We start from the raw sequence: 40,540 nt of genomic DNA on the forward strand, positions 1-40,540 counted from the left end.
CCGCCGATAATCGCGCCGGTGACGGCGCCGCCTGCGGCTCCGTTGACGGTGCCTTGCTGGGCGGAAGCAGCAGGTGCGAGGGCGCCAAGGGCCACGGCGGAAAGAACGATGATCTGGGTCTTCATGATAGTCTCCTTCTACATGTTGTGAGCGGGCGGGTGATTTGCGCCGCGCCCTTCGAACGGGATCGAGGCCGTCTATCGCGTGACTGGTGCAGGCGGCTCGATCTTCGGCAGGGTGACGCCGATATCGACGTCATGGTTTCCGAGATAACCAGCTTCGAAGAGGAAGAACCCACCTGCGATGACGGCCACCAGCAGGATGACGGCAACGGCCCAGCCGCCGCTGCCGCTCGTACGGATCACTATCGGTTCTCGGTCACTCATGGTTTTCTCCTGTGTTCAGCGCTCAGCCGACCAGGATGTAAACAACCTCGTGGGTCGAGGGATCGACGATGATGATCCGCCCATCCGCCAGGACGAAGTATTCGTAACCGCGATAGGCGGGCACGATCTCGACGATGCGCGGCGGCAACGGATGCAGTCTCACGGTCGTCGGAACGGCGACGCCGACATTGACGTCGAAATTGACATCGGCGGGCTCGACCTTGTTCTGGACGAGAATGTTGCGCACCTCGGTCTTCTGTTCGGCCGAGATATTGATGCTGCCCGTGGTCTCGTTGGAAGGTTTATTGGTGGTGGCCTGGTTCGAACCCGGCTGCTGCACACCATTGTTCTGTCGGGCAGTGTCATCGGTTGCCGGTTTGCGCGCATCAGTTCCCGAGCCTGAACCGGAATTGGCGGTCGTCGAACTGTCGTTCTGGCCGGCAGGCTTCTGCTGCGCCGTATTGTCCTTGGCGCCTGGCTGTGCATCGCCCGTTTGTGCCTTCAGGGAATCGGTCGATTTTCCCTGAGCAGCGTTGTCACCGTTCTTGGGCTTCAGGGGCTTCAGGCGCTGCTGGTCGCCGCTTTGGGCCTGGGCGCTCGTTTTGTCATTGCCGCCGGCCGAGCCCTGTGGCTGTTGTGTCGCCGCGCCCATATTCTGCTGCGGCTGAGCCTGTTTGGCGCCGGACGAATTGTCCGAGCCTGGCTTGACCTTGCGGGGCAAGACTTGATTGCTGCCGTCCTGTCCGGTCTGATTATCCTGGGTTTGAGCGATTGCCGGCGCTACCGAAAGGGTCGATCCGGCGAGAACCGCAATCGCGAGCGTCTGTTTCATCGAGAGTTTCATGATGTTTCCTCCATTTTCTGGTTCACCGGCGAGCCCGCTGATGGGCCGCACTCACACCTCGAACTGCGGCTGCCACGGCTCGTTCCGGGTTTTGGGCTTCAGTCTGACGCGGCCGGACTTCAGGCCGACCCTTTTTGGGCCTTTGGTCTGATGGGGCAGGCTAAAGGTCCAAGGGGGGATGAAATCGAGGAATTGCGCTGTTAAGGTGCCGTTGATCCTGGAGGTTTTTCAGGAGGTTCCGTCATCGACAGCAGCGTTTCCCAGGCCAGATGGCTATTGATCCCCGTCGCAGGGCTTTTTATCTTCACCGCCACTTTGGAAGCGCGCTTGCCGTCTGACGGATGCAGACCCCGGTTCCTGCGCGATCATCGGTCCTTTTCAGCGCAGAACCTTGCCCGCCGACCGCCGTGTTTACGGGTCGGCGGGCTCTTTGACCGGCGACAGGGCGCGGAACCATCAGGGGGGCGTCCGGTTTAGACCTTGCAAAACAGTTCGAAAATGCCTCACGCAGGAGATGGCTAGCCCAGGAGCGAGAGATGCCGACGCGTAGAATGCTTGTCCTGAGCGGAGCGCTCACCGCAGTCATTGCAGCGGTGCTGCCGTGGAAGGTTGTCGCCGGCGCGGACGGCCTGCCGCGTATCGCTCTGTCGACCGTTGCCGCTAAGGACGGCAATGGTGATGGTGGCAGCGGAAACGGCGGCGGCAGCTCCAGCGGGAATGGCAGCGATAATGGCGGCAGTTCCGGCAATGGTTCCAGCAACGGCAATAGCGGCGGTAACGGCAACGGTAACGCCGGTGGAACCGATACCGGCAGCGGCAGTACCGGCTCGGGAGCCGGTCCTGGTCCCGGAGCGGGATCGGCTCCGGCAGGCGAAGTTGCAAATCCCGGCAAGGCCGCCGCGTCCCCAGCCCAGCCCGCAGCCCCGGCACCTTCGGTCCCGGCGGCTCCCTCGAAAGCCGGCGTCGAGGTCGATGTTCGCGGAACGTCGATAACAGTCAGACATCACAACGGCGCGACGGAACGAATCTCTCAAGGGCGTTACGAGATGCGGGATTCGCAATCCCGCACCATCGTCAATCGGACCGCAACCCCCTCGGATGCGTCAAGACTGCGATCGTTCGGCCGTTGACCGCTGGTCGGTCGCATCACGAAGGGCGAGTGCCGCCTCCGTCCGGTTGGTCACCTTCAGCTTCGAGAGGATGCGGGTCATGTGATGCTTGACGGTCTTCTCGTGAAGATCGAGCTGCCGCGCCACCCGCTTGTTGCTGAGCCCGGATGCAACGAGGCTCAGCACCTCCTGTTCGCGGTCCGTCAGTTCCGACAAGAGGTCGGGCTTTGCCTGGACCTCGGTGGGAGCGGATAGGCCGGCAATCAACCGCGCCGAGAGGCTGGGCGAAACATAGCTCTCGCCGGACGCCACCGTTCTGACCACGTCTGCCAGGCCTCTCGAACCGACGCCCTTGAGAACATAGCCTTTGGCGCCCAGTTTCAGGGCGGCGGCGATGTCTTCGCTCGCCTCCGAAACGGTCAGCATGACGATCTTGAGGTCAGGGCAAAAATCGAGCGCTTCGGTTATGGCCTCGAGGCCGTTGCCGGGCATCGAAATATCCATCAGCATCACGTCCGGGCACAATTCCCGCACGATGCGCAATGCGTCCTCCCGGGAACCGCCTTCGCCGACCATTTCGAAATCCTCGATCTCCCCCAAGCTGCGCGTCACTCCCTCCCGGAACAACGGATGATCGTCGACAACCGCTATCTTTATTCCTGCCATCAAGCCTGCTCCATTTCATGCGTGTTCAGCGACATCCTGACCGTGGTGCCGTCTTTCGATGAGGTGATTGCAAATGTGCCGCCGAGGCTTTCGATGCGCTCTCTCAAACCTGCCAGCCCGAGACCTTCCGGGCGTATGCGCTGGGGATCGAAACCCGGCCCACGATCGCCGACTTCAACGACGACATTGCCGTTGTCAAAGCTCTGGCGAACGCTCTGATCCAGGCCGCCGCCATGCCGGAAGCCGTTGTTGAGCGCTTCCTGGACGAAACGATAGATGCAGATCTTGGCCGAAGGCGAAAGCGGCCTCGATCGGCTCGACGTCTTGAGCGCAACATCGACGCCGGTCCGCTGCCGATGGGCATTGACGGCCCGCCGCAGTACGTCGGGCAGTTCGGCGGCCTCGATCTGCGGCAGGACAAGACCGCTGCAGATGCTGCGAATCTCGTCCATCGCCTCGTCGAGCCGGGCCTTGATGGTGGTGACCTCCTCTTCGCGCGCGGTCGGCGACGTCGCAGGATCGGTCAGGAGCCGGCTGTCCACCCGAAGCGCGGCATAGGCCACGAGTTGGGCTGGCCCGTCATGCAGGTCGGCGCCGAGCCGGCGCAGATAACTCTCGTTAAGGGCAGTGGCGCGCCGCGAGGCCCGCTGCGCCCGCGCGTGAAGAGCCTCGTTCTGCGACAGCAGATCGGACAGTTCCGCCACCCGCTGCGTCAGCGCCTGTCGCTGGTGGTCGATCGTCCGGCTGCCGCGGAAAACGATCGCCGAGAGGATCAGGAAGAATGCGAGCGTGACGCCGGCGACCGCCCCCCAGCTTCGAAGCTGGGCTTGATAGAGGCTGCGCTGGAAATCGCCCGCGACCTCGTAGAACTCCGAGACCGCGACGACCTCTCCCGACCAGGGCTGCAGGATCGGATTGTAGATTTCGAGAAGCGGCATGCCGGTCGACCGCTCAAAATTGCTTTCGGGGTCTTCGGCAGGCCCGAACCGTGCCACCATCTGTCCGGAAAATGCGGTTCTGAGATTGTCGCTCGGCCCATATTTCTGCCCGATCATGCTTTTGTCGGTCGCATAAAGGACCGTGCCGTCGCGGCGCCAGAGTTTGAAGGATATGACCTGCCCCCCGAGAGCACCCTGGCCGAAGGTCTCGTCGAGCGCGCGCGTGGTGACGTCATCAAGCGTCTGGTTGGTCTTCATGTCGGGAAGCAGCGGGGCGATGATACTGTCGACATAAAGGGCCGTGGACGCGGCGGAGTTGCGGGTGACCGTCGCCTCGATCACGCTCGTCACATAGGCGCCGACCAAAAGCATCGCCGCGAAAGCGACCAGCCCACCCGCGAGCAGAAACTGCCGGGCGAGGGATTGGTCGTTCCAGCGATCAAGAATTCCGCCGAGCCGCATCAGCATGCCGTTCCGATAACCCGCACAACGCGAGCCGATGCCCCGCAACGCATAAGGGGGGCGATCCGTTGCATTCGGAGTGGGTTAAAACCTCACGAGAGCAAGGACCTTTGACACGCGGATCTTTCTCGATTGCCACCTACAGCAAGGCTTCGAAAGCCCGGTATGTGTCGCCGTCGATCCTCCGTAGCCTGGAGGCTCATGTCCTCGCACGCATCGGTCACTTTGCCCAAGCTGTCGGATACGAACTCAGAGCAATCAACGAATCGAAAACACTGCATGCTGGAGGCGAGATCAGAACAGAAAACGCCGCATCGTATCTGTCCAAGCTGCCGAGCAAGTCATCCGATTTAACAAGGGAAGCCCTCGGCGCCGGCTATATTTGTGCAAGCTGCAATTTTGCTGTGCCCGTCCTGCATTGTATCCCTCTTTTCGCTCCGGAACTTGATGCTGGCCACGGACAGGTGCACCGGCTCATGGGTGCGCGACCGGCACCCCTTCCATCCGCGCCGGCCCTCATCCGCAGCTTGCCGGGGTACGGTCCCCTGGTCCGTGCAGCTCAATCAACGTCACGTTGATGTCGAACGATTGGCTGTGAAAGGTGGATCTGTCGGCGACGTTGCAGCTAACGCCGGCATTGCGCAGCGAGTCGATTGCCGCTTGCAGTTTGGCTTTGTCCTGGTCGATGAAGACGACGGTCACAGAGGCGTTCATCAGGAAGGGCGCTGATTCCAGGGATTGATCCGGCTTCAATTCCGGTAGGAGTAGCGAACGATGCCACAACCGAAGCGATGCAAGCGTATCGTAGAGCGTCAGCACGAATTCCGAGTCGCCGAAGCGCAGGGTGCGCGCAAGCTCTCTGTTGCGCCCATCACGGGCAGCAAATTCGTCTCGCTGAAACCAGAAAAGCGGTGTCCGTCCCGTCGGCACGCCTGACTTGAGCAGGTCGCGAACGAAGGCGGCGGCTCGAAAGTACTCCAAGTTGTCAATAGTCCCGGCCGTCTTATAGAGCTGCCTGCTGTCTCTATTCATTGCCAGCGACAGGCCGCAAATAATCACGATCGCCACCAGTGCCGCGGTCCTGACGGATTGAGCCTTTTGCAACGGCGTCAACAAAACCAGACCGATGATCATGCCGCAGGCAGTGAGCACGAATAGGTCAACATTGAGTCCCGATGTCGACAAGGAAACGAAAATTGCCGGTGCGAACCAGCTCGTCACGATGAAAAACAGGGCAATGAGAACCGCAAGCAAAGGGCGCAGATTGCCCGCCTGCGGCAGAAGAATTGCGCTCATGGAAGCAGTGCCGATTACCAATGCCGGTACTGCCAATCCGGCATAAAAGATGGTCTGCATCATGACGCCCTTGAGGCCGAGATCATAGGCCGGAAACAAGGCTGCGCCGGCGAACGCGACGACGGCCGCCGCGACTTCGATGCGTCGGAACCCCGCCGAGCGCCGAGCTAGCAGAAGGAGAATCAGTGTCAGGGAGACGACAATGCCGGGCGCATGACGCGTCGTAACTGGCAACCAGTCCATTAGTCGATGACGATAGTTGGCGCCGAACCCGGTAAGAGAGGCGTTTACGATCCAACTCAGCGCAGAAAATGCGCTGATGCCGAAATGGATTTTATGGAGCGCTACCACAAAAAACAGCCAGGTCAGAAGACTGCCGGCCAACCCGCCCAGCACAAAACGAAACGGCCGACGAATAATGTCTTCCCATCGCAGGATCAGGAAGAAAAGAATGACAAGCCCCACCGCGGTAACCGCAAGCGTATGGGCGAGGATAGCGAGCATTGCGAAGATGCCGGCGACAACCAGCCAGAACGTTTGGCGACTCACACTCCAGTGCCCAAGCGCGGCGAAAAGGCAGAGCACATAGGCGAGATAAGCGCCATCGACGTAGCCGGCCGTATTGGCCAGCAGATAGACAGGACTATAGGCAAGGAAAGACGTCGTGACGACGGCAGGCATACGCCCCCAAAGAATGCGGATGCCGTCATAGAGCGCAAAAAGGCCAACCAGGTAGAAAGCGAGAACGACGATCAACCGTGCCGGTATCGGCGGCATGAGCATGTTTGCGAGCACATTCGGCAACACGAACGATACACGCAGCGAATGATAGTCCCAGCCATATGTTTTGACTATGTCAAAATAATCCATGGAGAGACCGAAATAGATCCCAGGATCGACCCATCCGGCCGGCATGAAACGCTGTATCGGCGCAAAAAGCAGAAATAGCGCCGGGAGCAGGCTGGCGAATGCGACGTCGAACAGCCAGCCTGAAGCGCTGTAGACAGTTGCTTCTGATGCGGCCCTATCGTTCTGATCTCTTTCCTCGATAAACTGTGAGTGCATGTCGCGCCGCTTCTCCGGTAAATATCTCATCTGGGGGGCAGACAGAGGTCGGATTTGAGAAAATAGACATGGATTATTGCCACCGCGCGACTTCCTTACAGCAAACGTCGTGATCAAAAAACCTTGAAATCGGTCTTATTAAATCTGTCTTTCAAGGACGGGAAACAACTGTCGCTTATTTCGTTTGAGGGATTTGCAGAGCACAGGGAAAGTTTGCTAGTGACGGAATATTAATCCGACTAGGCAGCGAATCCAGGGACGTGCCTTTTTCAGGAGTTTATACATGGCAGGCGATTCAGGCCAAAGCAGATCGAGACCCCAGATAAGTGTGGTGGTGCCGTGCTTTGGCTGCACCGGCACTCTTGTCCCCCTTCACGAACGCCTGACAAGCGTGCTCGAACGGCTGGTCGACAGCCATGAAATCGTGTTCGTTGACGACCGCGGACCTCAGGATCAATGGCCCGTGCTCTCAAAGATTGCGGCGCGCGACGGACGCGTTCGGGTAATCCGCATGTCGCGCAATTTCGGCCAGCAGATTGCTATCACCGCGGGATTGGCAGAATGCAACGGAGATTATGCGGTCATCATGGATTGCGATCTTCAGGATCCGCCCGAATTCATTCCCAATCTTCTCGATGCCGCTCGAAAGGGCTTTGATATTGTTTATGCCAGCCGGCAGATGGGCGATCCCACAGGCCGGCGCCTTGCCAACCGAATATATTTCTGGCTGATGAACAAGGTCGCCGGCTCTGGAGCCGATCCGAGCCATGGATCATTCAGCCTGATTTCGCGTCAAGTGATCGATGCCTATCTCCGCTTTAAAGAACATGAGCGTCATTATCTCTTCATCCTGCGCTGGCTCGGGTTCGATTCCGTATCGCTGATCTACGAGCGCCATTCACGACAGATTGGGAAATCTAGCTACACCCTTAAGACGTTGCTGAAACACTCTATCCGGGGGTTCTTCTTCCAGTCCACTGCGCCTCTAATGTGGATTTTGTGGCTCGGCTTGGCATGCGCCGTCTTCAGCGCTGGGCTCGGCATCGTCTTCATCGTCATGGCCTTCGTGGGAAATCCCCCGCAAGGCTTTACCGCACTGATGACCGTCAACCTGATAATGGGCAGCATCATCCTGACCTGCATCGGCGGTATGGGTCTCTACATCGCGCGGATCTTTGATACCGTCAAAGAACGTCCACTATACATGATCGACAAATCCGATCCGCCGCAGACGTGAAACCCGGCAACACTGAATCTCAGGCTTGCTTTCAGGTGAAGGCTTCGGCGCAGAACACCGAAGCCCATTTGATCAGCAGCTATTTCTTTCGGGTGGCGTAATAACCCTCGACGCTGTCGGGTACCTGAAAATTGTAGCCTAGCAAGGTGCGCGCCGCGGCGTCGTGAATGAAGTCGTCACCGAGTGCCGTCGGCAACGATATCTGCTGCTTGATGAGCGGTATCGTATAAACATGGTTCACGGCGCGGCGCGGCTTTTCAGTGCGGTTGACGCCGCCAGCGTGATAAAGCATGCAATCGAGCACGATGAACGAACCGGCCGGTGCCGTCACCTGAATTTGCAAATCACCGACGCTGAGATCGGAGGGGAATTCCTCCTGCTTGTGCGAAGCGGGCACCACAAAGGTTGCACCGTTCTCGGTCGTGAATTGGTCAACGCAGAACAGAGCGTTGATCGCCAGCGGCCGCGTCGACGTAAAATGTTGATGTGGTAGATCGCGGTGGTAGGCGCCCTGATTGTAACGTTCTCCCAGCGGCGGATTGATAACACCGTTCTGCTGGTTCAGCATCACCGTTCCGCCGATCAGGCGCCGGCATATGTCGAGGATGTTCTTGTTCATGGCCAGCTCAAGGAAGAGTGGATTCATCTGCATTAGGACGCGGATAGTGTTGTGCTCATCGATTGCGGCGAGCTCGTCGCGACCGTATTTTGCGAAGAGTTTTTCTCTGGCATTGTCGAAGGCGAGCGAAAATCGTGCCATCTGCTCTGCATCATAGCCACTGGCAACGACCGCATATCCTAGCAGTCTCAGCGACTCGCAAGCTTTGTCGATTGCAGATTCGGACCGAACCTGCTCGCGGACGCCATACCGCGGAATGGGTGACGTTTCATTCATGGGTGAGCCCTCCGATTTCTTATACAGCAACCTCTACCACCAGAGAATAAATCGCGCCAAGCCAAAACTGGTTGGCTGACGTCAAGATTACGGACGCCTGGGTGAACGCAGCAAAGCGTGACTTTGGCAATCAACTCTTCGTCCGCTTAGGCGAAGGGTAATTCTGATCTTGCTAGCGGCAGGGTGTTACGCGACGGGGAATGGAGAGTTGACGGGTCGTCGGCGGGGTAATACAGCTAGCGATAGTGGTGAGGACGAACTACCTATGAAGCCTGTTATTGTTTTTGGTGCCGGCGACATCGCTGAGGTTGTCGACTACCTCTTTCATAAGACGATCGGCCGCACGGTTGCCGCCTTCACGGTCGACGGCGATTACGTCAAGAGCGATACCGCGTTCGGCAAGCCCCTTGTCGCGTTCGAAGAGGTTACCGCCCGATTCCCGTCCGCCGATTATGATGCGTTCGTCGCCCTGTCGTACAACAAAATGAACGTGTTGCGCGCGCAGAAGGTCGAGGCCATGCGCTCTGCCGGATATAATCTGACGAGCTATGTGAGCCCGCGTGCGACCGTGATGACCGACAGGATCGGGGAGAACTGCCTGATTTTCGAAGACAATACGTTGCAACCCTTCTGCCGGATTGGAAACAATGTGACGCTCTGGAGCGGTAACCATATTGGGCACCATTCCGTTATAGAAGATAATGTCTTCATCTCGTCGCATGTAGTGATCTCCGGTGGCGTCAAAGTGGGTCGTAACAGCTTCATCGGTGTGAACACGACGGTCGTGGACCATATCGATATCGCGCCTTTTACACTGCTGGGCGCCGGTTGCCTGGTGCAGCAGAGCACGGACGCGGAGGGCGTTTATGCGCCGACGGCTACGATTGAGAAGCGGAAGGTTCCATCCACCAGGCTGCGCAATATTTGATGGTAATGGGGAACGAATCGAAACAGGTTTGGCGTCGACTTGGTCGTGTCGTCGAACCCGGGGGTGGCTCGGACTGGTGGGTGAGCCATGCAAGCTATCCAACCGTCCTGGTCGGAGCTGACGAAAGCGTCAGCATTTTCTACTCGGTCCGCGATGCAGACAACAAATCGTCCCTTGCCCGCGTCGACATCTTCATTGACGGGGACCGGTTCGAAACAGGCGAAATCCGGGGACCGCTTTTTCGGCCAGGCCCGCGCGGCGCATTTGATGCCGATGGTGTAACCGTCACATCCCTCATTCGGCGCGGTGAACGTCTGTTTGCCTACTATCTGGGCTGGACGATTGGAGTGCATGTTCCCTTCACCAACTTCATCGGCTTGGCTGAAATGCTTGAGGACGGCACGCTGGAACGATTGAACCCCGCTCCGGTCGTCGGCAGAAGTCGAGAAAATCCATTCACGCTCGGATATCCCTGGGTCATGGAAATGGCCGGCGAATACAGAATGTGGTTTGGAAGCCACCTTTTTTGGGGCGGCAGCGGCTTGGAGATGAATCATGTCATCAAGCAAGCGCGGTCGCTGGACGGTGTCGAGTGGGAGCAGATGCCTGGCGTGGTTCTGCCTCTAGCGGGCCAGTTAGATCCTTCCGAGTTCGCGGTTTCTCGCCCAAGTGTGCTGCAGGAAGCGAATGGTATCCTTTCTATGTGGTATGCACGCCGCAATCCGAACTACTGTCTCGGCCATGCAGTCTCCGTCAACGGAGGGAAGAGCTGGCAGCGTATGGACGACCGCGTAAAAATGGAAGGGCAACCAGATCCCTGGGAACGCACCGAAATAACCTATCCGTGCGTATTCGATTTGAAGGGGAACAGGTACATGCTTTATAATGGAGATGGTTACGGGAGGACGGGCTTCGGCTTAGCCCGACTTCAAACGTCGCCATAACATCAGGCGTAAATAGGTTGACGTCTGCAAAGCAAATCGCTCAAAGGCCCAAGCAAGACTAAGTTCAGGGCTTCTGTCCCCTCAGGCAATGCGTCATCCCGAGATGGCGCGGCGGTTGAACAGGCCCCTTATCCGGGAGCGTTAAGGTTGTACGCCGGAGTCGTTCCACTTCGACCTGCGCTCCTTGTCGTGGGGGCAGCGGGCAGGAACGTCAACGGAGCGGTAGTTTGAGATCTTCAGTCGCGTCACCCGCGGCCGAGTTGAAATCGCCTTTACGGGGAGATGGACCTCCAACTCCGCAACAAGGTTCCCAAGCGTTGTGAAGGCGAAGCTGGGGCCGACGGTACGAAAGCGACTCATTCCAACCATGTCTGGGCCATGGACTTCGTTGACGACCAGTTGGCCAAAGGCCGCAGTTGGCCAAAGGCCGCAAAATTCGGGCGCTGACAGTCGCCGATACCTTCTCCCGCTTCTCGCCTGCTGTTGATGCTCGCTTCAACTGCCGAGGCGATGATGTGGTTCCGACGCTCGAGCGATATGCAGGCATCGGGTATCCATCCTCAATCCTTCTCAACAACGTCTTATGTGACGAAGCAGGAGTGGGAATAGGCCAACACGTCTCCATGCGTCGACTTTTGCCGGTACAGTTATATACTTTCTCCAGATGGTTTCCGCCGTCAACAGGACCGTTCCCTGCTATAGCAAACACAGGATCTACCGGCATGTAACCGTGGCCCTCATGGTCCTTAAAAAGGAATACGTGCCCAGGTGGAGGATCCGAATATTACCACAGGGTCGCACTCGCGCCCTCACGGCACTTGCAGAGAGGGGGCCTCAGACCTGGTCCCGGGTGGTTTACGAACGGCCGGTATTCTGCCTGTGCCTTGATGACAGCGGGAGCAACGCGCGCCATCCTGGCAGTAGAGTTATCATAACCTCTCCTCACTGGAGCCACGCTTGCCCGTTAAGGCTTGCGTGGGGTGACGGAATTGCGTTATGGCGGTCTGCTGGCGAGCATTTGCGGGGAACTTCGCTTGAAGGAATATATTTTTAAGTGCCCCGCATGCGGGTCGGTAGATTGTCGGGATTTACCTGTTCCCCATGCATCTCGTTCGATGGTTAGTGATGGCAAGGTTATCTCAAATCCCCTTAGGCGGGGTTCTTGTAACGACTGCGGCCATGGCTTCCACGCCCAGAATTTTTCAGAAGAGCAAATAAAAGAGATCTATAGCGCCGATTACTCGATCGGCTTACGAGACGCGGTGGCGGAGGCTGCGCGCTCCGCCGAATATGGTCGACAGATAGAAGCTTTCTTGACGCATCATCTGGGCAAGGGAGGCAACTTTTCCAAAATCATCGAATTTGGATGCGGTAGCGGTACGTTACTCAATGATCTGACCAACCGTCTTGGCGCCCAAGTCGCCACTGGAGTGGAGCCTAGTTCCAGAGTAGCCGCGTATGCGCGCTCGATAGCGGGAGGTCGGATTTCCATCCACGAGGGCTTTGCCGAGCAGTTCGAGGAGAGCGCCCACAGTTATAATCTTTGCCTCTCCGTCAACGTCATTGAGCACACGCGTAATCCCCACGGTTTTCTCCAAGCATGCCGACGAGTCATTGATAATACGGGAAATATCATAGTCGTATGTCCCGATGGAGAGATAGCAGGATCGGAATTACTCTTTTACGATCATCTATCCAACTTTACGTCCGCTTCGTTGGCTATGATTGTAGCTGGTGTAAACCTCCGGATGATTGCGAACTCTCCTTTGACGGGCGGCCTGCAGGGCTTTCGGATTCACCTTTTGCGGTCGGGCGGCGGCGCCCTTGACAACCAGAGCCGCGCCTTCGGGTTTCTTTCTCAACAGCGCGCAGAATATGTGAATACCTGGAGCAGAATGCAAGATGCGGCTGATAGGGTGCTCAAAGGCTGGAAGTATGGTATCTTCGGCACGGGTGAGTATTCGGATCTTCTTCACGCCTATAGCCCCTCCGTCATCGAAAACGCCGAATTTTTTGTAAGGGATCAGCCGGTAGAGACCAATTTCTATAGTAAGCCTGTGATATCAACCAAAGATTTCCTGAGCTTTCCAAAAATGCCCCTCATCGCAGCTGTGCATGAGCGAAGTTGGCCCCTTGTTCGAGATCGTTTTAGATCGGAAGATGTCCCGATTTTTCATTCTTTGGAAATTGCAAGGCAGGATGCGATGCCATGACAGAAATTGCTCGCTACGGAGTTATTGCGACAACCGAAGCAAACGATATCTATGACGTCCTCGCGGAGGAGGTCAGGTCACTAGGTTACACAACGCTAAATTCCGGATTGACCGGCGCTCAGTTCGATGAACTCTCGCAATTGTTCAATAGATCAGAAGTACAGTACGAAATCGAGGTGTCAACCCAAGGTTATGAGCTAAGGGAGATTAATGAGCGCGATACAATCCGCCTTCTTCCAATAGTCTGCCCGAATTTCTGGAGAGTCGTTTTTCACCCGCCACTTTATCAGTTGCTGTCGCGGCTCCTCGCCAACTACTTCGTTCTGAACCAGGTGAACTGCCTGATAAACCGCGGTAACCTTAGCAAATATCATCAAGCGCAGTACCACAGAGATTTGCCGTATCAACATTTCACGAGCTCGCGCCCGCTCGCCATCAACGCACTCTTTGCGTTGGACGACTTTACTTTACTATCGAAAATGGTGCCACGCGCGTGATCCGGAGAACTCATCATCGCGAAGCGTTTCCCCTTGACGAAGTTGTTCGCCGGTTCGAAACCCGCGTTACCGTCAAGCGGGGAACGGTCATCGTCTTGAACTGCATGGTTTACCACGCTGGCAGCACAAATAGGACCGATGAAAATCGGCGCGCCATCAATCACGTCTTCACGATTCCGACGCTGCGTCAGCAGTTCCACGTTCCTTCTGTGTTGTGGGAACCTCCAGATTTTACAGACCGGCAGAAGAAAATACTTGGCTATGGGCTGGAGGAATTTCCTTCGGTGATCGATTGGCTCAAGTCGCGGTCACCGAAAGTTGCATGATTCCCATGACCCGCAAACTTTCTATCGTCACCACCTTATACCGGTCCATGGGCACGATCGAGGAGTTCATCCAACGCGCCTTGGCTGCGGGAGAGGCGGTGTCGGATGACATCGAAATTGTGATTGTCGATGATGGTAGTCCGGACGGCTCGGTGAGCATCGTTCGAAGATGGGTCGAGCTCGACCCTCGGATATCGCTGGTGTGCCTCAGCAGAAACTTCGGCCATCATAGAGCGATGTTGGTGGGGTTGGAACATGCTCAGGGTGATCTGATATTCCTGATTGACAGCGATCTCGAGGAACCACCAGAATTGCTTTCGGAAATGTCGTGTGTTTTGCGGGAAAAAGCAGTCGACTGCGTCTACGGACTGCAGGAAAGCCGGAAAGGCGGCCGGCTCGAGCGGATATCCGGACGTATATTCTATTGGCTTTTCTCTGTATTGAGCGAAGTCCGCATACCCGAAAACGTATCGACAATGCGATTGATGACCCGCCGTTATGTGGCCACCCTGCTTAATTTCCGCGACAAGAACCCGGTTTTCGTTCCACTGAGCATTCTTGCTGGTTATCCTCAGGCATCCTTCACTTTTGTCAAAGCCAGCACTTCGGATACGACCTACTCGTTGGGGCGACGGGTCGCTCTAACTGCTCTTGCTATAACGACGTTCTCCGCAAAGCCCTTGATGTTAATGCTGTGCTTTAGTCTGATAATGGCTTTCCTGGGTATTGTTTACGGCGCCTTTGTGGTTTTCCATGCGATGACTGGTCCAATTCAAGACGGATGGTCATCACTTATGGCAGTCGTCGTATTCTTCTTCAGTCTGAATGCTGTCTTTACCGGATTGATGGGCCTTTACGTGAAGCAGATATTGGAGGAGGTGAAGGATCGGCCTCGAACGATTGTTCAAGAAATTTATTCTCGACGTCATTCACAGGACTAAGCGATCATTTTGCATACTATACCTATAACAACTTATGGGGGCGGAGGCTCCTTCAGATGCGCCCTCCGCACACGATGCAAATGGGAGGAGACACGTTTTGGCTGAAGCGAGGGATGACATCCTGAAGGATGTGGCGAATTATTACGCCGGAAGGATCGCCGAACATGGCCAGACCGCAGCAGGCGTGGATTGGAACAGCCAAGCCGGCCAGTTCATGCGGTTCAATCAATTACTTAAGGTGGTCGACGCCTCGCAACCTTATTCCATCGCCGATATAGGATGTGGCTACGGTGCATTGCTGGACCACCTTGCGCAGCTAGGCCACGCTACCCGTTACGTGGGCGTTGATATCGCTCTGCCGATGATTGAAGCAGCGCGTTCGCGCTTCGCCGCATCACCGGATGTCACATTCAGGTTGGGCAAGTCGCCAGGCGAGGTCGTTGATTATTCCGTAGCGTCGGGGATTTTCAATGTGCGGCTCGGGCGAGCCGACGAGGAGTGGCTTGGGTATTTGATTGAAGCGCTGGACATGATGAACGCGACGAGCCGAAAGGGGTTTTCCTTCAATTGTTTGACGTCCTATTCAGACGCAGACCGGATGCGGAGCGATCTATATTATGCCAATCCGCTGGATCTATTTGATCTTTGCAAGCGCCGTTATTCCCGACAGGTGGCGTTGTTGCATGACTATGAGCTATACGAGTTTACGATCATCGTGAGGAAGCAGCTATGATGCTGAAGCTCGTCGTTTATGCGGCTCGTGAGATCGCCCAGCTCGTGCATTGCTATTTTGACAATGATAGCGAGTATGATGTGGTCGCATTCTGTGGGGGGAGACACGAGTGAAAGCGATTGTTCTTGCTGGCGGCGCGGGTTCGCGCCTGTATCCTCTGACGCAGGTTTCCAGTAAACAGCTACAGGCTGTTTTCGACAAGCCTATGATTTATTACCCCCTGACCGTTCTGATTGCGTCAGGCGTGAAGGAATTCTGCCTCATTGCGACGCCGCACGACCTGCCTCGCTATCAGAATTTGCTTGGACACGGTGATCAATGGGGAGTGGCAATCCAGTATCGAGCGCAGCCGAGACCGGAAGGGATAGCACAGGCGTTTTTGATCGCGGCAGATTTCGTCGGCTCCGATGATGTGATCCTGATGCTGGGCGACAATATTTTTTCGGGCGGCGACGATTTCCCTCGGGCGGTCTCCAGTTTCACGGATGGTGCAACCATTTTCGCCTACCACGTCAAGGACCCCGAGCGCTACGGCGTGGTGGAATTCGACCAGAACGGAAAGGCGATCTCCATTGAAGAGAAGCCTCGACATCCTAAAAGCAACTATGCCGTCCCTGGCGTGTATCTCTACGATAATAGCGTGCTGGACATCGCAAAGGCCGTAAAGCCGTCTGTTCGGGGCGAATTGGAGATTACGGACATCAATCTGGAATACCTGAGGCTTGGCAAGCTGCAGGTGCGGCGACTGAGCCGCGGTTTTGCCTGGCTTGACGCCGGCACCAGTACCGCGCTCCACGAAGCTTCTTCCTACATCGAGGCGATTGAGCGACGGCAAGGCGTGAAAATCGGTTGTCCGGAGGAGGCGGCCCTGGTGAGAGAGTTCCTCAGCATCGCCCAGTTCGAAAAATTGATTGAGCGCATGCCGGCATGCGAATACAGCGATTATCTGCGCGGCGTTGCCGACGAGTGGCACAGGCTTCAGGGGATAGGTGGTGAGTAAGAAAATTCAGTTCAACCGGCCGTTCATGACCGGTAAAGAGCTATTCTATATCGCGGAAGCCAAGTTCGGCAACATGCTCGCCGGTGACGGGCCTTTTACCAAGCGCTGCCATGAGTGGCTGAAAAATCAGAGTGGATGCGCAAAACCGCTGCTGACCCACTCGTGCACCGCCGCGTTGGAAATGGCGGCTTTGCTTCTCGACATCGAGCCCGGTGACGAGATCATCATGCCTTCGTACACGTTCGTTTCGACAGCCAACGCGTTCGTGCTGCGCGGCGGCGTTCCAGTGTTCATCGATATCCGGGAAGACACTTTGAATGTCGACGAGCGTCTCATCGAGGCGGCCATCACCTCGCGCACTCGCGCCATCGCTCCGGTTCATTATGCGGGTGTGGCTTGCGAGATGGACGCCATCATGGGCATTGCCAAACGACATGGTCTTAAGGTCGTGGAGGATGCGGCACAGGGCGTGATGGCAGCTTATAAAGGCCGGGCGCTCGGCAGCATTGGCGATCTCGGGGCTTACAGCTTTCACGAAACCAAGAATGTAATTTCAGGGGAAGGCGGAGCCCTGCTGGTGAACGACCCCGCTCTGGCGGTGCGCGCCGAAATCATCCGTGAAAAAGGCACGGACCGTGGTCGCTTTTTTCGAGGCGAGGTCGATAAATACACCTGGCAGGAGGTGGGCTCTTCGTTCCTGCCGGGCGAGTTGATTGCTGCTTTCCTGTGCGCCCAGCTTGAAGAAGCCGAGCGCATCACCAGTCACCGCTTGGGCATTTGGCAACGTTACCACACGCTTCTTGAGCCGCTGGAGGATAGAGGATTGCTTCGCCGGCCCATCGTGCCGGCTGATTGCCAGCACAATGCCCACATGTACTACGTGTTGCTGTCGCCGGAAATCGATCGTCAAAACGTGCTCAACGAGTTGAAGAGGAACGAGATTTTCTCGGTGTTCCATTATGTGCCCCTGCATTCGTCGCCAGCCGGGAAACGGTATGGCCGCACGCAGGGCGGCTTGGAGGTGACCACGATGCAGTCGGAGAGGCTGGTGCGTTTGCCGCTGTGGGTTGACCTGACCGCCGAGCAGCAGGAACAGGTCGTCAAGGTTTTGAATAATGCCATCGGCTGACCGATCAACAACGTCGACCGGAATGAAAATTCTGGTCACCGGCGGAGCCGGCTTTATCGGTTCGGCGGTTATCCGCCACATCATCCAGAATACCGGCGACCTGGTCGTCAATGTCGATAAGCTGACCTACGCCGGGAATCGCGAAAATCTGCGCGAGGTTGATAACTCCGACCGCTACGCGTTCGAGCAGGTCGATATCTGCAATCGCGTCGAATTGGAACGGGTATTCGCTCAGCACCATCCCGACGCCGTCATGCACCTTGCGGCAGAAAGCCACGTTGATCGGTCCATCGATGGCCCTGCGGCCTTTATCGAGACCAACATCATTGGCACCTATACCTTGCTCGAGGTTGCTCGAGCTTATTGGCAGGGACTGGATGCACGGCGTCGGCAGGCCTTCCGGTTCCATCACATCTCGACCGATGAAGTTTACGGCGACCTGCCTCATCCGGCCGATACCGTGGATGCCCACCGCCACCTCTTTACCGAAAACACTGGTTATGCCCCAAGCAGCCCATACTCGGCGAGCAAGGCTAGTTCCGATCATCTGGTTCGCGGCTGGATGCGAACATATGGCCTGCCGGTGCTGGTGACCAACTGCTCCAACAATTATGGCCCTTATCATTTCCCGGAGAAGCTGATTCCCCTGGTAATCCTCAACGCATTGGAGTGCAAACCTTTGCCCGTCTACGGCGCTGGCGATCAAATACGAGACTGGCTCTACGTTGAGGACCACGCGCGTGCCCTTTACAAGGTGGTCAGCGAAGGCCAGGTCGGAGCGACCTACAATATTGGTGGCCACAACGAAAAGCGAAATATCGAGGTGGTTCAAATCCTCTGCGACGTTCTGCAGGAACTCGCTCCGCTGGCTTCTGGGCGCGCCGTTAAGGAATATCGCGCCCTCATCACCCATGTGGGAGATCGGCCAGGGCACGACCGTCGCTACGCGATCGACGCCAGCAAAATTCAGCGCGAGCTCGGCTGGCGACCGGTAGAGACTTTCGAAACCGGCATCCGGAAAACCGTGCAGTGGTATCTCAACAACCTCGACTGGTGCCGTCGCGTACAAGATGGCACTTACCAGCGCGAGCGTCTGGGGCAGTTCAGAGATTGCCCAAGGCCAAGTGATTTCGGCGGCTTATGACTCTGCGAAGAATAGATGGAGATCACAATGGCTGGACTGAAACTAGCCGGCGGAATTATGTCCGTCGGACGAGCCGGTACGCAGGCGATGGTACAGGCTGCGAATGGGATTGTTGCACCGTTCATGCCTGCACCACGCCGTCTGGGCCGCTCAAAGCCTTCGAGCGCAAGCGTCCGTCACGCAGGTCCCACGAATTGCGCCTGCTGTGGATCGGCCAAACTGTCGAAGCTTGGCGAGGAGATTACCAGACCCTTAAGGTCGTCCCACGTCAGTGGAAGGTCATCCAGACGGTGCGGGGGAGAAGTTCACCTGCCGCGAGTGTGAGAAGACGCCCTGCGTTGACCACGTGGGACCAAGCATGGCTTCCAGTCGCCGTGTTTGTCTTGACGTTCACAGCCGCCGCCACAAAGTCAAGTATACCAGGAACGACTACAGCGCAGTCGCCGTCGCCCAATCTGGGCCGCAACGCCTCGCGATCGAAATGAGATATCGAAATGGTCTACGCATTCAGTGATGGTAACCCGCTTTACGAGTACTTGGTGTTTGTTCTCGTTTTTTTGGCATCTATCGCCGCGTTCAATGCCGGGCCAATTCTTCGACAAGCAGACGGCATCACCCATCGAATAGCTGAGTTCTCCAGGCGCCGGCGGGCGCTGTCGGAGCACGGCTTGACTGCCGATCTCAGACGCATCGACCTATTCCGAATCATCGTCGGGGCCTTGGCGACAGTCCGATATGGTGAGATGCTGATGATGGCGATGTCGGGCACCAACCTCACTGCGACGGCTTTGGCAGCCGGCGCGACGCTTGTGGCGGCATGTGTGACGGTTGGTTTCTTAACGCCCGCCTCCGTTTTCGTCTTGATGTCGACATCCAATATCATCTTCGACAACTACCTGGGCGCATCGACGCTTGGGACCATGGTGATGTCGATCTGCCTGATGATCGTTCTCTTAGCGCCTGGCGGGCTGACATTGTCCATCGATGCAGTTTTGGTGAATAAACGGTGGATCGGGCAGCTGATCCGAAAACTCCGCGCCTTGACCGGTCCCGCCAGTGAGGATCGCATCCTCGTCGCCAAACTGTGCGGCCTGTTCGCCTATTTCTGCGTCTGCCTGTACTCGGTTGCATGGCACACGACCGATGAAGCATGGATGTCCGGGCTGATCATCTCTTGGGTCATGCTGTCGCCGGCGGCAAACCCCGACCTTTTCAGCCATATGTGGAGCTTCTATAACGTATTCCCCTGGGGCTTTGTCGCGCTCGGAAAGTTCACCATTGCCGGAATGTTCGCTTGGTACGTGCTGACGCTTCCGGGAATTTTCATGGGCCGATGGGTCCGGATGTTCACGATCATCTGGGGCCTATTGTTCTTTCTGATCAGCGCGATCGTCCTTCCCCTCCAGTATCTCGGTTGGTATGAGCTGGCCTTCTGGTCCCTGCTATTCGCCCATTCGAACATCCCAGACCGTTATATCAGGCCAGCTTCGATCTCCCCCCATGATCTCGCCAAGGGGAAAGTGTCTTCGCCTTTCTTCGCCGGAACGATCGTGACGCTTCTTGTCCTTGCGATAGCCTTTCTTGTAAGGCTCCCGATCGGCACGACAGACCCCGATGCGCGGCCGATCGCCGGCATGTCAAAGAGCATCTTCGGATCATCGGCTATGGCGTTCGGTATCCACAAGATCAACGTTTTCAACTCCCAGGATCTGGCAGTCTTCCGGTTCGGCAGCACCATGTATTTTTACCCCGATGGCGCTGACCTGACGTCACCGTTTCCCCTCGTTGAGGAGGATGTTGATGGCGTCCCCTTCAACTATAGCGACCAGGAAAACTATTTCCTGACGAGCCACATGCGGCGAATGTCGAGGATGAACTTTGGATGCGATCGAGAGATGGCGAAAGCAACCCTCCCGACATACGCCACAATCTCCCGGACGGCGGCCGGCGAAATTCCGGAGCAAGATGTCGTGCTCGAGTTCCGAATTACTTCATGGCCATCTGCAAAGGATCTGCGATCCTATTCCGCCTTGGAGTTCCAAACCTGGCCTCTCTGCCGATATCGTTTGAACCTGCGCGATGGAACGCTCAAAGACTTCGCGTTTGTGCAGTCTGGATTGGATGAGGCCATCAGGCAGAAGGGATTTCCGCCAATCTTGAATGCGCGATACGCCGAGGCCGCGGCCGGCTTCCCATGCCGTTATGCAGCAGCGTTTACCTATATCACCGGGGGACCGCAGCCCTCGGACGAACAGGGTAAGAAATTTACCGACGCCGTGCTGCAATTGCCGGCCGATGAGTTCGGACGGTTCCCCGGCGACTGCTTCCTTGACACATGGAAGGTGATCAACGACCGTCCAGACCTGTTTACCGGAAACAACATTACGATCACCCAAGAGAATTGCGAGCTTGGAGTAGAGTTCCTGCGGCGTCTTCAGCAATCGGTGTTATCGGACGCTGCTTTGACGGCGGAGATAGATGCTGGCCTGCAACGCGCCGAGAGGGCTGCTTCGGAAAAGAACACCACGCGGTGCCTGAATGCCGCATTTGAGAGCTGGAAGACGTACTGGTCCAGTGTCGCAAATATACCGGATGGTCTAGTCGAACAGAGCCTCAACGAAACAAAGTCGCTGAACCAGCATGGGGCGCGAGTCAGTGGGCAGGCTTTCCAATAAACCCCCGCAGGACTGAATAGGTAGTCCTGATCACTCGGCAACGAGCCACGCGTTAGTTCTGCGTCGGGTTAAGGCCTGCCGACATGCCGCCGTCAAAGTAGGCCATTTGGACCTGGAATTTTCCACTTATGATCCCTGGTGGGAAGAAGAGGGAGAATTCGATGAAGGCTTCGAAGTCTTCGGAAGTGCAGATCGCGTTCATGTTGAAGCAGGTAGAGGATGGCACGCCGATCGGCGAGATCTGCCGCAAGGCAGGAATTTCGGACGCGACGTTTACAACTGGCGCAAAAATACGCCGGCCTGATGCCCTCGGAGATGAAGCGTCTTCGCCAGTTCGAAGAGGAGAATGCCAAGCTGAAGCGGATCGTGGCGGACCTGTCATTGGACAAAGCCATGCTCCAGGACGTGCTGTCAAAAAAGCTATGAGGCCTGCCCGCAAGCGCAAGCTTGTCGACACGGTCAAGGCGGACTGGAAGGTCTCGATCGGCGCGCATGTTCGGTGTTGAAGATCGATCGGTCGCCGTATATCTACAAGTCTAGGCGCGGCGAGCAGGCCGAGTTGAAGCTGAAGATCAAGGACATCTGTCAGACACTGGTGCGCCACGGCTATCGGCGTGTTCATGTCATGCTCAGACGTGGCGTACGGCCTGTCAATCCAAAGCGAATCTATCGCCTTTAGCTCATAGAACTCGCCCAAACGAGGAGCTACACCGCTGTAGCGACCATGGCCGTCTACCTTATACCATTCATGATCATTGGTGCTATCCAGCGCCAACGGCTGCAACCCACAAATCTCAAAATGCCCCATCTCTCATCAAATTTCGGACTGGTCTTCGAAAACAGGCTCAACACCCTGAGAATACCCGTCGGCTTTTGTTCGTGCACGGGCCTATACGAGCGGAAACGGACGTTGACTGAGGTACCCTCAACTGAAACCTGGGGCTCTGGCGCATTTGGTTCGGCCACCCAACCTTGGCCCGAGTTGTAGTTTGACAAACTTGAGCATGGACTACGAATAGCCGAGTTGTATGACCGATTCTACAGAATTTATGAGTTCACGGCCTAAGCCCTAACCCCGGAAAATTCCAGCGCCCGCTGGCCCAAAATCGGGGTGCACTTCACAATGGGCCCCGAGCTTACTTCAAAATGATTAGGTCAACGGGGCAAGGTCACTTGAGCCTTCCTGCTTATGCTGAGTGTCCGGTTGAAATGGGGGCAGTTCATACAGCGCCTCCAGTCATTTCCGCCATTGTGAGGAGCTTTATTTCATGTATTTCACATAATTTTGGGAGTTTTTGCCGCAATTAAAGAGAAGATCAAGAATTGTAACGCCATGAGCGAAGTCACCCCAGAGCTGGGGATATTCTCGGTAGCCCGCGTAGTCGAACCATGTAAGCGCTATTCCTCGTTCTTTGAATACTTCCTCATCTACGTAGTCTTTTGCCGCGGGACCAGACAGGTATTCTGTGCCACCCGCTTGAGCACAGAGGTCAGCCAGACGTTCTGTCTTGCCTTCCACTAAGGTATAGTCCCATGAATTGGAAATCGCAGTTTGGATTGACAGATAACTGCATATTGCCTCAATGAATCGGCGGTTGAGCTGCGAGAGATGGCTTGGTGGCTCGTTTAGGTAAAGGGGCTCCAACCACACAGCGATTTCTTCGAAGTGGGGAGTGCGGCGATAATTCTGGACGAGGCTCTTCCAATGGGCAATCGCCCAGTCGGTGCCTTCGATCTCGGTTTCCCGAATTTTCTGATGGTATTTCCCCTTAACCCGAACGGGAACCGTAAGCCATTGAACCCCTTGAGGCGTCTTGATTTGATTCCGATTCCGCCAATCGCGTCGCGTGTACTGCATGTCGTCGTAGAGTATGAACTCATCCACCGCCGCGATCATGTCGAAATAGCCCTTCCACGGGATATAGTTGGACTGAACGATAGCCACTCTTTTCATCCGGCACTCCCTGCTCGTAAGGCTCGACATGCTTTGCCACCGGCATCTGGGTTTACCGGCTTATAGAGCTCTTGGTCTCGGCGACTGTCGAAGCCTGCCGCTCCTTTCGCGGTCTGCCAACCGCCGACTTTCTGATAGCCTGCAGGAAAATTCGGCCCCAAAGCGGAAATCAATCCGGTCGAGATGCTATTTGGGCCGTTAGATTCAAGTAGTAGCCAGGCTAAAGCAACTTCATCGCAGGACACCTGGTCAAGGGATGCCTTTGCAAACTCAAAGGTCCCTGGCCATCCACCTAGTATCCAAGGTTGACCGATGCTCTTGGCTCCTAAGGCAAAAAGAATTCCCGGCGAGTGACCGGTTAGATCGATCACCGGCGTACCTGATCGAAACCCATTTTCCTGAGCGATGCCAACGGAGGCGGTTATATATGACGCGAATCCTGATGAAAGGACCAGCCGTGAACGTTGGGGACCAATTTCCGTTATCGTGTCATTGAGCCGCAGAGGCTGAGGTTGCCTTGGGGGCTGCTCCAGTCCTGTCTGCAAGAGAACCGCAGCAACCATCTGGGTGCATAGCGCAAGCGGGAGGGCGAAGGCCCAATTGCGGCGCGTGCGTGCGATGGGAGCCAGCAGCGTCACGAAAGCGAGCAAAATGAAGATACCGGCCCACGAGCCGTTTACCCAGTAATTTCTGTTCGTTCCAATCGCATACACATAGGGAATGCTAATAAACAGTGCAGCCATGCTCCACTGCGCCGATGAGATCTTTTTTAGTATTCCTCTCCCACCAAAACGAAAGCTTGCTACCGCTGCGATAAGCATGACGCCAAAAATTGAAAGACCTTGGAATTCGCCCAAGCCGATCGTTCCATGAATCGCACCAGATGCCAACGCCGCGATCAAAGAGAGGAGGCAGATGGAGATGGCTATAGCAAGAAACGCTCCTCTCGGCTTCCCGGTAATAATACCCCAAATGCCGGCCAACCCGATGGCCGTAATTGCTGCTGCTATGAGCTGATCTTTTACGCGAAAACGAAAATTATCAATCCGGAAAATCTGCATTATAGTATTATTGCCGTTCAAGTGTTGGCCGTAGTTTATGCCAAGTTGTATCCGTCTGGCGAAGGCCTCGACTGATCCATCGATAAACCAAGCGCTCATAAGAAGGAGCGCCACGGCAGTGCAGATCGATAGTAATAGCAACCGGAGTGAGATTTTTTTCGAGCCGAGGAGGTAGATGGAAAGCACGATGGCCAAGGCGAACGCGGTGGACGGTTTAGCCATGAACGCTAGCCATCCACCTAGGCCGATCAGCAGCCACCCAATACAGCTTCTGAAATGATGAGACCTTTCAGCTAAGACAACGCCGATGCCGGTGATGAATAGCGCGTGGAGCGCGAGGCCATTATAGTTTGGTGTGGGCAGCCAGGAATCGAAGAGGATGAGGGCACTTGTCGCCAGTCCGGCGGTGGCCGCATATAGCGACAGACGTCCCGTTTGGGCCTCGGGCGCGAGCCAACTCAAAAAAGAATAAACAAACCACCAAGCGAGAAACAAGGTTGTTAGAACATTGAATCGACGAAGCGATGCAATATCGCCGTCAAATAACATGTAAAGCCGATGGTATATGAAGCCAAATTGAGTCGTCGAAAAATTATAGATATATGGGTTTTTCATCGATACGAGATAAAAGCTGTCATCGGTAAAATCTAAGCCATAGGCGCTGTATTTCCAAAGCCAGGCAACGATTATAGCAGTTGATATTAGGCACAGCAACGCAATCACGTGTTGGACGACGGCCATCATTCGATCGCCGTGTATATCTTCTTGGATCAAGCCACTTTTTGCTATTTCGTTCATGTGGGGCCTAGCGCTTTAGGATCGGTTTAACAACGAGCCAGAAAAAGGCTGCAGGCAGAAAACGCCCTGCTGTCACACCGTTGGCGTTCTGTTCAGCTTGAAGAGGTAATCGTGATGACTCAGCTGATCCTCCAGCAGATAACCCGCGGCCTCTAGTGCGCTCGTGATCCTCTCAGTTTTCCAGCACTCGATGACAATGAATTTAAAATTGTGGCGGTCGAAGTCCACTCCCTTGAGAACCTCGTATTCGGCTCCCTCAACATCCAGCGACAGCAAATCCATCAACGCGGGAGCCTTGGCTTCTTCCAGGATCCTGCTGAGCGGTTTGGCCACGGCACCGAACTCGAAGGTTGCTTCTTGATTTTTTAGAAACTGACGAGATTGCTCGAGGTGATCTGTGACGCTTTCCAGATCGAGGTCGACATTGGTCGAAACGCTCATCAAATTGCCGTAACTCATATCCACGTACTTGTGGGGATAGTCAAAGCCGACGCACGCGTTGCAGAAGATCGAGTTTTTCTCGCTTCGGTTCCTCCGGCATTCCAGAAAGTTGTTCGGGGAGGGCTCGATCAGGACGCCGCTCCACCCTCGCTTCTTCTCGAAGAAATATGTGTTTGATTGCCGTATGCCATTATTGGCGCCCAACTCCACATAGAAACCATTGTCGTAGTCGAGATACTTCTCGATCTTCCGATCCAGTTCGTTGAGGGCAGTATACGGGCTAACGGGTTTCTTCTTGAAAGGAAGACGAAGTTTTACCATCAGATTTCGCTCCATGTATTCGACGGGGCATCGGAGACCGATGTGACGCTAAGCGGATTGAGCAAGCGCGCAAGCGGCTACATGTTCTTTAAGCCTATGTGCAAGGAAGTATCTTTCTCGCCAGCCGCTTAAGCCCGTTCTCCTTTTTCCTGCGGAAGCAATGCTCTCGCAGGTAGATCTCGTCCGCGGAAAAGTTGATCGCACGATCTGCAGGATGGCGTAGCGGGAAGTTCAGGCCCTCGAGGGGAAGCCCAGCGACCGTGCTAGCGTCTACCGTATGCGTTGCATCCGGGCGGAAGCCGAGGTTACTAATCAAATTGCTTCTCGGTTGTATGCTGACCTGTCGTTGAAGCCACTGTGAAAAGGTAAATTGGTAGTCCCAAGCGTCGAGTCCTCCCTCAAATACCCTGTTGAACGCCTTGGTCCAGTGTGCGAATTCATCAGGATATGCCACTGTTCTGAGCCAGTCGGTCTCACGCAATGTCCCCCAGCGCGATATGGATATGTCGTAATTTTGCCAAACCCGGCGCCAGGTGGCCCACCCCCATATCAACGGGTACCGACTGAAGAAATAGCTATTATCGATAGCCACGCGGTCATGTGTAAAGTTCGAGCCGTTGATGGAGCCTATGCGCTCGTCGTGCTCGTACTTTTCGAGAAGTTCGGTACAGTAAGGGAAGAAGCTGGGATCCGGCAGGCAATCATCTTCAATGATGATCGCTCGATCGGTATGCGCGAATACCCAGTCTAATCCCGAAGAAATCCTGTCGCGGCTGCTCATGTTGGTGTCGGAGTAATTGCGAAACACTTGGCAATCCCAATCGACTTTCTCAACCACCTGCCGTGTCTGAGCGCATCTTTCGGCTTCGTTAGCACGATCCGCACGCGGCCCGTCAGCGATGAGGAAGAGCTTGCCAGGGCGCGCTCTGGCAATTTCTTTAAAAACGATTTCGGTAAGATCTGGTCTGTTGAAAATGATGAAGACGACAGGGGCGATCGGTTTTGCTTCGTTCATCTTTCAACTCACGTACGGATCGGAACAAGATCGCTTCCGCGTGCCACTGATCCAAAGGACACCGCTTCTAGTTGCCGATCATGACATCTGCGGCTGCTTGTAGATTAGATTTATACCCTGAGCAAGCTGACGGTCCGCATCCGGATGCTTGGCCACAGGATAGGGGCGAGATGGTGGATGTCAGGTTGCGTCCGCGCGCGACTTGCGGCGCAAATGCATGCTGAAGGTGTATAATTGACGGAGCTCGCCCGCTTAGCTCAACCGGAGATGATCTCCCGGATGCGCTCCCAATCACTCTGGATGAGGCTCGGACGATCATCCGCTTTCGTTCGATCGAATTGCTCGATCAACTTACGCGCCTTGCGTATAATAAAAGGTTCGCGGCTCTTGAACGGGTTGGCCGGGAGCGTGCGCTTGGTCAGGAGGTGGAGGGAGCTGCCATCGCTATAAAAATTCAGGCCGAGCTTTGTTCCGAGAACGCGAAGAGACGCTTTGTTGAAAAGCGAGACGTGTTGACCGGTCTCGGGTATGAAATACCACCAGTCGTCGACGGTCCTGATATCATTCTTCGGCTGAAGTTTGGTCGAGAAGGCAATACTGTCCGCATAAGTTAGCATCTGTGACACCTCCGCGACGGGGTCTGGGAGGTGTTCGAAAACTTCCAGCGCTGTAACCATTTCGAAGGCCGGAGTTTTGGCGAAAATATCAAGGTCGAAGAACTCGGCAAACAGGTTCTTCGTGTACTTGTCGGTGTGATAAAAATCATAACCCGCATCGCGCATAAGGCGGGTGAAGAGGCCGTATCCACCCGCATAATCGAGAAATTGGCCGTTCTGCTTGAAGCCTGCGGCGGGGATCATCCGAGACAACTCCCCGGATAATTGTACATTGCGACTGACGAGACCTACATCGAGCTTGGTGATAGCGGATGAGTATGCCTCATCTAGCCAATAGGGCTCTTCGGTTTGGATGAAACCGGTTTCGTCACACTTGAAATAAGATACCTCGTACTTGTTCAGGACGCGCGCCTTGAACAGCAAAGTAGTCGTGCCGCCCGTTATTTTGCTTCTCATCATCCCGAGTCTCTTTGTCTTGCGCCTCACTCCTACAGAGGGGCGTGGCGACACACAAGACTGGGCTCGCGGTCATAGTCTGGCTCTCAACATGATCGCGGTGTTGAGCTACGGGGAGAGCTCGCTGGCGTTCAGTATGGCGGCGGACCAATGAAAATGAGCAATTGCTCAGGGATCATCGCGCATCCTTAGTGGCTGGAAACGATTGCCCTGAAGTGTTCGCGGCGATAAGGCTTAGCCAGTGTCGAACATCAGTTAGAAACGGCATCAAGTCTCAGGAACCTCAATGATCGAGAAGTCAGCATTCATAGTAGGCGCCGCGCGAGATTGCGAAGAAGGCCTACTTCAAACCCTACCTCGCCTCAGTCGCCTGCAGCAAAGCTTTACGAGAACAAAGTTCTTTATCGTCACCAACGATTCCGAAGATCGCACCGAGAAAGTCCTGAGGCAGTGGGCAGAAGCCACTCACGATGCGCGCATACAAAACGTTGATGGATTGGCAGCAAATGTAGCCAAAAGGACGCCGAGACTGGCTGTTGCAAGAAATTTGTACATGACTGCATTTCGAGATGACTTGCAAAAAGGTATCCACCACGACCTGCTAATAGTTTTAGATCTGGACGGCGTTAACGCCAATCTCGTAGAAGAACCTGAGCTTTCCAACGCCATCAACTCGGCGCCGGATGACTGGGCCGGCCTCTTTGCCAACCAACGCGACTGGTATTACGACATCTGGGCCTTGCGCCACCCTTCATGGTGCCCAACCGACTGTTGGAAAGAAGTCCGCGAGGCGCGGCGTGCGAGATTCAACAGGAAAAAGAAGATCAAGGCCGCTGTCGAGCAGTTCGTAACGGGACGTCAAAAGAAAATATCGCCTGATGATAAACCTATCCCGGTGCAGTCAGCATTCGGCGGTTTTGGAATTTATCGAACTGAATTCCTTCGGCACGGCCTGTATCTTGGTTTGGACGGTCAGGGCGAGGAGGTGTGTGAACACGTCGCCTTGAACGAGTCGATTGGCCGTCAGGGAGGTAAGCTCTATATCGTCCCCAGCCTCTTGAACGACACTCCCCCTGAGCACGTTCCTGGACGGTAGGCGTTCCGTGCCGCTTGGCGGCAGGTGTTGGTAATGGGGGATCCGCACAGGGGCTTCAGTTTATTGCCGCGTTGCGTTGATGGTGCGCAGGAAAGGATTGGCAGCTAGGACATGCTGCAGGTAGGCAGCTGCACGAGCGGTGCCTTCCCGGAAGGCCGTTGGATCAGAAGCAACGCGCATGATTGCTTCCGCGAAATCCTCGTCGGTTTCAGCTGCCACACCGTTTCCATGATCGAGAAATGACATCATCGACATCCCTTTGGTGTAGATTATGGGCTTGCGTGCAGCTACAGCATCCTGCAGAACGCCGGAGCCCTGAAGGTTGTATACGCTTGCGTCGTAAGGTAGAAGAATAGTATCAACCGAAGCGAATAGCCGCCTAAACTCCTGCGGAGAGAGGTGATTGTCACGCGGAGAAACGACGACGACCCCACCACTCGCTTGGTACTCCGCCAGCGCCGAGTACACACCGTGCTCTTGAAAATCAGCAGTTCCCCCTTGGACAACAACCTCAAGTTGAGTCGCTGGTCCTGCAGCTGCCTTCTGTGCCAGTGCGGTTGTTATGCCAGGAATCCTCGAGCTTCCTTTTTCAGGTCTGGGATCTCCAAACACACCGATCCGGAACCGGTCGTTCGACGCCCGCTCTTCGGGAGCTTCTCCGATGGGGAGGCTGCAAGGGAGATAAAAGCCACCAATTATGGGAATATTGAATTCTCTACGGAGATGATCTGCCAACTCCTCTGTTTCGGTAAACAGCAGAATTCCGTGCGGGAGCTTTGCTCGGGCCTCTCTCAAGCGAGCGGAGCGGATCCTATCGTTTCTGTCCCCGAGTTCGGTGTTCAAGAAGCGAAGGATGATCCGAGGAGCCGCGTCTCCGAGAATACAATGGAGATCGACAGAAGACTCGAGTGTGTCGAGATCTGCCGTCGGGACAATAATGACATCGCTCTGGTCGAGCTCAAGGTTAGTAACAATTTCAGCTAATCGTTGACCATATACCGACACCGGCATATTGAACAGCAGATCCTTTCTTAGAAGCGCGAGAAGTGCGCTCAACCGCTCCAGAGGGTTTCCATATTTTAGTCTTGACCTCAGCTTTGAGCCCTTTGGTGCACTTATGGCGAGAGTAGCGGCTGGAGTTCCGAGAAAGCCGTCATATGCTTCGCCTGTTATGAGTGCTGTCTTGTAGTCGGGCAGCATCGTTCGCAGCGCCGTTATCTGAGTATGATGGTGCCCACGATTTTGCACCAGTTTACGTTCAACAATAACAAGCGTTCGCTGCTTTCGTTTAATGGCCATCATCATTTCCGTTCACCTCGCAATTCAGCCATGGCTTTTATGGTATTCCTGCCAAAGATCTGCGATCTGGCCGGTTATTGCTTTCAGACTATTTCAGTTCAAGTGTATCGGACGATTGCAGGTTGTTCAGACGGGCATAAAGGCCGTCCTTGCTCTTGGCGAGCTCCTCGTGTGTACCTTCTTCAACCGCACGACCTTCATGCATTACAATAATCTTGTCGGCATTGACGACCGTCGACAGGCGATGGGCGATGACGACCACGGTCCGCCCCCGCATGGTGGAATCGAGCGCTCTTTGCACGGCGGCTTCTGATTCATTGTCGAGTGCAGAAGTTGCTTCGTCGAGAAGGAGGATGGGCGCGTCGCGGACCAGTGCCCGGGCGATGGAAAGCCGCTGCCGCTGGCCGCCCGAGAGGGTCATGCCATTTTCGCCGACAGGCGTGTCGTAACCCATCGGTTGCGCAAGGATAAAGTCATGTGCATAGGCCTGCCGCGCAGCCTCCTCGACTTCCGCGTCGGTGGCCTCCGGCCGCCCATAGCGGATATTGTCGCGGATCGTCCCTTCGAACAGATAAGGCTGTTGCGTCACATAGGCGAGGGCATGTCGCAGCGAGGCTTTGGTAACACCGGCTATGTCCTGTCCGTCGATCAGGATCTGACCTTCGACCGGATCGTAGAAACGTGGTATCAGCGAGATGATAGTTGACTTTCCGGCACCCGACGGACCGACCAGCGCAGTCGTCTTGCCGCCTTCCGCGACCAGACTGACGCCTCTCAGGATAGGGGCGCCGTTTCCATAGGCGAAAGCGACACCCTTCAGTTCGATCTGCGCATTGGTGATGACGAGATCTGGTGCGTTCGACTTTTCCCGCTGCAACGGCTGCATATCCAGCAAACTGTAGATCATCCTCGCGTTGACGACAGCGCGTTCGATCTGGACCTGCATTCTGGCAAGCCGGCGCGCTGGATCGTAAGCCATCAGAAGCGCGGTGATGAAGGCGAAGAAGGCGCCAGGCGGCACATTATCATAGATAGAGCGGAAGGCGGCGTAGGCGATCACGCTAGAAATCGCCACGCCGGCAAACGTCTCTGTGAGCGGCGCGGTGCGTTCGGAGAGCCGGGCAATACGGTTGCTTTGCCTTTCGGAGGTCTCGATGATGCGTCGAACCTTCTGCTCCAGCTGCTGCTCCATCGTGAATGCCTTGACTACGGTGATGCCCTGGATCGTTTCCTGCATGGCGCCGAGCACCTTGCTGCCCACCTCGACCGCTTCTCGCGTCACGCTACGCAGCCGCTGTGACACATGGCGGAGCGCAAAAATCAAAGGGGGTGCCACGGCAAATACGATCAGCGAGAGCACCCAGTCCTTTGAAACCATGACAGCGATCAGCGAGATGAGGGTCAGCAGATCGCGGGCGGTCGACGTGATTATCAGGTTGAGAACATCTCTTATGCCGCCGATGTTCTGGCTGACCTGAGCGGCAAGATGCGCGGAACGAGCCTCTGCAAAAAAGCCTACCGAAAGCTTCATGAGATGCGAAAACAGACGCTGCTGATAACGGGCAACAATATTGTTGCCTATTTTGGAAAGCGTCACAGCCTGACCATAGGTCGCGAGGCCGCGAATGACGAAGGCCGCAAAAATCGCGCCGCAGATGCCCAGAACAATATCGGCACGCTTATTGGCAAAAGCCTCGTTGACGACCGACTCCATGATCCAGGCGGTAAAGGCGGTGGACATGGCTGTCGCAACGAGGCAGAAGATCGCAAAGGCATAGCCCCGGATGTGATCCTTGCCGTTTTCGGCGATCACCCGCTTCAGGACGCTGGATATGGTACCAGAGTCCAAGTGGTGCTTTTTATTTTTCTTGGCGTTCAATAGGTTTTCCCGCTCCGGCATTTGCGCCGGATGTTAGTGCATATGCGGGCGTATTAAACGCTTGCCATCCATTTTGCCACCTCGGGCAACACGATTCGAACTGCCACTGAAGTTTCACCCGGCAGCGATTAGAGCCTCGGCGGTTTCGAGCCGCCCCCAAACGTTGGACCATCGGAAGTAGAGGTTTTCGGTTTCTTGAAGGTGCACCCCGATTTTGGGCCAGCGGGCGCTGGAATCTTCCGGGGTTAGGGCTTAGTTCGGCGGGGGTGCCGATAAGCCGTTCATGAGCGAAATCGGCACCTTGTTGCCGATCGCGCTATCTGGCCGGAACTCGTTATAGTCTCTACGCCAATCCTCCATCTTTGCCCGTGCGTCGTCGAGGCTCCTGAACCAGTGGGCGTTCAGGCACTCAGCGCGGAACTTGCCATTAAAACTCTCGATGTAGGCCGTGGACTCGTTATGGCGTAGAATGAGGCGAACGCAAGCCAGCTTTGTCATGGGGAACGTTGCGCCCAGCTTGTCGTACCGGGTCGCAATTCTTCGGTAGCGCTTCAGCTTACTGAAGAAGCGCTCGATGAGATTTCGCTTCTTGTAAAGCCACGGACTGAAGACGACCGGTCTCTTTCGGTTGGATTTAGGTGGGATGTTCGCCCAAGAACGCCTGGTTCTCAGCTTTGCGCGTAGCCAATCGGCATCATAAGCTCTGTCAGCAAGCAGCATTCCGCCAGGGGTAAGATCACTGAGCAGTTCGCTGGCTGCAGTTAGGTCGTGGGCGTTACCGGGTGTGATGGCAATCTTGATTTGGCAGCCCTTTGCCATCAGTCACGGCATGGATTTTTGTCGTAAGACCGCCGCGACTTCGCCCAAGGCATCGATCCTGGTGATCCGCCTTCAGTGTTGCCGCCAAATGATGTACGCGAACGGAAGTGCCATCGATCATTGTAACGCTATCATCCGACGGTCTCGTGAGCGCATCCATCAACCTGTCCCAGATTCCGGCCCTCATCCAGCGTCGAAAACGATTGTAGCAGGTCGTATAGGGGCAATATCGTTCCGGCATGTCACGCCAAGGCGCTCCAGACCGCAGAACCCAGAAGATACCGTTCAAGACCCTTTGGTCGTCAACAGGTGGCACACCACGCGGTTTGTTTGGCAACAATGGCTCGATCTTGCGCCATTCGAAGTCGGTCAGGTCATATCTGTTCATGCGGAGCCTGAATCAGAATTGACAGCGACAGGAAAGCCTTCTTCGTTACGGACGTTGAACCAGCTTATACTGCAGGTGCGGCAGCAGGAAACAAAGATGAGCCTGAATATCGTAGTTGAAACTATCGAAGGTTTTGAACATCCAGCATGGGACGCCGTACGCCATGGACCAGATCGTGTGATCGCGGCGATCCTCACGTCTTTGCCGAGCATCGAAATACGCGACTTTGAGGGCGATCAGCTTCTCAGGCCAGCCGACTTCACGCTGTGGAGGAACGCAGCACCGGATGAGACTGAAGCAAGGTCGAGATACTTGGAGCTGTTAAAAATCCTCGAAACGGACCCGAACTATTGGCTCCATCTGAGCTATTGAGGAGACTGAACCATCCTGCCAGCGATCTCAGCCAATAAGATTTATGAGTTCACAGCCTAGCACTACTTTGGCAGAATTGATTTTGAGGTCATAACCGACCTGCGGACATACTCGTTCCAGTGTCTGAACCACGTCTTCGCCTTTGTAATTGAAGCGTGCATCGACCGTCGGCGAGAAGCGAGAGAAGGTATCGACGACTGCCAAAACCCTGATCTAGCGGCCGGTAGCCAACTGGTCGTGAACGCGAGCTGAACTCCAAGCTCCATGCTGTTTGCGACGGCCATGGCCGACCGATGATCCTGGTTCTGAGCGAAGGGCAAATGAGCGACTGCAAAGGCGCTGTGCGGATACTCCCGCCTTCCCAAAGGCAAAGTCCTCGAAGATGGGCTCAAGCCGAATACCCCATCTGAGCCTAGCAGATCGAACTGACGCCTCCTAACGCGCAATGTGCAAATCCGATGCACGGTGACGCACCTTAAAACTGGATTTAGAGTTGTCAGACAATATGAGAAATAAAGATGATATCGATCTTTCATTGCTCCGATAGTGCATTTTGTCGAATCTTGCAGCGTTCCGGCCCGCCAAAGGTTGTGGAGCCGTAATATTCCGGAGAGGTCAAATCCTGACGACGCGGTAGACTTTCACCTCCACTGGAGGTAAGTATCGCCGCCGCAAGATTAGGATGCATTTGCGGCATCTACACGGATGATACGCACCATGGATCTTTGAAGTGATAAACGCAGGCTTCGTATCGGCGGCACCCAACGGGGAAATTTGGTCGCGCCAGTTTCCGTTTTTCGTGCCTGAGTGGGATGAGGTCCGTTTCTCCCTTGCCTGGGATGGGCAGGAGTGCGACGTGTTGTTCGTCTATGACGTGCTGCCGAAGCCCTTACCCGCGGTCAAAGCAGCATATCGCGTCTTTGTTGCTTCAGAGCCTGGCACGATAAAAACATATCTCCCAGGATTTTTGTCCCAGTTCGACCTTGTTTTGACTACGGATATCGGTACGCGACATCCAAATGTCAGGTTCTCACAAGTTGGACTGCCATGGCACGTCGGGGTTTGGGAGAAGCCGGGGCAGCTGAAATCACGAGGTATCGGCTGGTGTGAGTTCGAAACCTTTCGCCCGGTAAAGACGAAACAAGTTTCTATCGTATCGTCTAATAAAGCCTATACGCAAGGGCATCGCGAGCGACTTGCATTTGTCGAGCGCATAAAGACCTATTTCGGCGATGAAATTGATGTCTTCGGACGGGGTGTCAACGACTTTACCGATAAGATGGATGTACTTTCGGATTATCGATATCACATTGCGATCGAGAACTCGACATTTGACCATTACTGGACGGAGAAGCTTGCCGATCCATTTCTGACTCTTACCTATCCGATCTATCACGGCAGCAGAAACATACTGGAGTATTTCCCAAATGCGGCCTTGACGAGGATCGACATCCTCGATCATGAAAACGCTATTCGGGCGATCAAGCACGTGATCGAATCCGACACGGCAGAACGCGCATTGCCTTATCTGGAAGAATCACGTCGCCGCGTTCTCAACGAACACAATCTGTTTGCGATTCTGTCAAGGATTGCCAAGGAAGTCGCCGGACCACGTAGTGGACTGGCACCTGCCAAGATATCGTCGCTGAAGCCGGAAAAGTCGTTTCGGACGAAGGGCCTGAAGCTCCGGAACTCGATCAGAAAACGATTTCAACAGCTCGTGGGCCTGTTCAGGTAACTGTATCGTGGCTCTTGACCAACCGTGAGCCGACGCAACGGGCCACGGCATCATCATGCATTGACAACGATGTGCGCCGAAAGCAGAAAGCTAACCTGAAATGGCACCCGGGTGGCTGTATATGGCAGAAGACAATGCGCTCGAAATCGTCGTCGTCAACCTTGAGCGCTCGGCCGACCGTCGCGCCAAAATGATCACGACGCTTGCACCCTTTAGCCTGCCCTACGGCTTTTTCAATGCCGTCGAGGGTCGTAACGGCCACCCGCTTTTCGAAAAATTCGATCCGCGGCTTGCAGAGATCAGGCGTGGTTTCATCCTGAATGCCGGCGAGCTCGGTTGCTATGCCAGCCACTACCTGCTCTGGGAACGGAGCGTCAGGGAGAACAAGCCCCTGCTGATCTTCGAGGACGACGTCTCCATCAACGGAAACTTTCTTGAGGCATACCGCTATGCTGCGGACAAAATCGGGACATACGGCCTCATTCGTTTTTCCGGACACAAGCAGCGCAGTTTCCGTGTCTGTGAAACATCCGGATCCGGCACAGACATTATCCGGTTCAAGATCGGGCCGCATGGCACCTCCAGTTACGCCGTGTCCCCGAAGGCGGCCGCCAAACTTCTGGCAAAGGCCGATGTGTGGTTCGAGCCGGTGGATTGCCATCTGGACCGCTTCTGGACGCATGGTGTCGGCAGTTACGGGGTTTGGCCCTTGCCGGTGATCCACACGGCAGAAACAGCCGAGCAATCCGAAATCTGGCAAGGCGCCAAACGCGAGCGTAAGTCGGGACGCTTCCGCAAGTTGAGGGCCATCTACCGTGCCGGCGACGATATCGGCCGTTTTGTCTGCAATTTACCCAACATCGGGCGATGGCAGAATCGGGTTTGAACCAATTTCAGTTTCCTTGCGGTACGGAAGTGCCGAGATGCGAAAGACCAACCTGTGATCATCACGCGTATCCTCGGCGGCCTGGGCAACCAGATGTTTCAATATGCGGCCGGCCGTGCCTTGGCGATCGCCAATGACGCGGAGCTGAAGCTGGATCTGATCGAGATGGGCTCCTATAAGCTGCGGCCTTTCGCCTTGGATCAGTTCAATATACAGGCAGTGGTCGCGCAGCCCGATGAGGTCCCTGGCAAGCCGAAAAGGGGCCTCTTGCGTAAGTTCACGTCGGCCTTGAAGTCTGATCGTTCAAGCTGCGAGCGGATCGTCGAGAACGGTCTCGCCTTCGATAGCAAGGTACCAGCCTTACGCGGATCGTTGCATCTTTCCGGCTATTGGCAGAGCGAGCAATATTTCGCCTCATCGGCTGCCGCCATACGCAGCGACTTCAGCCTGAAGTCGCCATTGAGCCCGGCGCGGCAAGAGTTGCTCGCCCTGATCGACGCCGCCACCGCGCCGGTTTCCATTCATGTCCGTCGTGGTGACTACGTCACCAGCCCCTCGGCAAATGCAGTCCACGGAACATGCGAGCCGTCCTGGTACCACGAGGCGATGCGCCGCATGCTTGACCGTGTCGGCGACGCGTCATTCTTCGTTTTTTCGGACGAACCGCAATGGGCACGAAGCAACCTGCAATCATCACGCCCGATGGTTTTTATTGAACCTCAAAACGATGGCCGGGATGGTGAAGACATGCACCTGATGGCTGCGTGCCATGCACAAATTATCGCTAATAGTTCGTTCAGTTGGTGGGGCGCATGGCTCAACCCACGTCCGGACAAACACGTCATTGCCCCCAAGCAATGGTTCCGCGCACCAGACAAGGATGACAGAGATATCGTCCCGACGAACTGGGAACGTTTGTGAACCGACATGCGCGCAGGGCGGCTATCGGATGATGCGCTATGCGAAGCGGTGGGCGAAGTTGCCGCTCCTGCTCATTCAACGACAAGTGTATCGGACGATTGCAGGTTGTTCAGACGGGCATAAAGGCCGTCCTTGCTCTTGGCGAGCTCCTCGTGTGTACCTTCTTCAACCGCACGACCTTCATGCATTACAATAATCTTGTCGGCATTGACGACCGTCGACAGGCGATGGGCGATGACGACCACGGTCCGCCCCCGCATGGTGGAATCGAGCGCTCTTTGCACGGCGGCTTCTGATTCATTGTCGAGTGCAGAAGTTGCTTCGTCGAGAAGGAGGATGGGCGCGTCGCGGACCAGTGCCCGGGCGATGGAAAGCCGCTGCCGCTGGCCGCCCGAGAGGGTCATGCCATTTTCGCCGACAGGCGTGTCGTAACCCATCGGTTGCGCAAGGATAAAGTCATGTGCATAGGCCTGCCGCGCAGCCTCCTCGACTTCCGCGTCGGTGGCCTCCGGCCGCCCATAGCGGATATTGTCGCGGATCGTCCCTTCGAACAGATAAGGCTGTTGCGTCACATAGGCGAGGGCATGTCGCAGCGAGGCTTTGGTAACACCGGCTATGTCCTGTCCGTCGATCAGGATCTGACCTTCGACCGGATCGTAGAAACGTGGTATCAGCGAGATGATAGTTGACTTTCCGGCACCCGACGGACCGACCAGCGCAGTCGTCTTGCCGCCTTCCGCGACCAGACTGACGCCTCTCAGGATAGGGGCGCCGTTTCCATAGGCGAAAGCGACACCCTTCAGTTCGATCTGCGCATTGGTGATGACGAGATCTGGTGCGTTCGACTTTTCCCGCTGCAACGGCTGCATATCCAGCAAACTGTAGATCATCCTCGCGTTGACGACAGCGCGTTCGATCTGGACCTGCATTCTGGCAAGCCGGCGCGCTGGATCGTAAGCCATCAGAAGCGCGGTGATGAAGGCGAAGAAGGCGCCAGGCGGCACATTATCATAGATAGAGCGGAAGGCGGCGTAGGCGATCACGCTAGAAATCGCCACGCCGGCAAACGTCTCTGTGAGCGGCGCGGTGCGTTCGGAGAGCCGGGCAATACGGTTGCTTTGCCTTTCGGAGGTCTCGATGATGCGTCGAACCTTCTGCTCCAGCTGCTGCTCCATCGTGAATGCCTTGACTACGGTGATGCCCTGGATCGTTTCCTGCATGGCGCCGAGCACCTTGCTGCCCACCTCGACCGCTTCTCGCGTCACGCTACGCAGCCGCTGTGACACATGGCGGAGCGCAAAAATCAAAGGGGGTGCCACGGCAAATACGATCAGCGAGAGCACCCAGTCCTTTGAAACCATGACAGCGATCAGCGAGATGAGGGTCAGCAGATCGCGGGCGGTCGACGTGATTATCAGGTTGAGAACATCTCTTATGCCGCCGATGTTCTGGCTGACCTGAGCGGCAAGATGCGCGGAACGAGCCTCTGCAAAAAAGCCTACCGAAAGCTTCATGAGATGCGAAAACAGACGCTGCTGATAACGGGCAACAATATTGTTGCCTATTTTGGAAAGCGTCACAGCCTGACCATAGGTCGCGAGGCCGCGAATGACGAAGGCCGCAAAAATCGCGCCGCAGATGCCCAGAACAATATCGGCACGCTTATTGGCAAAAGCCTCGTTGACGACCGACTCCATGATCCAGGCGGTAAAGGCGGTGGACATGGCTGTCGCAACGAGGCAGAAGATCGCAAAGGCATAGCCCCGGATGTGATCCTTGCCGTTTTCGGCGATCACCCGCTTCAGGACGCTGGATATGGTACCAGAGTCCAAGTGGTGCTTTTTATTTTTCTTGGCGTTCAATAGGTTTTCCCGCTCCGGCATTTGCGCCGGATGTTAGTGCATATGCGGGCGTATTAAACGCTTGCCATCCATTTTGCCACCTCGGGCAACACGATTCGAACTGCCTGTTGCATTCGCGCAAGCGCAAAAGCCAACGATTTGAGCTGATATGGGGACGACTTGAGGTGATTCTGGGATGGTTCGCCCCCCTGCGGCATCAATCTGTTACGATTGTTTCATTCTGAAGCGAGGCCAATGGGCCGACGCCGATATTTGCGCCTGAAATTAATCTTGCCAAGAGCGTCTGCTACCTCGGTGGTCTCGACGAGACCCGTGCCTGGTTGTGCGCCATCATCCCTGTCGCGAACCCGCGGTGGATTTCGTCGGCAAACCGAGCCATATGTCGTGACGATGGAGCCTGGTGCGGCACGCCCGCACACGATATTCCTGACATTCTCAGGAGAGTAGCTTCAATCAGACGATCATGGGCGCTCCCATCACGGAGGCCAAGCAACGCCTGACGAACAGCCAAGGGTGAGCGCGACAGGGAGCCGAGTCCTAATTCGATCTTTCACAATCAGGAGCGGTTGAAATTCGAACGCCATCGGGACGACCGCGCTTGCTGCCGCGCTTCCCGTAACCGTCGATATCATAAAAGGCACGGTTCACTGACCTTATCCGCGGCTCATCGATATATCTTGAAGCTGCGGCCAAAGCCTGGCGGGGGCTGCAACCAGGTTGGGCATATCTGCGCTCATAACGCCTATCCTCGCGATAATATCGCCTGTCGTCGTCGCGATAATATCGCCTGTCATCGTCTGGTCTTACGATTCTAACGCCACCGTCGCGCAGGTCGAATTCCATTTGAGCCGCTGCCGGTCCGGGAAGGATGCTCATTCCCACAAGAAGGACCGAGATGCCCGTCAGCACAACAAATTGTTTCGCTTTCATTTCTTCCTCCGATGTTGGACTCTACGTATAACGTTTGCAAGATGAACGGGAGCACAACAAATTCATCTACCGGGAAAACTAAGGCAGTCCTCATTGTGTTCCATTAGTGGAAATACGTAGGGCGGCTCCGAAAATAAGACCGTTAAAACCTAGTTGTTTGATCCCGGCATTTGATGGTGCATCATTTTCCTTGGCATGGAGGGAAGCACTATGGGCCAGGTTTTACATGGGAGCGCCACGACGACAGAGGCAGTCCGTC

33 protein-coding genes and 4 pseudogenes are annotated in these 40,540 nt (G+C 55.5%); 20 read left to right on the top strand and 17 right to left on the bottom strand.

Annotated features, from left to right (window positions below; genetic code table 11):
• Positions 1 to 197: 197 nt before the first annotated feature.
• Positions 198 to 386 (bottom strand): hypothetical protein, encoded by a 189-nt coding sequence (locus MOV63_RS22325; RefSeq protein ID WP_040124522.1) that lies wholly within the window; start codon positions 384 to 386, stop codon positions 198 to 200.
• 22 nt (positions 387 to 408) lie between these two features.
• Positions 409 to 1,230, bottom strand: coding sequence for a DUF1236 domain-containing protein (locus MOV63_RS22330; RefSeq protein WP_247036944.1), 822 nt, complete (start codon positions 1,228 to 1,230; stop codon positions 409 to 411).
• Positions 1,231 to 1,766: 536 nt separating this feature from the next.
• On the opposite strand from MOV63_RS22330, the gene MOV63_RS22335 reads away from it, so the two are divergent.
• A complete protein-coding gene (locus MOV63_RS22335) occupies positions 1,767 to 2,360 on the top strand; it encodes a hypothetical protein (RefSeq protein ID WP_247036946.1) in 594 nt (197 codons plus the stop codon).
• Here MOV63_RS22335 and MOV63_RS22340 read toward each other — a convergent pair.
• From MOV63_RS22340 to MOV63_RS22350, 3 genes are all read right to left on the bottom strand, one after another.
• The gene (locus tag MOV63_RS22340) at positions 2,334 to 3,008 is read right to left on the bottom strand and encodes a response regulator transcription factor (protein ID WP_157885292.1); all 675 of its coding nucleotides are present in this window, start codon (positions 3,006 to 3,008) and stop codon (positions 2,334 to 2,336) included. The two genes, MOV63_RS22335 and MOV63_RS22340, sit on opposite strands and share 27 nt — an antisense overlap.
• Positions 3,005 to 4,405, bottom strand: coding sequence for a sensor histidine kinase (locus MOV63_RS22345; protein WP_247037016.1), 1,401 nt, complete (start codon positions 4,403 to 4,405; stop codon positions 3,005 to 3,007). Before MOV63_RS22345 ends, MOV63_RS22340 begins: the two co-directional genes overlap by 4 nt.
• Before the next feature lie 516 nt (positions 4,406 to 4,921).
• A complete protein-coding gene (locus tag MOV63_RS22350; RefSeq protein ID WP_247036948.1) occupies positions 4,922 to 6,766 on the bottom strand; it encodes a glycosyltransferase family 39 protein in 1,845 nt (614 codons plus the stop codon).
• 283 nt (positions 6,767 to 7,049) lie between these two features.
• Here MOV63_RS22350 and MOV63_RS22355 point away from each other — a divergent pair, with 283 nt between their 5' ends.
• Entirely contained in the window at positions 7,050 to 8,003 is a 954-nt protein-coding gene (locus MOV63_RS22355; protein ID WP_247036950.1) for a glycosyltransferase family 2 protein, read from the top strand.
• A gap of 79 nt (positions 8,004 to 8,082) precedes the next feature.
• On the opposite strand, the gene MOV63_RS22360 is transcribed toward MOV63_RS22355, so the two are convergent.
• The gene (locus MOV63_RS22360; protein ID WP_247036952.1) at positions 8,083 to 8,898 is read right to left on the bottom strand and encodes a phytanoyl-CoA dioxygenase family protein; all 816 of its coding nucleotides are present in this window, start codon (positions 8,896 to 8,898) and stop codon (positions 8,083 to 8,085) included.
• A gap of 265 nt (positions 8,899 to 9,163) precedes the next feature.
• Here MOV63_RS22360 and MOV63_RS22365 point away from each other — a divergent pair, with 265 nt between their 5' ends.
• The 13 genes and pseudogenes from MOV63_RS22365 to MOV63_RS22435 form a co-directional block, all read left to right on the top strand.
• Entirely contained in the window at positions 9,164 to 9,826 is a 663-nt protein-coding gene (locus MOV63_RS22365) for an acetyltransferase (protein WP_247036954.1), read from the top strand.
• Between the two features lie 80 nt (positions 9,827 to 9,906).
• The gene (locus MOV63_RS22370; RefSeq protein WP_247036956.1) at positions 9,907 to 10,770 is read left to right on the top strand and encodes a hypothetical protein; all 864 of its coding nucleotides are present in this window, start codon (positions 9,907 to 9,909) and stop codon (positions 10,768 to 10,770) included.
• A 980-nt stretch (positions 10,771 to 11,750) separates the two neighbouring features.
• The gene (locus MOV63_RS22380) at positions 11,751 to 12,983 is read left to right on the top strand and encodes a bifunctional 2-polyprenyl-6-hydroxyphenol methylase/3-demethylubiquinol 3-O-methyltransferase UbiG (RefSeq protein WP_247036958.1); all 1,233 of its coding nucleotides are present in this window, start codon (positions 11,751 to 11,753) and stop codon (positions 12,981 to 12,983) included.
• Positions 12,980 to 13,480, top strand: a complete 501-nt coding sequence (locus MOV63_RS22385; protein ID WP_247036960.1) for a phytanoyl-CoA dioxygenase family protein — start codon at positions 12,980 to 12,982, stop codon at positions 13,478 to 13,480. The genes MOV63_RS22380 and MOV63_RS22385 overlap by 4 nt, the downstream gene beginning before the upstream one ends.
• On the top strand, positions 13,477 to 13,806 hold the full coding sequence (locus tag MOV63_RS22390) for a phytanoyl-CoA dioxygenase family protein (RefSeq protein WP_247036962.1): 330 nt from the start codon (positions 13,477 to 13,479) through the stop codon (positions 13,804 to 13,806). The genes MOV63_RS22385 and MOV63_RS22390 overlap by 4 nt, the downstream gene beginning before the upstream one ends.
• Positions 13,807 to 13,811: 5 nt before the next feature.
• Positions 13,812 to 14,747 carry a glycosyltransferase family 2 protein gene (locus tag MOV63_RS22395; protein WP_247036964.1) on the top strand — a complete coding sequence of 312 codons (936 nt, stop codon included), beginning with the start codon at positions 13,812 to 13,814 and terminating at the stop codon, positions 14,745 to 14,747.
• Positions 14,748 to 14,844: 97 nt separating this feature from the next.
• A complete protein-coding gene (locus MOV63_RS22400; protein ID WP_247036966.1) occupies positions 14,845 to 15,480 on the top strand; it encodes a class I SAM-dependent methyltransferase in 636 nt (211 codons plus the stop codon).
• Positions 15,481 to 15,589: 109 nt separating this feature from the next.
• A complete protein-coding gene (gene rfbA, locus MOV63_RS22405) occupies positions 15,590 to 16,480 on the top strand; it encodes a glucose-1-phosphate thymidylyltransferase RfbA (protein ID WP_247036969.1) in 891 nt (296 codons plus the stop codon).
• Positions 16,473 to 17,609: a dTDP-4-amino-4,6-dideoxygalactose transaminase gene (gene rffA / locus MOV63_RS22410; RefSeq protein ID WP_247036971.1), complete on the top strand. Its 1,137-nt coding sequence runs from the start codon at positions 16,473 to 16,475 to the stop codon at positions 17,607 to 17,609. The genes rfbA and rffA overlap by 8 nt, the downstream gene beginning before the upstream one ends.
• A 22-nt stretch (positions 17,610 to 17,631) precedes the next feature.
• On the top strand, positions 17,632 to 18,753 hold the full coding sequence (gene rfbB / locus MOV63_RS22415) for a dTDP-glucose 4,6-dehydratase (RefSeq protein WP_247036973.1): 1,122 nt from the start codon (positions 17,632 to 17,634) through the stop codon (positions 18,751 to 18,753).
• Between the two features lie 126 nt (positions 18,754 to 18,879).
• Positions 18,880 to 19,108: pseudogene (locus MOV63_RS33070) on the top strand (IS66 family transposase zinc-finger binding domain-containing protein); the annotation flags it as partial.
• 139 nt (positions 19,109 to 19,247) lie between these two features.
• On the top strand, positions 19,248 to 21,428 hold the full coding sequence (locus tag MOV63_RS22430) for a hypothetical protein (protein WP_247036975.1): 2,181 nt from the start codon (positions 19,248 to 19,250) through the stop codon (positions 21,426 to 21,428).
• Positions 21,429 to 21,589: 161 nt separating this feature from the next.
• Positions 21,590 to 22,101 (top strand): annotated as a pseudogene (locus tag MOV63_RS22435) (transposase); the annotation flags it as partial.
• Positions 22,102 to 22,689: 588 nt separating this feature from the next.
• On the opposite strand, the gene MOV63_RS22440 reads toward MOV63_RS22435, so the two are convergent.
• From MOV63_RS22440 to MOV63_RS22460, 5 genes are all read right to left on the bottom strand, one after another.
• Positions 22,690 to 23,382 (bottom strand): WbqC family protein, encoded by a 693-nt coding sequence (locus MOV63_RS22440; RefSeq protein WP_247036977.1) that lies wholly within the window; start codon positions 23,380 to 23,382, stop codon positions 22,690 to 22,692.
• The gene (locus MOV63_RS22445) at positions 23,379 to 25,241 is read right to left on the bottom strand and encodes a hypothetical protein (protein ID WP_247036984.1); all 1,863 of its coding nucleotides are present in this window, start codon (positions 25,239 to 25,241) and stop codon (positions 23,379 to 23,381) included. The genes MOV63_RS22440 and MOV63_RS22445 overlap by 4 nt, the downstream gene beginning before the upstream one ends.
• A gap of 72 nt (positions 25,242 to 25,313) precedes the next feature.
• On the bottom strand, positions 25,314 to 26,003 hold the full coding sequence (locus MOV63_RS22450) for an FkbM family methyltransferase (RefSeq protein ID WP_247036986.1): 690 nt from the start codon (positions 26,001 to 26,003) through the stop codon (positions 25,314 to 25,316).
• A 94-nt stretch (positions 26,004 to 26,097) separates the two neighbouring features.
• Positions 26,098 to 27,018, bottom strand: coding sequence for a hypothetical protein (locus tag MOV63_RS22455; RefSeq protein ID WP_247036987.1), 921 nt, complete (start codon positions 27,016 to 27,018; stop codon positions 26,098 to 26,100).
• A gap of 257 nt (positions 27,019 to 27,275) precedes the next feature.
• Entirely contained in the window at positions 27,276 to 28,094 is an 819-nt protein-coding gene (locus tag MOV63_RS22460; RefSeq protein ID WP_247036989.1) for a class I SAM-dependent methyltransferase, read from the bottom strand.
• Between the two features lie 283 nt (positions 28,095 to 28,377).
• Between MOV63_RS22460 and MOV63_RS22465 the strand changes: the two genes are divergently transcribed.
• Positions 28,378 to 29,187 carry a glycosyltransferase family 2 protein gene (locus MOV63_RS22465; protein WP_247036991.1) on the top strand — a complete coding sequence of 270 codons (810 nt, stop codon included), beginning with the start codon at positions 28,378 to 28,380 and terminating at the stop codon, positions 29,185 to 29,187.
• A gap of 60 nt (positions 29,188 to 29,247) precedes the next feature.
• Here the strand turns inward: MOV63_RS22465 and MOV63_RS22470 are convergent, their stop codons facing one another.
• The 4 genes and pseudogenes from MOV63_RS22470 to MOV63_RS22485 all read right to left on the bottom strand — a co-directional run.
• Entirely contained in the window at positions 29,248 to 30,492 is a 1,245-nt protein-coding gene (locus tag MOV63_RS22470; protein WP_247036993.1) for a hypothetical protein, read from the bottom strand.
• A gap of 82 nt (positions 30,493 to 30,574) precedes the next feature.
• The gene (locus MOV63_RS22475; protein WP_405029366.1) at positions 30,575 to 32,386 is read right to left on the bottom strand and encodes an ABC transporter ATP-binding protein; all 1,812 of its coding nucleotides are present in this window, start codon (positions 32,384 to 32,386) and stop codon (positions 30,575 to 30,577) included.
• A 231-nt stretch (positions 32,387 to 32,617) separates the two neighbouring features.
• Positions 32,618 to 32,812, bottom strand: a pseudogene (locus MOV63_RS22480) (transposase); the annotation flags it as partial.
• Between the two features lie 15 nt (positions 32,813 to 32,827).
• Positions 32,828 to 33,572 (bottom strand): annotated as a pseudogene (locus tag MOV63_RS22485) (IS5 family transposase); the annotation flags it as partial.
• Between the two features lie 96 nt (positions 33,573 to 33,668).
• Here MOV63_RS22485 and MOV63_RS22490 point away from each other — a divergent pair.
• From MOV63_RS22490 to MOV63_RS22510, 4 genes are all read left to right on the top strand, one after another.
• Entirely contained in the window at positions 33,669 to 33,944 is a 276-nt protein-coding gene (locus tag MOV63_RS22490) for a hypothetical protein (protein WP_247036997.1), read from the top strand.
• Positions 33,945 to 34,674: 730 nt separating this feature from the next.
• Positions 34,675 to 35,682 (top strand): glycosyltransferase family 10 domain-containing protein, encoded by a 1,008-nt coding sequence (locus MOV63_RS22500; protein ID WP_247037006.1) that lies wholly within the window; start codon positions 34,675 to 34,677, stop codon positions 35,680 to 35,682.
• A 121-nt stretch (positions 35,683 to 35,803) separates the two neighbouring features.
• On the top strand, positions 35,804 to 36,568 hold the full coding sequence (locus MOV63_RS22505; RefSeq protein WP_258719270.1) for a glycosyltransferase family 25 protein: 765 nt from the start codon (positions 35,804 to 35,806) through the stop codon (positions 36,566 to 36,568).
• 54 nt (positions 36,569 to 36,622) lie between these two features.
• Positions 36,623 to 37,489, top strand: coding sequence for an alpha-1,2-fucosyltransferase (locus MOV63_RS22510; protein WP_247037010.1), 867 nt, complete (start codon positions 36,623 to 36,625; stop codon positions 37,487 to 37,489).
• Positions 37,490 to 37,560: 71 nt separating this feature from the next.
• Here the strand turns inward: MOV63_RS22510 and MOV63_RS22515 are convergent, their stop codons facing one another.
• A complete protein-coding gene (locus MOV63_RS22515) occupies positions 37,561 to 39,372 on the bottom strand; it encodes an ABC transporter ATP-binding protein (protein WP_405029367.1) in 1,812 nt (603 codons plus the stop codon).
• 516 nt (positions 39,373 to 39,888) lie between these two features.
• Entirely contained in the window at positions 39,889 to 40,281 is a 393-nt protein-coding gene (locus tag MOV63_RS22520; RefSeq protein ID WP_247037014.1) for a hypothetical protein, read from the bottom strand.
• Between the last annotated feature and the right edge of the window lie 259 nt (positions 40,282 to 40,540).

The sequence above is a fragment of the Neorhizobium sp. SHOUNA12A genome (genome assembly GCF_023006505.1).
Lineage (GTDB): Bacteria > Pseudomonadota > Alphaproteobacteria > Rhizobiales > Rhizobiaceae > Neorhizobium.

Bases quoted from the DNA above. Each gene is read 5' to 3' on its own strand.
- MOV63_RS22515 (WP_405029367.1), bottom strand. From the start codon at position 39,372: ATGCCGGAGCGGGAAAACCTATTGAACGCCAAGAAAAATAAAAAGCAC.
- MOV63_RS22355 (WP_247036950.1), top strand. From the start codon at position 7,050: ATGGCAGGCGATTCAGGCCAAAGCAGATCGAGACCCCAGATAAGTGTG.
- MOV63_RS22335 (WP_247036946.1), top strand. From the start codon at position 1,767: ATGCCGACGCGTAGAATGCTTGTCCTGAGCGGAGCGCTCACCGCAGTC.
- MOV63_RS22470 (WP_247036993.1), bottom strand. From the start codon at position 30,492: ATGATGATGGCCATTAAACGAAAGCAGCGAACGCTTGTTATTGTTGAA.
- MOV63_RS22345 (WP_247037016.1), bottom strand. From the start codon at position 4,405: ATGCGGCTCGGCGGAATTCTTGATCGCTGGAACGACCAATCCCTCGCC.
- MOV63_RS22395 (WP_247036964.1), top strand. From the start codon at position 13,812: ATGACCCGCAAACTTTCTATCGTCACCACCTTATACCGGTCCATGGGC.
- MOV63_RS22520 (WP_247037014.1), bottom strand. From the start codon at position 40,281: ATGAAAGCGAAACAATTTGTTGTGCTGACGGGCATCTCGGTCCTTCTT.
- MOV63_RS22490 (WP_247036997.1), top strand. From the start codon at position 33,669: ATGAGCCTGAATATCGTAGTTGAAACTATCGAAGGTTTTGAACATCCA.
- MOV63_RS22330 (WP_247036944.1), bottom strand. From the start codon at position 1,230: ATGAAACTCTCGATGAAACAGACGCTCGCGATTGCGGTTCTCGCCGGA.
- rfbB (WP_247036973.1), top strand. From the start codon at position 17,632: ATGAAAATTCTGGTCACCGGCGGAGCCGGCTTTATCGGTTCGGCGGTT.
- MOV63_RS22440 (WP_247036977.1), bottom strand. From the start codon at position 23,382: ATGAAAAGAGTGGCTATCGTTCAGTCCAACTATATCCCGTGGAAGGGC.
- MOV63_RS22360 (WP_247036952.1), bottom strand. From the start codon at position 8,898: ATGAATGAAACGTCACCCATTCCGCGGTATGGCGTCCGCGAGCAGGTT.
- MOV63_RS22475 (WP_405029366.1), bottom strand. From the start codon at position 32,386: ATGCCGGAGCGGGAAAACCTATTGAACGCCAAGAAAAATAAAAAGCAC.
- MOV63_RS22365 (WP_247036954.1), top strand. From the start codon at position 9,164: ATGAAGCCTGTTATTGTTTTTGGTGCCGGCGACATCGCTGAGGTTGTC.
- MOV63_RS22450 (WP_247036986.1), bottom strand. From the start codon at position 26,003: ATGGTAAAACTTCGTCTTCCTTTCAAGAAGAAACCCGTTAGCCCGTAT.
- MOV63_RS22505 (WP_258719270.1), top strand. From the start codon at position 35,804: ATGGCAGAAGACAATGCGCTCGAAATCGTCGTCGTCAACCTTGAGCGC.
- MOV63_RS22430 (WP_247036975.1), top strand. From the start codon at position 19,248: ATGGTCTACGCATTCAGTGATGGTAACCCGCTTTACGAGTACTTGGTG.
- MOV63_RS22325 (WP_040124522.1), bottom strand. From the start codon at position 386: ATGAGTGACCGAGAACCGATAGTGATCCGTACGAGCGGCAGCGGCGGC.
- MOV63_RS22350 (WP_247036948.1), bottom strand. From the start codon at position 6,766: ATGCACTCACAGTTTATCGAGGAAAGAGATCAGAACGATAGGGCCGCA.
- MOV63_RS22460 (WP_247036989.1), bottom strand. From the start codon at position 28,094: ATGATGAGAAGCAAAATAACGGGCGGCACGACTACTTTGCTGTTCAAG.
- MOV63_RS22385 (WP_247036960.1), top strand. From the start codon at position 12,980: ATGACAGAAATTGCTCGCTACGGAGTTATTGCGACAACCGAAGCAAAC.
- MOV63_RS22445 (WP_247036984.1), bottom strand. From the start codon at position 25,241: ATGAACGAAATAGCAAAAAGTGGCTTGATCCAAGAAGATATACACGGC.
- MOV63_RS22465 (WP_247036991.1), top strand. From the start codon at position 28,378: ATGATCGAGAAGTCAGCATTCATAGTAGGCGCCGCGCGAGATTGCGAA.
- MOV63_RS22455 (WP_247036987.1), bottom strand. From the start codon at position 27,018: ATGAACGAAGCAAAACCGATCGCCCCTGTCGTCTTCATCATTTTCAAC.